Annotated in this window: 53 protein-coding genes and 1 tRNA gene (2 of these 54 cut by a window edge); 35 read left to right on the top strand and 19 right to left on the bottom strand. The window is 67.0% G+C overall.

Going from position 1 to position 56,062, the window contains the following annotated elements; all coding sequences use genetic code 11:
- Positions 1-457 carry the 5' portion of a PP2C family protein-serine/threonine phosphatase gene (locus tag RD110_RS18305; RefSeq protein ID WP_076200902.1) on the bottom strand. Its footprint begins 299 nt before the window's first position, so the window shows 457 of its 756 coding nt (coding positions 1-457); it begins with the start codon at positions 455-457; its stop codon lies off the left edge, out of view.
- An 81-nt stretch (positions 458-538) separates the two neighbouring features.
- Between RD110_RS18305 and RD110_RS18300 the strand changes: the two genes are divergently transcribed.
- Positions 539-742, top strand: a complete 204-nt coding sequence (locus RD110_RS18300) for a YdcH family protein (RefSeq protein ID WP_076200901.1) — start codon at positions 539-541, stop codon at positions 740-742.
- On the top strand, positions 742-2,817 hold the full coding sequence (yoaA, locus tag RD110_RS18295; RefSeq protein WP_239467064.1) for a DNA repair helicase YoaA: 2,076 nt from the start codon (positions 742-744) through the stop codon (positions 2,815-2,817). The genes RD110_RS18300 and yoaA overlap by 1 nt, the downstream gene beginning before the upstream one ends.
- On the opposite strand, the gene RD110_RS18290 is transcribed toward yoaA, so the two are convergent.
- Entirely contained in the window at positions 2,780-3,538 is a 759-nt protein-coding gene (locus RD110_RS18290; RefSeq protein WP_394329460.1) for an outer membrane protein assembly factor BamD, read from the bottom strand. The genes yoaA and RD110_RS18290 overlap by 38 nt on opposite strands.
- A 107-nt stretch (positions 3,539-3,645) precedes the next feature.
- Here RD110_RS18290 and RD110_RS18285 point away from each other — a divergent pair, with 107 nt between their 5' ends.
- From RD110_RS18285 to RD110_RS18180, 22 genes are all read left to right on the top strand, one after another.
- Positions 3,646-4,638, top strand: coding sequence for an RluA family pseudouridine synthase (locus RD110_RS18285; RefSeq protein ID WP_394329419.1), 993 nt, complete (start codon positions 3,646-3,648; stop codon positions 4,636-4,638).
- A gap of 164 nt (positions 4,639-4,802) precedes the next feature.
- Positions 4,803-5,480, top strand: coding sequence for an SMC-Scp complex subunit ScpB (scpB, locus tag RD110_RS18280; protein WP_083686340.1), 678 nt, complete (start codon positions 4,803-4,805; stop codon positions 5,478-5,480).
- Positions 5,477-6,949 (top strand): pseudouridine synthase, encoded by a 1,473-nt coding sequence (locus RD110_RS18275; protein ID WP_076200898.1) that lies wholly within the window; start codon positions 5,477-5,479, stop codon positions 6,947-6,949. The genes scpB and RD110_RS18275 overlap by 4 nt, the downstream gene beginning before the upstream one ends.
- A gap of 178 nt (positions 6,950-7,127) precedes the next feature.
- A complete protein-coding gene (gene ndk, locus RD110_RS18270) occupies positions 7,128-7,553 on the top strand; it encodes a nucleoside-diphosphate kinase (RefSeq protein ID WP_076200896.1) in 426 nt (141 codons plus the stop codon).
- Between the two features lie 24 nt (positions 7,554-7,577).
- Positions 7,578-8,726, top strand: a complete 1,149-nt coding sequence (gene rlmN / locus RD110_RS18265) for a dual-specificity RNA methyltransferase RlmN (RefSeq protein WP_076200895.1) — start codon at positions 7,578-7,580, stop codon at positions 8,724-8,726.
- On the top strand, positions 8,723-9,577 hold the full coding sequence (gene pilW / locus RD110_RS18260; RefSeq protein ID WP_076200893.1) for a type IV pilus biogenesis/stability protein PilW: 855 nt from the start codon (positions 8,723-8,725) through the stop codon (positions 9,575-9,577). Before rlmN ends, pilW begins: the two co-directional genes overlap by 4 nt.
- Positions 9,570-10,439, top strand: coding sequence for a helix-turn-helix domain-containing protein (locus tag RD110_RS18255; protein WP_157900241.1), 870 nt, complete (start codon positions 9,570-9,572; stop codon positions 10,437-10,439). Before pilW ends, RD110_RS18255 begins: the two co-directional genes overlap by 8 nt.
- A gap of 14 nt (positions 10,440-10,453) precedes the next feature.
- On the top strand, positions 10,454-11,707 hold the full coding sequence (ispG, locus tag RD110_RS18250; RefSeq protein WP_157900402.1) for a flavodoxin-dependent (E)-4-hydroxy-3-methylbut-2-enyl-diphosphate synthase: 1,254 nt from the start codon (positions 10,454-10,456) through the stop codon (positions 11,705-11,707).
- 92 nt (positions 11,708-11,799) lie between these two features.
- Positions 11,800-13,107, top strand: coding sequence for a histidine--tRNA ligase (gene hisS, locus RD110_RS18245; protein ID WP_076200890.1), 1,308 nt, complete (start codon positions 11,800-11,802; stop codon positions 13,105-13,107).
- 13 nt (positions 13,108-13,120) lie between these two features.
- Positions 13,121-13,795: a YfgM family protein gene (locus tag RD110_RS18240; protein ID WP_076200882.1), complete on the top strand. Its 675-nt coding sequence runs from the start codon at positions 13,121-13,123 to the stop codon at positions 13,793-13,795.
- A complete protein-coding gene (bamB, locus tag RD110_RS18235; protein WP_076205231.1) occupies positions 13,795-14,916 on the top strand; it encodes an outer membrane protein assembly factor BamB in 1,122 nt (373 codons plus the stop codon). Before RD110_RS18240 ends, bamB begins: the two co-directional genes overlap by 1 nt.
- A 20-nt stretch (positions 14,917-14,936) precedes the next feature.
- Positions 14,937-16,277: a ribosome biogenesis GTPase Der gene (der, locus tag RD110_RS18230; RefSeq protein WP_076200881.1), complete on the top strand. Its 1,341-nt coding sequence runs from the start codon at positions 14,937-14,939 to the stop codon at positions 16,275-16,277.
- 115 nt (positions 16,278-16,392) lie between these two features.
- Positions 16,393-16,644: an RNA chaperone Hfq gene (hfq, locus tag RD110_RS18225; protein ID WP_076200879.1), complete on the top strand. Its 252-nt coding sequence runs from the start codon at positions 16,393-16,395 to the stop codon at positions 16,642-16,644.
- 153 nt (positions 16,645-16,797) lie between these two features.
- Positions 16,798-17,970 carry a GTPase HflX gene (gene hflX, locus RD110_RS18220; RefSeq protein WP_394329459.1) on the top strand — a complete coding sequence of 391 codons (1,173 nt, stop codon included), beginning with the start codon at positions 16,798-16,800 and terminating at the stop codon, positions 17,968-17,970.
- A 20-nt stretch (positions 17,971-17,990) separates the two neighbouring features.
- The gene (gene hflK / locus RD110_RS18215) at positions 17,991-19,421 is read left to right on the top strand and encodes an FtsH protease activity modulator HflK (RefSeq protein WP_076200877.1); all 1,431 of its coding nucleotides are present in this window, start codon (positions 17,991-17,993) and stop codon (positions 19,419-19,421) included.
- 9 nt (positions 19,422-19,430) lie between these two features.
- Positions 19,431-20,345 carry a protease modulator HflC gene (gene hflC, locus RD110_RS18210; protein ID WP_076200876.1) on the top strand — a complete coding sequence of 305 codons (915 nt, stop codon included), beginning with the start codon at positions 19,431-19,433 and terminating at the stop codon, positions 20,343-20,345.
- A gap of 9 nt (positions 20,346-20,354) precedes the next feature.
- Complete coding sequence (locus RD110_RS18205) at positions 20,355-20,543, top strand: DUF2065 domain-containing protein (RefSeq protein ID WP_076200874.1); 189 nt, start codon at positions 20,355-20,357, stop codon at positions 20,541-20,543.
- A 164-nt stretch (positions 20,544-20,707) separates the two neighbouring features.
- Positions 20,708-21,859, top strand: coding sequence for an ATP phosphoribosyltransferase regulatory subunit (locus RD110_RS18200; RefSeq protein ID WP_076200873.1), 1,152 nt, complete (start codon positions 20,708-20,710; stop codon positions 21,857-21,859).
- Between the two features lie 22 nt (positions 21,860-21,881).
- Positions 21,882-23,237: an adenylosuccinate synthase gene (locus RD110_RS18195; protein ID WP_076200871.1), complete on the top strand. Its 1,356-nt coding sequence runs from the start codon at positions 21,882-21,884 to the stop codon at positions 23,235-23,237.
- Positions 23,231-23,755: a phosphoribosyltransferase gene (locus RD110_RS18190; protein ID WP_076200870.1), complete on the top strand. Its 525-nt coding sequence runs from the start codon at positions 23,231-23,233 to the stop codon at positions 23,753-23,755. Before RD110_RS18195 ends, RD110_RS18190 begins: the two co-directional genes overlap by 7 nt.
- Before the next feature lie 73 nt (positions 23,756-23,828).
- Complete coding sequence (locus RD110_RS18185; protein WP_157900240.1) at positions 23,829-25,052, top strand: PLP-dependent transferase; 1,224 nt, start codon at positions 23,829-23,831, stop codon at positions 25,050-25,052.
- A gap of 179 nt (positions 25,053-25,231) precedes the next feature.
- Entirely contained in the window at positions 25,232-25,411 is a 180-nt protein-coding gene (locus RD110_RS18180) for a hypothetical protein (protein WP_076200867.1), read from the top strand.
- 45 nt (positions 25,412-25,456) lie between these two features.
- Here the strand turns inward: RD110_RS18180 and RD110_RS18175 are convergent, their stop codons facing one another.
- Positions 25,457-26,101 carry an arylesterase gene (locus tag RD110_RS18175; RefSeq protein WP_076200865.1) on the bottom strand — a complete coding sequence of 215 codons (645 nt, stop codon included), beginning with the start codon at positions 26,099-26,101 and terminating at the stop codon, positions 25,457-25,459.
- Between the two features lie 14 nt (positions 26,102-26,115).
- Here RD110_RS18175 and RD110_RS18170 point away from each other — a divergent pair, with 14 nt between their 5' ends.
- On the top strand, positions 26,116-26,820 hold the full coding sequence (locus RD110_RS18170) for an ABC transporter ATP-binding protein (RefSeq protein ID WP_076200864.1): 705 nt from the start codon (positions 26,116-26,118) through the stop codon (positions 26,818-26,820).
- Positions 26,821-26,845: 25 nt separating this feature from the next.
- Here the strand turns inward: RD110_RS18170 and RD110_RS18165 are convergent, their stop codons facing one another.
- Positions 26,846-28,027 carry a zinc-binding metallopeptidase family protein gene (locus RD110_RS18165; RefSeq protein ID WP_076200862.1) on the bottom strand — a complete coding sequence of 394 codons (1,182 nt, stop codon included), beginning with the start codon at positions 28,025-28,027 and terminating at the stop codon, positions 26,846-26,848.
- Positions 28,028-28,059: 32 nt separating this feature from the next.
- Complete coding sequence (locus RD110_RS18160) at positions 28,060-28,266, bottom strand: hypothetical protein (RefSeq protein ID WP_076205225.1); 207 nt, start codon at positions 28,264-28,266, stop codon at positions 28,060-28,062.
- Between the two features lie 146 nt (positions 28,267-28,412).
- Here RD110_RS18160 and rlmB point away from each other — a divergent pair, with 146 nt between their 5' ends.
- Positions 28,413-29,147: a 23S rRNA (guanosine(2251)-2'-O)-methyltransferase RlmB gene (gene rlmB / locus RD110_RS18155; RefSeq protein ID WP_076200861.1), complete on the top strand. Its 735-nt coding sequence runs from the start codon at positions 28,413-28,415 to the stop codon at positions 29,145-29,147.
- On the opposite strand, the gene RD110_RS18150 is transcribed toward rlmB, so the two are convergent.
- A complete protein-coding gene (locus RD110_RS18150; RefSeq protein ID WP_076200859.1) occupies positions 29,148-29,768 on the bottom strand; it encodes a LysE family translocator in 621 nt (206 codons plus the stop codon).
- A gap of 125 nt (positions 29,769-29,893) precedes the next feature.
- Between RD110_RS18150 and RD110_RS18145 the strand changes: the two genes are divergently transcribed.
- Positions 29,894-30,349 carry an Lrp/AsnC family transcriptional regulator gene (locus RD110_RS18145; protein WP_076200851.1) on the top strand — a complete coding sequence of 152 codons (456 nt, stop codon included), beginning with the start codon at positions 29,894-29,896 and terminating at the stop codon, positions 30,347-30,349.
- A gap of 27 nt (positions 30,350-30,376) precedes the next feature.
- Here RD110_RS18145 and RD110_RS18140 read toward each other — a convergent pair whose 3' ends face one another.
- Complete coding sequence (locus RD110_RS18140; protein ID WP_076200850.1) at positions 30,377-31,366, bottom strand: Bug family tripartite tricarboxylate transporter substrate binding protein; 990 nt, start codon at positions 31,364-31,366, stop codon at positions 30,377-30,379.
- Entirely contained in the window at positions 31,363-32,637 is a 1,275-nt protein-coding gene (locus tag RD110_RS18135) for a M20 aminoacylase family protein (RefSeq protein WP_076205223.1), read from the bottom strand. Before RD110_RS18135 ends, RD110_RS18140 begins: the two co-directional genes overlap by 4 nt.
- Positions 32,638-32,747: 110 nt before the next feature.
- Between RD110_RS18135 and RD110_RS18130 the strand changes: the two genes are divergently transcribed.
- Complete coding sequence (locus RD110_RS18130; RefSeq protein WP_076200848.1) at positions 32,748-33,659, top strand: LysR substrate-binding domain-containing protein; 912 nt, start codon at positions 32,748-32,750, stop codon at positions 33,657-33,659.
- A 290-nt stretch (positions 33,660-33,949) separates the two neighbouring features.
- On the top strand, positions 33,950-36,862 hold the full coding sequence (locus tag RD110_RS18125) for a C1 family peptidase (protein WP_076200846.1): 2,913 nt from the start codon (positions 33,950-33,952) through the stop codon (positions 36,860-36,862).
- Positions 36,863-36,865: 3 nt separating this feature from the next.
- On the opposite strand, the gene RD110_RS18120 is transcribed toward RD110_RS18125, so the two are convergent.
- Together RD110_RS18120 and RD110_RS18115 are read right to left on the bottom strand one after the other, a co-directional pair.
- Entirely contained in the window at positions 36,866-38,008 is a 1,143-nt protein-coding gene (locus RD110_RS18120) for a catalase family protein (protein ID WP_076200844.1), read from the bottom strand.
- Between the two features lie 40 nt (positions 38,009-38,048).
- Positions 38,049-40,352, bottom strand: a complete 2,304-nt coding sequence (locus RD110_RS18115) for an FdhF/YdeP family oxidoreductase (protein ID WP_076200842.1) — start codon at positions 40,350-40,352, stop codon at positions 38,049-38,051.
- Positions 40,353-40,738: 386 nt separating this feature from the next.
- Between RD110_RS18115 and RD110_RS18110 the strand changes: the two genes are divergently transcribed.
- From RD110_RS18110 to RD110_RS18100, 3 genes are read left to right on the top strand one after another with little or no spacing between them, the layout of a single operon-like run.
- Positions 40,739-41,377 (top strand): 2Fe-2S iron-sulfur cluster-binding protein, encoded by a 639-nt coding sequence (locus RD110_RS18110; RefSeq protein ID WP_076205220.1) that lies wholly within the window; start codon positions 40,739-40,741, stop codon positions 41,375-41,377.
- Complete coding sequence (locus tag RD110_RS18105; protein WP_076200841.1) at positions 41,374-42,345, top strand: FAD binding domain-containing protein; 972 nt, start codon at positions 41,374-41,376, stop codon at positions 42,343-42,345. Before RD110_RS18110 ends, RD110_RS18105 begins: the two co-directional genes overlap by 4 nt.
- Before the next feature lie 32 nt (positions 42,346-42,377).
- A complete protein-coding gene (locus RD110_RS18100; RefSeq protein WP_076200839.1) occupies positions 42,378-44,627 on the top strand; it encodes a xanthine dehydrogenase family protein molybdopterin-binding subunit in 2,250 nt (749 codons plus the stop codon).
- Positions 44,628-44,848: 221 nt separating this feature from the next.
- Here the strand turns inward: RD110_RS18100 and RD110_RS28095 are convergent, their stop codons facing one another.
- Positions 44,849-45,409, bottom strand: a complete 561-nt coding sequence (locus RD110_RS28095; RefSeq protein WP_076200838.1) for a hypothetical protein — start codon at positions 45,407-45,409, stop codon at positions 44,849-44,851.
- Positions 45,410-45,534: 125 nt separating this feature from the next.
- On the opposite strand from RD110_RS28095, the gene RD110_RS18090 reads away from it, so the two are divergent.
- Positions 45,535-46,026, top strand: coding sequence for a ribonuclease HI family protein (locus RD110_RS18090; protein ID WP_076200836.1), 492 nt, complete (start codon positions 45,535-45,537; stop codon positions 46,024-46,026).
- 741 nt (positions 46,027-46,767) lie between these two features.
- Here the strand turns inward: RD110_RS18090 and RD110_RS18085 are convergent.
- Positions 46,768-47,718 carry an aldo/keto reductase gene (locus tag RD110_RS18085; RefSeq protein WP_076200835.1) on the bottom strand — a complete coding sequence of 317 codons (951 nt, stop codon included), beginning with the start codon at positions 47,716-47,718 and terminating at the stop codon, positions 46,768-46,770.
- Between the two features lie 206 nt (positions 47,719-47,924).
- Complete coding sequence (locus RD110_RS18080) at positions 47,925-48,914, bottom strand: SGNH/GDSL hydrolase family protein (protein ID WP_076200833.1); 990 nt, start codon at positions 48,912-48,914, stop codon at positions 47,925-47,927.
- Positions 48,915-49,148: 234 nt separating this feature from the next.
- Between RD110_RS18080 and RD110_RS28090 the strand changes: the two genes are divergently transcribed.
- Both RD110_RS28090 and RD110_RS18075 read left to right on the top strand, forming a co-directional pair.
- Positions 49,149-49,373, top strand: coding sequence for a hypothetical protein (locus RD110_RS28090; RefSeq protein ID WP_157900239.1), 225 nt, complete (start codon positions 49,149-49,151; stop codon positions 49,371-49,373).
- 35 nt (positions 49,374-49,408) lie between these two features.
- A complete protein-coding gene (locus RD110_RS18075; protein ID WP_083686685.1) occupies positions 49,409-51,907 on the top strand; it encodes an AI-2E family transporter in 2,499 nt (832 codons plus the stop codon).
- Between the two features lie 93 nt (positions 51,908-52,000).
- On the opposite strand, the gene RD110_RS18070 is transcribed toward RD110_RS18075, so the two are convergent.
- The 6 genes from RD110_RS18070 to RD110_RS18045 form a co-directional block, all read right to left on the bottom strand.
- A tRNA-Ser gene (locus RD110_RS18070) sits at positions 52,001-52,088 on the bottom strand.
- 31 nt (positions 52,089-52,119) lie between these two features.
- On the bottom strand, positions 52,120-52,779 hold the full coding sequence (gene ureG / locus RD110_RS18065) for an urease accessory protein UreG (RefSeq protein WP_076200830.1): 660 nt from the start codon (positions 52,777-52,779) through the stop codon (positions 52,120-52,122).
- 7 nt (positions 52,780-52,786) lie between these two features.
- Positions 52,787-53,473, bottom strand: coding sequence for an urease accessory protein UreF (locus RD110_RS18060; RefSeq protein ID WP_076200829.1), 687 nt, complete (start codon positions 53,471-53,473; stop codon positions 52,787-52,789).
- Positions 53,473-54,132, bottom strand: coding sequence for an urease accessory protein UreE (gene ureE / locus RD110_RS18055; protein WP_076200827.1), 660 nt, complete (start codon positions 54,130-54,132; stop codon positions 53,473-53,475). Before ureE ends, RD110_RS18060 begins: the two co-directional genes overlap by 1 nt.
- Before the next feature lie 7 nt (positions 54,133-54,139).
- Entirely contained in the window at positions 54,140-55,858 is a 1,719-nt protein-coding gene (ureC, locus tag RD110_RS18050) for an urease subunit alpha (protein ID WP_076200826.1), read from the bottom strand.
- A 148-nt stretch (positions 55,859-56,006) separates the two neighbouring features.
- Positions 56,007-56,062: the 3' end of an urease subunit beta gene (locus RD110_RS18045; RefSeq protein ID WP_076200824.1), read on the bottom strand. 250 nt of this gene lie beyond the right edge of the window; the window shows 56 of its 306 coding nt (coding positions 251-306); the start codon falls outside the window, past its right edge — the gene reads right to left on this strand; it ends in the stop codon at positions 56,007-56,009.

Here is a 56,062-nt window from a genome sequence, read left to right as displayed (position 1 = left end):
CGCCGCGGTTCACCAGCGTCTGCACATAGGAGTGGTCCATGGTGCGCCTGATCAGCTTGGCCTTGTTGAACTGGTAGATGCGCGAATCGCCGGCATGCACCCAGTGGCAGTCGCCGGCCGGGTTGATGAGGAAGGCGGCCAGCGTGCTGTGCGGCTCTTCTTCCGATGAAATCGCCGTGAGCTTGATCACCAGATGGGCCTCGTCGACCAGGTGCCTGAGCATGGACGCCGCGTCGTCCGTCGCGGGGTCGTAGCGCTCGAACAGCTGGCGCGCCGTCATCATGACCTGGTCCGATGCCTTGCGCCCGCCACTGCGCCCGCCCATGCCATCGGCCACCACCCCGAGCACGCAACCCGTCACGCGCGCATGGCTCAACAACACCACCTGGTCCTGCTGGTATTCGCGGTCTCCCTTGTGGATGCCGGTGGATGCGCTGATCCTGAAACCCATGGTCATAAATGCATTGCTCGATTGTTGGGGCCGAAACACGTATTATCCAGCCAACCAAAGACGACAGCTGATCGTCAGAAGTGCATCTTGGACTCCAACCTTCATTCCCCCGACCGCCAACTGATCGAGCTGCGCATGGAGCATGCCGATCTCGACGCCATGATCGACCGGCTCATGGCGCAGCCTTCCCTCGACCAGTTGATGGAGCGGCGCCTGAAAAAGCGTCGGCTCGCGCTGCGCGACCAGATTTCGCGGCTGTCGCTCAAGCTCGATCCCAAAGAGCCGGCCTGATGTCCGGCGTGACATCCGGCCCGATGCCAGGCGCCACGGCGCTGCGTTCGCGCATCGAAGAAGTGTTCGCCGCCGACGGTGTGCTGTCGCGCGCCGCGCCCTACACGCCGCGCCAGGGCCAGCTCGACATGGCGACGGCCATCGGCGAGACCATCACGACCGGCGGTGTGCTGGTGGTCGAGGCCGGCACGGGCGTCGGCAAGACCTTTGCCTACCTCGTGCCGGCGCTGCTCAGCGGTGAACGCGTTCTGCTGTCCACCGCCACCAAGACCCTGCAGGATCAGCTGTTCGGCCGCGATCTGCCCGGTCTCTTGCAGGCGCTCGGGCTGCCACTGCGCACGGCCTTGCTCAAGGGCCGCGCAAGTTACCTGTGCCTGCACCGCATGGAGCGTGCGCGCTGGGACGTGGACCTGGGCGACCGTGCCGCGCTGCTGGCGCTGGCCAGCGTCGAGCAATGGTCGCGCACCACCCACAGCGGTGACCTGGCGGAGTTGCCCGACCTGGACGAGCGCTCGCCCCTGATCCCGCTGGTTACCTCCACGCGCGACAACTGCCTCGGCGCGCAATGCCCGCAGTTCCGCAATTGCCATGTGAACCTAGCGCGGCGCGAGGCGCTGGCGGCCGACGTGGTGGTGGTGAACCACCATCTGGTGTTCGCCGACCTGGCCGTGCGCGAGTCGGGCGTGGCCGAACTGCTGCCCACGGTGCGCATCGCGATTTTCGACGAGGCGCACCAGCTCAACGAGATCGGCGTGCAGTTCCTTGGCCTGCAGCTCGGTACCGGACAGCTGCTCGACTTCGCGCGCGATACGCTGGCCGCCGGCCTGCAGCAGGCGCGCGGCCTGGTCGATTGGCAGCACGTCGTGGCCAGGCTCGAGCACGCCACGCGCGAGCTGCGCCTGTTGGCGGGGCAGCGCGGCGCCAACACCGCGCGCATCAACTGGACCGGCGCCGCGCCCGACGGCCTGCCGGAGGCCGAATGGCGGGATGCGCTGCAATCGGTGTGCGACAGCTTGCGCCATGCCGCCGAAGCCCTCGCCATGGTGAGCGAACTCTCGCCCGATTTCGTGCGGCTGCACGAACGCGCCCTGGTCTGGATGGAACGCAGCCAGGGCTTCCTGGCGGCCGGCGACGCGGGCGCGGTGCGCTGGCTCGACGTGGGCGGCGCGCAATTGCGGCTTATGGCGTCACCGCTCGACATCGCCGATGCCGTACAGGCGCGTCTGCTCGGCACGGGCGAGGCTGCTGCGGCGAAATCCTGGGTGTTCACCTCGGCCACGCTCGGCGACGATGCGCAATTGCGCTGGTTCACCGAGTCCTGTGGTCTGGTCGGCGCGCGCACCCTGCGCGTCGACAGCCCTTTCGACTACGCGACGCAGGCCGCCCTCTATGTGCCCGACGACATCGCCCGGCCAGCCGATCCCGGCCACAGTGCGCAGGTGGCGGCTTTCGCCGCGCAGGCGGTCCAGCGTCTGCGCGGCCGCACCATGGTGCTCACGACCACGCTGCGCGCGCTGCGCACGATCGGCGACGCGCTGAAGAGCCATTTCGAGGCGAGCGGTGGCATCGAGGTGCTGGTGCAGGGGCAGTGGCCCAAGCGCCGGCTCATGGCGCGTTTCCGACAGGGCAACGCCGACGGCCAGCCGGGTTGTGTGCTGGTGGCCTCGGCTTCGTTCTGGGAGGGCGTGGACATCCCGGGTGATGCGCTGCAGCTGGTGATCATCGACAAACTGCCATTTCCGCCGCCGAACGATCCGCTGGTCGAAGCGCGGGCACAGCGCGCCGAAAGCCAGGGCAAGAAGCCGTTCATGGACTATTTCGTCCCGGAGGCCGCGGTGGCGCTCAAGCAGGGCGCAGGCCGCTTGATCCGGCGCGAATCGGACCGCGGCGTGCTGGTGGTCTGCGACACGCGCCTGACGAAAATGGGCTACGGCCGGCGACTGCGCGCGGCCTTGCCGCCGATGAAGTTATTGACAACGCAGGCTGAATTCCAGCAGTCGCTCGATGCGCTGCGTGGACCCGACGAGGAGGCGCTGCCTACCAGACCTTCCACCACGGCTGCTCTTTGGCCTTGAAGCCATTGCGCACGTATTCGCTCTTGGGATAGTTGGTTTCGAGAACCCGCTGGGTGTCGTCGCGCAGCGCGGTCATGCCCAGCGCCTCGTAGGACTTCATCACGATGTACAGCGCTTCCTCGAGCGAAGGCACGTCGCGGTAGTCGGTCAACGCCGACTGGGCGCGGTTGATCGCGGCCACGTACGCACCACGGGTGTAGTAGTAGCGTGCCACATGCACCTCGTATTGCGCCAGCGAGTTCACGATGTAGACCATGCGCTGGCGCGCATCGGGCGAATAACGCGAATCGGGGAAGCGCGTGGTCAGTTCCTTGAAAGACTCGAAGGACTCCTTGGCGGCTTTCTGGTCGCGCTCGGACAGATCCTGGCGCGTGATGAAGGAGAACAGGCCGAGGTTGTCGTTGAAATTGACGATGCCCTTCATGTAGAGCGCATAGTCGAGCGCGGGGCTGGCGGGGTGCAGCTTGATGAAGCGGTCGAGCGTGGCAATGGCCTGGGCCTGGTCGCCACTCTTCTGGTAGGCGTAGGCCTTGTCCAACTGGGCCTGCTGGGCCAGCGGCGTGCCAGCGGCGCGGCCTTCGAGTTTCTCGAACAGCGGAATGGCCTTGTCATAGGCGCCGCCATTGAGTTCGTCCTTGGCTTCGCTGTAGATCTTGTTCGGACTCCAGTTGGCGGTCTTATCGACTTCCGTGGTGGAACAGCCGGACAGCCAGACGGCCATGCCGGCCAACACCAGCGCTGGCAGGCCTGGGAACACCGATAATTTGGAGCGCACGATCACTGGCATCTTTCTTGAAACTGAGCAAATTGATTATATCGACGGACCCTGTGGGTGATGAATTGACCGATGCCGGCGATGCCGCGGAGGAGGGCTTCGAGGCCGGGCTGGCCTCGGAAACCCGCACACTGCTGATCGGCGAGGCCCAGCACGGCATGCGGCTGGACCGCGCGCTCGTCGATCTGGTGCCCGAGTTCTCGCGCAGCTACCTGCAGCAGCTCATCGAATCCGGCGCCGTGCAGCTGCATGGGAAGCCCGCCGTCAAGGCCTCGGCCAAGGTGCGGATCGGCGATGCCGGCACGATCGAGCTGCGCCCCACGCTGCAGAGCCAGGCCTTCAAGCCCGAGCCCATGGTCCTGGAGGTGGTCTTCGAGGACGAGCACCTTCGCGTGATCAACAAGCCGGCCGGCCTGGTGGTGCATCCCGCCCCCGGCAACTGGAGCGGTACGCTGCTCAATGGGCTGCTGGCGCGCGACATCCAGGCCACGGTGCTGCCGCGCGCGGGCATCGTGCACCGCCTGGACAAGGACACCAGCGGCCTCATGGTCGTGGCCCGCACGCGTGCCGCCATGGATGCGCTCGTGGCGCTGATTGCCGCGCGCGACGTGAGCCGCCAATACCTGGCGCTGGCCCACAAGCCCTGGACGGGGCCCAAGCAGCGCAGCGTCGAACTGCCGATCGGCCGCGACCCGCGCAACCGGCTGCGCATGGCCGCGGTCGACCTCGCGCAGCACGCGGGCAAGGCCGCGCGCACCGACATCACGCTGCTGGACAACGTGGACCAGGGCTGTCTCGTGCTGTGCGCGCTGCATACCGGCCGCACCCACCAGATCCGCGTGCACATGGCGGCCATTGGCCATGCGCTGGTCGGCGACGTGCTGTATGGCGGCGCCCCCGCTGCGGGCCTGACACGCCAGGCGCTGCATGCCACCCGGCTGGCTTTCGTGCATCCGGTGACGGGGGAGCCGCTGGTTTTCCACGCGCCGCTGCCGGCCGACCTGCAGGCCGCGCTGGCCGCGTGGGGTGTCAGTTACAATGCCTGAAAGCGTATCGATGCGCGGGCCCCGGCACCAGGAAGACTGAGGCCAGCCTTGCTGCCATCGCTGTGTTGCGTGCGACGTCCCAGGTCCGCCGCATCGCGCAACCTACTGTTCCAGTACCGCTACAGATCCGCACCCCAGGTGCCTTTTCCCGAAATAGTCGAACCATGAATACGGCAGAGGCCAAACGCGTCCTCGAAGCTGCGCTGATATGTTCACCGCAGCCCTTGCCCGTGCGCGACATGCGGGTGCTGTTCCAGGATGAGCTCGGCGCCGACACGCTCAAGACGTTGCTGCTCGATCTGCAGAACGAATGGGCCCACCGCGGGGTGGAGCTGGTCAGCGTGGCCAGCGGGTGGCGCTTCCAGAGCCGGCCCGAACTGCGCGAGTTCCTCGACCGCCTGCATCCCGAGAAGCCGCCGCGCTACAGCCGCGCCGTGCTTGAGACCCTGGCCATCATCGCCTACCGCCAGCCGGTGACGCGCGGCGACATCGAGGACATCCGCGGTGTCACCGTCAACTCGCTGATCATCAAGCAACTCGAGGACCGCGGCTGGATCGAAGTCATCGGCCACCGCGAAACCGTGGGCCGGCCCTCGCTGTTCGCCACCACGCGCCAGTTCCTCGACGACCTCGGCATCGACTCGCTCGACCAGTTGCCCGTCTCCGACGACCCGCAGCAGCGGGCCGACCTGCTGGCCTCGCTCACGCGGGCCGAAGACGGGCAGGCCGACCTGCCGATCGACGGCCAGGCCGAATCCCTGGCCGACACGACGCCAAGCGAATCCATTCCTTCCGATATCCCCGGGGGGGAAGACCCTCCCGCGACCCAGGCACCACAATGAACGATACCCCTGTCGGCGATCTGCCGCATCCCCTTCCCGGCGCCGAAGAGGGCGCAGCGCCCGCAGCGGATTCGGCGCCGACCGAGGCCGTGGTTCAGCCGGTCGAATCTCTCGAGGCCGCCGCTTTCGACGCCCCCGCGCCCGTGCGCCAGGCGCAGGCCGGCCATGTGAACCTGTTCGAGGCCGTGGTGTCGGGCCAGTTCGATGCCGACGAAGAAAGCCCCGAGGTCGTGCTCGCCAAACGTGTGCTGGCGCCGCAGGCCGAAACACCCAAGCTGCACAAGGTGCTGGCCCAGGCCGGCCTGGGTTCGCGGCTGGAGATGGAACAACTCATCACCGAAGGCCGCATCTCGGTGAACAACGAGCCGGCGCACATCGGCCAGCGCATCCAGTTCGGCGACCAGGTCAAGGTCAACGGCAAGCCGATCCGCGTGCGCATCGACCCGCCGCCGCCGCGCGTCATCGCCTACCACAAGCCGGTCGGCGAAGTCGTGACCAACGACGACCCGCAGAACCGGCCCACCGTGTTCCGCAAGCTGCCCAAGCTGTTCCAGGGTAAATGGCAATCGGTGGGCCGACTCGACCTGAACACCGAAGGCCTGCTGCTGTTCACCAGTTCCGGCGAACTCGCCAACCAGCTGATGCATCCGCGCTTCGGACTCGAGCGCGAATACGCCGTGCGTGTGCTCGGCGCCCTCAACAAGGAAGAAAAGCAGCGCCTGCTCGACGGCGTCAAGCTCGACGACGGCATGGCGCAGTTCGGCTCGATCGAGGACGGCGGCGGCGAAGGTTCGAACTGCTGGTACCGCGTCACCATCTCCGAGGGCCGCAACCGCGAGGTGCGCCGCATGATGGAGGCCGTGGGCCATGCGGTCAGCCGGCTGATCCGCATCCGCTATGGCGCCATGCTGCTGCCGCGCGGCCTGAAACGCGGCGCCTGGATGGAACTTGACGACAGGGACATCCAGGCGCTGTTGAAGGCCGCGAACGCCCCTCGCGAGCAACTGGACGAAGACGGCAACGTGGTTCGTCCGAAGGGCGGAGGCCGTCCCCCGAACCCGCACGGTCCGAAGGGTGCGGGCGGTCCCCCCGGCGATGGCCGCGGCCCGGCGCGCAAGCAGCGCACCCGCGGCGGCCGTGGCCCGAGCCCGTCGCGCACGGCCGGCCCGGCCCAGCCCAATCCGCTGAACACGTCCAGCCTCGGCGGCCGTGGCGGCCAGAAGCCGCGCAACAACAACGGTGGCGAGCGCCAGGGCGGTGGTGGCGGTGGTGGCCAGCCTGATCCGATGAAGACCGCCTTCGGCTACATCGGCGCCGACAGCTTCACGCGCCAGCGCCAGGGCCCGCCGGGCCAGGGCGGACCGCGCCGCGGAGGCGGTGGTAACGGTGGCGGCAATGGCGGAGGCGGAGGCGGCGGCTTCGGTGGTGGCCCGCGCCGCGGCGGTGGCGGCGGCAACCGCGGCCGCTGAAATCAGGAATCGATGCGGCCCGCGCCCGGCGCGCGCGGCCGCTTGGACCGATGCCCCTGTCTCGCGTGGGCATTCATCGGGGGAAAACCCTGAACGGTTAAAATCGCAGGCTTTGCTTCATTGGCAAAAAATCGAAAAAACTCAAGCAAACTAATTAACTCAAGCTCAGGAAAACACCATGGCCATCGAACGCACCCTCTCCATCATCAAGCCCGACGCTGTCGCCAAGAACGTCATCGGTCAGATCTATGCCCGCTTCGAAGCCGCCGGCCTCAAGATTGTGGCCGCCCGCATGGCCCACCTGTCGCGCGGTGAAGCCGAAGCGTTCTACGCCGTGCACAAGGAACGTCCCTTCTTCAAGGATCTGGTCGATTTCATGGTCTCCGGCCCGGTGATGATCCAGGCCCTGGAAGGCGAGAACGCCATCCTGAAGAACCGTGACCTGATGGGCGCCACCGACCCCAAGAAGGCTGCTGCCGGCACGATCCGCGCCGACTTCGCCGACAGCATCGACGCCAACGCCGTGCACGGCTCCGACGCCGCTGAAACCGCCGCTCAAGAAATCGCTTTCTTCTTCGCCGGCCTCAACGTTTTCTCCCGCTAAGCGGCTGCCCCGCTCAAATATGCGATGACGGCCAACCTGCTCGACTTCGATCTAGAAGGCTTGGCCGCATTCTGCGAGCGGCTCGGAGAAAAACGCTTCCGCGCGACGCAGCTGTTCCGCTGGATCCACCAGCGCGGCGCGTCCGATTTCGACCAGATGAGCGATCTGGCGAAGTCGTTGCGCGGCAAACTCAAGACCGCGGCCCATGTCGAGGGCCTGCGTGTCATCAGCCAGCACGAATCCACCGACGGCACGATCAAGTGGTTGTTCGACGTGGGTGCTGGCGATGCGGTCGAGGCCGTTTTCATTCCTGAAGACGACCGCGGCACGCTTTGCATCTCTTCCCAAGCCGGCTGCGCCGTGGGTTGCCGTTTCTGCTCGACCGGCCACCAGGGCTTCAGCCGCAACCTGACCACGGGCGAAATCGTCGCCCAGCTCTGGTTCGCCGAACATTTCCTGCGCAAGCACCTGGGCCGCGACGAACGCATCGTCTCCAACGTGGTCATGATGGGCATGGGCGAGCCGCTGCAGAACTACAACGCCTTGGTGCCCGCGCTGCGCGTGATGCTCGACGACCACGGCTACGGCCTGTCGCGGCGCCGGGTCACCGTGTCCACCTCCGGCGTGGTGCCGATGATCGACCGGCTCGGCAACGACTGCCCGGTGGCCTTGGCGGTGTCGCTGCATGCGCCGAACAACGCGCTGCGCGACAACCTCGTGCCGCTGAACAAGAAGTACCCGCTGGCCGAACTCATGGACGCGTGCAACCGCTACCTCGACCATGCGCCGCGCGACTTCATCACCTTCGAATACTGCATGCTCGACGGCGTGAACGACACGCCCGAGCATGCGCAGCAACTCATCGAACTCGTGCAGCGGCATCGCCGGCCCGGCGTCTGGTGCAAGTTCAACCTGATTCCGTTCAATCCGTTTCCCGCGTCGGGCCTGCTGCGCTCGCCCGCACCACGCGTCGCAGCCTTCTCCAAAATGTTGGCCGATGCGGGCATCGTCACCACGGTGCGCAAGACGCGCGGCGACGACATCGACGCCGCCTGCGGACAACTCGCCGGCGACGTGAAGGACCGCACCCGCGTGGCCTCCCGCATGGCGCAGCAGCGCACCATCATGCTCAAACAAGCCGCGCCCGAGACGGCGGCGATCAAGGACTCATGAGGATGGCGACAACAATTCGTGGATGGATGCCGCTGTGGGCCGGCATGTTCGCCGGGTGCCTGGGCGCGCTGTCGGGTTGCACCACGACCACCACCGGCCCCGCGCCGATGACGCCGGCGCCGCGCATCCAGCCGGTCGAGAACCGGCCCGACCTGATGACCGAATCCGACGAGCCGGAAGCCCGCAAGCGTGCCCGCGTGCGGTTGCAGCTGGCTGTCGGCTATTTCGAGCAGGGACAGACCACGGTGGCGCTCGACGAGCTGAAACAGTCGCTCAACATCGACCCGAGCTTCTCCGAGGCCTACAACCTGCGCGGCCTGATCTACATGCGGCTCAACGATCCCAGGTTGGCCGAGGACAGTTTCCAGCGTGCCATTTCGCTGAATCCGCGCGAGGCCAACGGCCTGCACAACTACGGCTGGTTGCTATGCACCCAGGGCCGCTATGCCGACGCGGACCAGCTGTTCAACCAGGCGCTCGCCAACCCTACCTATGGCGGCCGGGCCAAGACGTTCATGGCGCAGGGCCTGTGCCAGCAGAGCGCGGGCCGGCTCGCCGACGCCGAGCGCAGCCTGGCGCGCTCCTACGAGCTCGACGCGGGCAACCCGATCACCGGCTTCAACCTGGCGAGCCTGCTGTTCCAGCGCGGCGAGCTGGTGCGCGCGCAGTTCTACATCCGCCGCATCAACAACTCCGAACTGGCCAATGCGGAGTCGCTGTGGCTGGGCATCAAGGTCGAGCGCCAGATGCAGAATGACGAGGCCATGCGGCAACTCGCCGAGCAATTGAGAAAGCGTTTCGGCCAGTCGAAAGAAATGGCGTCCTACGAGCGGAGAGCATTCAATGAGTGAGTTGGCCGATGCAACGACGGCGGGTGACGCAGGGCAGGGCGCCCGGATGACTGGGGATGCGGCAGCCTCGGCCGTGCACGCCGGCGCGCTGCTGCGCGAGGCGCGCGAGGCGCATGGCCTGCATGTCGCGGCCATGGCGTTTTCGCTGAAGGTGCCGGTGGCCAAGCTCGAAGCCCTGGAGGCCGGCCGGCTCGACCTGTTGCCCGACGTGACCTTCGCGCGCGGCTTGGCCGCGACCATCTGCCGCAATCTCAAGCTCGATCCGGCCCCCGTGCTCGAACTGCTGCCGCGCAACGCGGCCGCCCGCATGGGCGTGGAGGCGCCGTCGATCAACACGCCGTTCCGCCCGCCCGGCGACGGCCCCAGCTTCGCCGCGCGTGGCCGCCTCTTCAGCCCGGCGGTGATGGCCGTGATGGCGCTGTTGGTCGGCGCCGTGCTGCTGCTGGTCTGGCCGAGCATGCACGAGGACACCAGTGTGGCCAACGAGCCGCCGCCTCCGCCCCTGATGGACCCCACGGCCGCCGCGCCCCAGGAGCCGGCCTCCGTACCGGTGGTGGAAACCCCGGCGCCCGCCGAATCCTCTCCGGCACTGGCCGCATCGGCTCCGGCGATCGCCGTGCCCGCAGCCGGTCTGTTCGCCGTCACCGCCAGGGGCGAGTCCTGGGTCAAGGTCACCGACGCCAAGGGCGTGGTGGGGCTGAACCGCGTCGTCAAACCCGGCGAGACCGTGCAGCTCGACGGCACGCCGCCGCTGGCCGTCGTCGTCGGCCGTGCCGACGAGGTGCAGGTGCAGGTGCGCGGCCAGCCGCTGGACATCAAGCCGATGACCAAAGTCAACGTTGCACGTTTCGAGGTGAAGTAGTGGACGACCAACCGATTCCAATCGAGCCCGTTGCACCAGTGCAGCGCGACACCCTGCAGGCCCAGGTGCGCTGGGGCGAGCGTGTCGTCACCGTCGGCGGCGGTGCGCCCGTGCGGGTGCAGTCGATGACCAACACCGACACGGTGGACGCCATCGGCACCGCGATCCAGATCAAGGAGCTGGCGCTGGCCGGCTCGGAACTGGTGCGGCTCACGGTGAACACGCCCGAGGCCGCGGCCGCCGTGCCCTACATCCGCGAGCAGCTCGACCGCATGGGCATCGACGTGCCGCTGATCGGCGATTTCCACTACAACGGCCACCGCCTGCTCACCGAGGTGCCGGCCTGCGCCGAGGCCTTGTCCAAATACCGCATCAACCCCGGCAACGTCGGCAAGGGCGACAAGCGCGACAAGCAGTTCGGCCAGATGGTCGAGGCCGCGATCCGCTGGAACAAGCCCGTGCGCATCGGCGTGAACTGGGGCAGCCTCGACCAGGAACTGCTGGCCGGCATGATGGACGAGAACAGCCGTCGCCGCACGCCCTGGGATGCGAAGTCGGTGATGTACGAGGCGCTGATCACCTCGGCCATCGAATCCGCGCGCCGCGCCGAAGACATCGGCCTGCCGGCGCACCAGATCCTGCTGTCGTGCAAGGTCAGCGGCGTGCAGGACCTGATCTCGGTCTACCGGGCCCTGGCCCAGCGCTGCAAGTACGCCTTGCACCTCGGCCTGACCGAAGCCGGCATGGGTACCAAGGGCACGGTCGCCTCGGCGGCGGCATTGGGCATCCTGCTGCAGGACGGCATCGGCGACACCATCCGCGTCTCGCTCACGCCGCAGCCCGGCGAAGCGCGCACGCAGGAGGTGGTGATCGCCTCCGAGATCCTGCAGTCGCTCGGTCTGCGCAGCTTCGTGCCCAGCGTCACCGCCTGCCCCGGCTGTGGTCGCACCACCAGCACCACCTTCCAGGAACTGACCAAGGAGATCGACGATTTCCTGCGCGCGCAGATGCCGGTGTGGCGTGCCCGCTACCCCGGTGTGGAGAAGATGAAGGTCGCGGTGATGGGCTGCATCGTCAACGGCCCGGGCGAAAGCAAGCACGCCGATATCGGCATCAGCCTGCCCGGCACCGGCGAGGCGCCGGCCGCGCCGGTCTACATCGACGGCGAGAAAAGCGTGACCCTGCGCGGCGACAACATCGCGCAGGACTTCCGGGCGCTGGTCGAGAACTACATCGAGAAACGCTTCGGCGCCGCCGCCACGGCCTGAATCCGGCCTGCCGCCGGTTGACATCCCAAAGTGCCGTCCGCGCAGTTCACATCTGCGCAGGCAGCTATGAATCAAATAGCAATACCAAGAACATGGCTGACAAACTGAGCGCCGTCAAAGGCATGAACGACATCCTGCCGGCCGAGTCCGCCCGCTGGGAGTGGCTCGAAGGCACGGTACGCGAGATCATGGCGCGCTACGCCTACCGCAACATCCGCACCCCCATCGTGGAGCACACCGCGCTGTTCGTGCGCGGCATCGGCGAGGTGACCGACATTGTCGAGAAGGAGATGTATTCCTTCGAGGACAAGCTCAATGGCGAAAAGCTCACGCTGCGCCCGGAGAACACCGCCAGCGTGGTGCGCGCGGTCACCGAACATTCGCTGCTGTACGACGGCGGTAAGCGCCTCTGGTACACCGGCCCGATGTTCCGCCACGAACGCCCGCAGCGCGGCCGCTACCGCCAGTTCCACCAGATTGGCGCCGAGGCGCTGGGCTTTGCGGGGCCCGATGTCGACGCCGAACTGATCCTGCTGGCGGCGTCGTTGTGGAAGGCCATCGGGCTGACCGACGTGCGGCTCGAGCTCAACAGCCTGGGCCAGCCGGCCGAGCGGGCGGCGCACCGCATCGAGCTCATCGCCCATTTCGAGCAACACGCCGACCAGCTCGACGAAGACGGCCGGCGCCGGCTGCACAGCAACCCGCTGCGCATCCTGGACACCAAGAACCCGGCGATGAAAGCCGTGGTGGAAGCCGCGCCGAAACTGATCGACTTCCTGGGCGCGGCGTCGCTTGCGCATTTCAACGGCCTGCGCGCCATCCTCGATGCCAACGGCGTCGAATACACCATCAACCCGCGCCTCGTGCGCGGGCTCGACTACTACAACCTCACGGTGTTCGAATTCGTGACCGACCGCCTCGGTGCGCAGGGCACGGTCTGCGCCGGCGGGCGCTACGACGACCTGATCGCCCAGATGGGCGGCAAACCCGCGCCGGCGGTGGGCTGGGCCATGGGGGTGGAGCGCGTGCTCGAACTCGTGAAGGAGCAGGGCGCGGCCGTGCCGGCGCCGGTGCCCGACGTCTATGCCGTGGTGCCCGACGCGGCCGCCATGCCGGTGGTGCTGCGCACGCTGCAGCAACTGCGCGATGCGGGCCTGCGGGTGCAGATGCATGCGGCTACGGCCGATGGCCTGGGCAGCTTCAAGTCGCAGTTCAAGAAGGCCGACGCCAGCGGGGCGCGTTATGCGCTGGTGTTCGGCGGCGACGAGCTCGCGCGTGGCGAGGTCACCGTCAAATCGCTGCGCGACGGCCCCGAGGCCGGTGGTGCGCAGCGCACCGAATCCCTGGCCGATGTGGCCGCCTGGGCGCCGAAACTACAAACCCTACAATCACCGACTTGACTCTGGAACCCTCATGGCAACGCATCTCGACCTCGAAGAACAAGAACAGCTTGACCAGATCAAGCACTTCTGGAAGCAATACGGCAATCTCATCAGCTGGCTGCTGATCGCCGTGCTCGGCGCCTTCGCCGCCTGGAACTTCTACAACTACTGGAACAGCCGGCAGGCCGCCCAGGCCTCGGCCATGTTCGACGAGGTCGACCGCGCCGCGCAGTCCGGCGACGCGGCCCGGCTCGAACGTGCCTTCACCGACATGAAGGACAAGTTCGGCGGCACCAGCTATGCGCAGCAGGCCGGCCTGCTGGCGGGCAAGGGCCTGTTCGAGAAGGGCAACGTGGACGGGGCCAAGGCCGCGCTCACCTGGGTGGCGGACAAGGCCTCCGACGAGGGTTACCAGGCGATGGCGCGGCTGCGGCTGGCCAGTGTCGACGTCGAGGCCAAGGCCTACGACGATGCGCTCAAGCAGCTTTCCGCGACCTTCCCGGCGGAATACGCGCCGTTGGTGGCCGACCGCCGCGGCGACGTCTTCGCGCTGCAGGGCAAGAAGGCCGAAGCCATCGCCGAATACCAGAAGGCCTACTCCGCATTCGAGGAACGCAGCGACTACCGCCGCCTCGTCGAAATCAAGCTCAACGCACTCGGGGTCGATCCGCGCGGCGCGACGACCTCCACGGAGACCAAGAAGTGATGTTCAACAAGCGTTTTGCCCGGGTGTCAGCCGCGCTCGTCCTGGCCGCGGCCCTGGCGGCCTGTTCCAGCAACAAACCCAAGCCTGCCGAACTGCCGGCCAACGTGGCGCTGCTTGGCGTGCGCCAGGCCTGGAGCGCGAAGATCGGCGAAGTCTCCTTCCCGCTCGACGTCAACGTGCAGGGCAGCACCGTCACGCTGGCCAGCGTCAACGGCAACGTGGCGGCGCTCGACGCCCGCACCGGCCGCGAGCTGTGGCGCTTGGCGGTCGGCACGCCGCTGTCCGCGGGTGTGGGCAGCGACGGCCGGCTCTCGGCCGTGGTCACCACCGGCAACGAGCTGGTGACGATCGAGGCCGGCAAGGAAATCTGGCGCCAGAAACTCAACGCCCAGGCCTTCACCGCGCCCTTCGTGGCCGGCGGCCGCGTGTTCCTGCTGGCCGCCGACCGTTCGGTCTCGGCCTTCGACGGCCAGAGCGGGCGCCGCCTGTGGACACAGACGCGCACCGGCGAGCCGCTGGTGCTGTCACAGGGCGGCGTGCTGATGGCCGTGGGCGACACCCTGGTGGCGGGCTTGTCCGGCCGCATGGTCGGCCTGAACCCGGGCAACGGCAGCGTGCGCTGGGAGGCACCGATCGCCGCGCCACGCGGCACCAACGACGTGGAGCGCCTGGTCGATCTGGTCGGGCATACCAGCCGGGTGGGCGAGGTGGTTTGCGCGCGCGCGTTCCAGTCGAACGTCGGCTGCGTGAACACGACGCGTGGCACGCTGGTCTGGACCAAGCCGTCGGTCGGTTTCGAGGGCATCTCCGGCGACGACCGCCTGGTGTTCGGCTCCGAAGGCGATGGCAAGGTCGTGGCCTGGCAACGTGCCGACGGCACATCCGCCTGGAGCACCGACCACCTCAAATACCGGGTGCTCACCGCGCCGCTGGCCGTGGGCCGTTCCGTGGCCGTCGGCGACAACACCGGCCTGGTGCATTTTCTCTCGCGCGAGGACGGTTCCCCGCTGACTCGACTCACCACGGACGGCTCGCCGATCGCGGCAGCGCCCGTCCTTGCGGGAGACACCGTGGTGGTGGTCACTCGCAACGGCGGCATCTTTGGCTTCCAACCAGAATAACGCCGGTTAACTCCCACTTCATGAAACCTGTTCTCGCCCTGGTCGGGCGCCCCAATGTCGGCAAATCCACCCTGTTCAACCGGCTGACCAAGTCGCGCGACGCCATCGTGGCCGACTTCGCCGGGCTCACGCGCGACCGCCACTACGGCAATGGCCGCCAGGGCAAACACGAATATATCGTCATCGACACCGGCGGCTTCGAGCCCGATGCCACCAGTGGCATCTACAAGGAGATGGCCAAGCAGACGCGCCAGGCCGTGGCCGAGGCCGATGTGGTGATCTTCGTGGTCGATGCCCGCGCCGGCCTGTCCGCGCAGGACCACGACATTGCCAACTACCTGCGCCGCCTGGGCAAGCCCTGCGTGCTGGTGGCCAACAAGGCCGAGGGCATGACCGAGGGCCATCAGCTGGCCGACTTCTACGAACTCGGCCTGGGTGAGGTGTATCCGGTTTCCGCCGCGCACGGCCAGGGCATCCGCAGCCTGGTCGACTTGGCGCTGGCGCCGTTGAACCTGCCCGACGAGGACGAGGAAGAAGCCGGCATCGACGCCGGTGTCACGAAGCTGGCCGTGGCCGGCCGGCCCAACGTCGGCAAATCCACGCTGATCAACACCTGGCTCGGCGAGGAGCGGCTGGTGGCCTTCGACATGCCGGGCACCACGCGCGACGCGATCACCGTGCCGTTCGAACGCAACGGCCACCGTTTCGAGCTCATCGACACGGCCGGCCTGCGCCGCCGCGGCAAGGTCTTCGAGGCCATCGAGAAATTCTCGGTGGTGAAGACGCTGCAGGCCATCGAGACCTGCAACGTGGTGCTGCTGCTCATCGATGCCACGCAAGGTGTGACCGATCAGGACGCCCACATCGCCGGCTACGTGCTGGAAAGTGGCCGGGCGGTGGTGGTTGCTGTCAACAAATGGGACGCGGTGGATGCGTACCAGCGCGAACTCGTGCAGCGTTCCATCGAAACCCGGCTGGCCTTCCTGAAGTTCGCCTCGATGCACTTCATCTCGGCCGAGAAGCGCCAGGGCCTGGGTCCGCTGTGGGCCTCGATCCTGCAGGCGCACAAGGCCGCGACGTGCAAGATGTCCACGCCGGTGCTGACCCGGCTGCTGCTCGAGGCCGTGCAGTTCCAGAGCCCGAAGCGCGCCGGCATGTTCCGCCCCAAGCTGCGTTACGCGCACCAGGGCGGCATGAATCCGCCGGTGATCGTGATCCACGGCAATTCGCTCGAGCACGTGACCGACGCCTACAAACGCTTCCTCGAGGGCCGGTTCCGCAAGGAATTCAACCTCGTCGGCACGCCGCTGCGTATCGAAATGAAGACATCTGCGAACCCTTTTACCGATAAAGACAAGTAGAGGACTGGCAGAGTCTCAATAAATTTGCTAGGGGTTTACGGGGTGGAACGCAAGTCCTGCTAACCCTGTGGTAAGGTCTGTTCTTCATTAACAACTTCACAACACGGAGAATATCGTGAGCAATAAAGGGCAGCTCTTGCAAGACCCATTTCTCAATACCCTGCGTCGCGAACATGTGCCGGTGTCGATTTACCTCGTCAACGGTATCAAGCTCCAGGGCCAGATTGAGTCTTTTGACCAATATGTTGTGCTGTTGCGCAATACCGTGACCCAGATGGTCTACAAACACGCCATCTCCACCATCGTCCCAGGCCGTGCCGTGAATTTCTCGACCGCCGAAGATGCCGCGACCGAGGCAGGCAGCTGATCTCCAGCCGCGCTCCCTTCCCCTAGCCGAACGCCCATTGCGGCGTTCGCGCTTTTGGACTCTCGCAAAACACCCACCTGACCCGCACCTGATTTGAGTTCGCCCCAAAGTTCGTCCCAAGGTTCATCCGAGGGGCCCGAAAAATCCACGGCACTGGCCATCCTGGTCGGCGTCGATCTGGGCCTGCCCCACTACGACCCGGAACTCGACGAATTGGGCCTGCTGGCCGAAACCGCCGGCATGCGCGTCGTGGCGCGCATCAGCTGCAAGCGCCGCGCCCCCGATGCCGCGCTGTTCGTCGGCAGCGGCAAGGCCGACGAGATCAAGTTGCTGGCCCAGATGCACGGCGCCACCGAAATCCTGTTCGACCAGAGCCTGAGCCCGGCGCAGCAGCGCAACCTCGAGCGTCACATCGAGTTGCCGGTGAACGACCGCACGTTGCTGATCCTGACCATCTTCGCCCAGCGCGCACGCAGCCACGAAGGCAAGCTGCAGGTCGAACTCGCGCGGCTGCAATACCTCACGACGCGCCTCGTGCGGCGCTGGTCGCACCTGGAGCGGCAAAGCGGCGGCATCGGCATGCGCGGCGGCCCGGGCGAGAAGCAGATCGAACTCGACCGCCGCATGCTCGGCGAGTCGATCAAGCGCACCAAGGAACGCCTGGCCAAGGTGGTGAAACAACGCAGCACCCAGCGTCGCCAGCGTGCGCGACGCGACGCTTTCACGATTTCCCTCGTCGGCTACACCAATGCCGGCAAGTCCACGCTGTTCAACGCGCTGGTGAAGGCGCGCGCCTATGCGGCCGACCAGCTGTTCGCGACGCTGGACACGACCACACGCCAGCTGTACCTCGGCGAAGCGGGGCGCTCGGTGTCACTCTCCGACACCGTGGGTTTCATCCGCGACCTGCCGCACGGCTTGATCGACGCCTTCCGCGCCACGTTGCAGGAAGCCGCCGACGCCGACCTGCTGATCCACGTCGTCGATGCCGCGAATCCCGGCTTTCCCGAGCAGATGGCGGAGGTGCAGACCGTGCTGCGCGAAATCGGCGCAGGCGAGGTGCCGCAACTGCTGGTCTTCAACAAGCTCGACGCCCTTGATGACGAGCGCCGGCCGCTGACGATGCAGGACACGATGGAAGTCGATGGCCAGCAGGTGCCCCGGTTGTTCGTGAGCGCCAGGAACGGCGAGGGGCTGGCTGCACTGCGCCTGCAGCTCGCGGAAATGGCCAAAGCCGTGCCGGTGGAGCTTGCCGTCGGCGCTACGGTCGAGCATTCCCCTGAACTCCTTGAGGCCGATGCCCGATTGGGCACAATTGGACAATGAAAACAGAGAGACTTGAACGCATGAACATCACTCCACCGGCGTTGGGCCGGGCCGGGCAGACCGGCTGGGTCGGGTTGCGCGGCCGCATCCGAGGCATGTTCAACCTGAACGATCCGCGTTGGGGTCGTGGTGACGACAAGTCCTCCGATGGACGAGACCGTCCGGAAAACAACAACCGGCCGGACAACGAGCGGCCGTCCGAGCCACCGCGCAACCAGCCCGGTCGTAACCAGAATTCCGGCAACCAGGGCCCGCCCGATCTGGACGAGCTGTGGCGTGACTTCAACCGCAAGCTCGGCGGCCTCTTTGGCGGCAAGGGTGGCGGCCGTTTCGGCGGCAACAACGGAAACAACGGCAATGGCAACGGTGGCGGCGGGGGGTTTCAGCCCGACATGAAGAGCACCGGCATCGGCATCGGCCTGATCGCCGGCGTGGTCGTGCTGATCTGGCTCGGCACCGGCTTCTTCATCGTGCAGGAAGGTCAGCAGGCGGTGATCACGCAGTTCGGCCGCTACAAGAATACGGTCGGCGCGGGTTTCAACTGGCGCCTGCCGTACCCGATCCAGCGCCACGAACTGGTCTACGTGAGCCAGATCCGCTCGGTGGACGTGGGCCGTGACTCGGTGATCAAGGCCACGGGGCTGCGCGAATCGGCGATGCTGACCGAAGACGAGAACATCGTCGAGATCAAGTTCGCGGTGCAGTACCGCCTGAACAACGCCCAGGCTTTCCTCTACGAAAGCAAGGACCCGACCGGCGCGGTGGTGCAGGCGGCCGAGACCGCGGTGCGCGAAGTCGTCGGCAAGATGAAGATGGATTCGGCGCTCGCCGAGGAGCGCGACCAGATCGGCCCGCGCGTGCGTACGCTGATGCAGACCATCCTGGACCGCTACAAGGTCGGCATCGAAGTCGTCGGCATCAACCTGCAGCAAAGCGGCGTGCGGCCGCCCGAGCAGGTGCAGGCCGCGTTCGACGATGTGCTCAAGGCCGGCCAGGAGCGCGAACGCGCGAAGAACGAGGCTCAGGCCTATGCCAACGACGTGGTGCCGCGCGCCGTGGGTTCGGCCTCGCGCCTGAAGGAAGAAGCCGACGCCTACAAGGCCCGCATCGTGGCCCAGGCCGATGGTGATGCCCAGCGTTTCCGCTCGGTGCTGGCCGAGTACCAGAAGGCGCCGCAGGTGACGCGCGACCGCATGTACCTCGACAGCATGCAGCAGATCTACAGCAACGTGACCAAGGTGCTCGTCGATTCGCGCCAGGGCTCGAACCTGCTGTACCTGCCGCTGGACAAGATCATGCAGCAGTCGGCCCAGCAGGCGACCGCCTCGGGCACTCTCGACAGCCAGGCTGGCACCGGCAGCACGCCGTCGCTGCCGAGCCTGCCGCCGGCCCTTTCCAACGATGCCCGCACGCGTGACAACTCGCGTTCGCGCGAGCGCGACGTGCGCTAGGAGACTATTTTGAATCGAGTCGGTTTTATCGCGTCTTCGCTGCTGGTGGTGCTGGCGCTGCTCAGCTCCATGTTGTTCGTCGTCGACCAGCGCCAGTTCGGCGTCGTCTACGCCCTGGGCCAGATCAAGGAAGTGATCACCGAGCCCGGCCTGCATTTCAAGTTGCCGCCGCCGTTCCAGAACGTGTCCTACCTCGACAAGCGCCTGCTCACGCTGGACAGCGTCGATGCCGAGCCGATGCTCACGGCCGAGAAGCAGCGCGTGGTGATCGACTGGTACGTGCGCTGGCGCGTCATCGATCCTTCGGAATACATCCGCAACGTGGGCCTGGACGAAAGCGCCGGTGCGAACCAGCTCAACCGGGTGGTGCGCAACGCGTTCCAGGAAGAGATCAACCGCCGCACGGTGAAGGATCTGCTGTCGCTCAAGCGCGAAGCGCTGATGGCCGACGTGAAGCGTGAGGTGCTCGACGTCGTCAAGGGCAGCAAGCCCTGGGGCGTCGACGTGATCGACGTGCGCATCACGCGGGTGGATTACGTGGAAGCCATCACCGAATCGGTGTACCGCCGCATGGAAGCCGAACGCAAACGCGTGGCCAACGAACTGCGTTCCACCGGCGCGGCCGAAGGCGAAAAGATCCGCGCGGACGCCGACCGCCAGCGTGAAGTGACGATTGCCAACGCCTACCGCGACGCGCAGAAGATCAAGGGCGAGGGCGATGCCCAGGCTTCCAAGCTCTATGCCGATGCCTTCGGTGCCGATCCGCAGTTCGCGCAGTTCTACCGCAGCCTCGACGCCTACAAGGCCAGCTTCAACAAGAAGAGCGACGTACTGGTGCTCGATCCGTCGTCGTCCGACTTCTTCAAGGCCATGCGTGGCGGTGGCGCCAGCGGCAATGCGGCCCCGGCCCCCGCCAGAAAATAAGAAGCCCGCTTGGACGCCGACACCCTGTGGGCGGCGCTGGCCCTGGTGCTGGTCATCGAGGGTCTGCTCCCCTTCCTCTCGCCGCCGCGCTGGCGGCGCATGTTCGAACAGATCCTGCAGATGACCGACGGCCAGATCCGATTCTTCGGCCTTGGCAGCATGCTGCTCGGCCTGATCCTGCTGTGGCTGCTGACCTGACCTCCAAGACGTCACGGCATCCTTCCTGAGATACCGCGGAACTGGCTTTGCCAGGCCGCTGGTATCGCCCCCTGCAGGGGGGGAGGAGCGACACGAAGTGCGCGACTTGGGGGTGCGCCACAAACCCCCGGTAAAATCCGTTTTTTAACAGCCCCCGAAACTCCATGTCTGCTTGGGTCCTGCCGGATCACATTGCCGATGTTCTGCCCTCCGAGGCCCGGCACATCGAAGAACTGCGTCGTGAACTGCTCGACACCGCCCGCGCTTATGGCTACGAACTGGTCATGCCGCCGTTGCTGGAGCATCTCGAATCGCTGCTGACCGGCACCGGCGAGGCGCTCGATCTGCAGACCTTCAAACTCGTCGACCAGCTTTCGGGCCGCATGATGGGCCTGCGCGCCGACACCACGCCGCAGGTCGCCCGCATCGACGCGCATCTGCTGAACCGCCAGGGCGTGGCGCGGCTGTGCTACTGCGGCCCGGTGCTGCACACGCGACCCGACCGGCCGCATGCGACACGCGAGCCGTTGCAGTTCGGCGCCGAAATCTATGGCCATGCCGGGCTCGAGGCCGACCTCGAAATCCTGCACCTCGCGCTCGACTGCCTGCGCGCCACCCAGGTCCGGGGCCTGACCGTGGACATGGGCGACGCGCGCATCGTGCGTGCGTTGCTGGCCGACGTGGCGCTGGCACCGGGTCGCCTCGGCCCCCTGCACGCCGCGCTGGCGGCCAAGGATGCGAGCGAACTGGCCCTGTTGAGCCAGGATTTCCCCAAGACCGCGCGGGAAGGCCTGCTGGCCCTGGTCACGCTCTACGGTGACGCCAGCGTGCTCAACGAAGCTGAAAAGGTCCTGCCTGCGAACCCTGCGATCCGGCAGGCGCTGGCGCAGTTGAAACGGCTCGCGGCCGAGGTCGGTGACGGCCGGGTGAGCTTCGACCTGGCCGACCTGCGCGGTTACGCCTACTACAGTGGCGCCCGTTTCGCCATCTACGCCCAAGGCGCAAGCGATGCCCTGGTGCGCGGTGGGCGCTACGACGAAGTCGGCGCCGTGTTCGGCCGCAACCGGCCGGCGGTCGGCTTCAGCCTGGTCGACATCAAGCAGGTCGTGGGCGTGGTGGGTCCGCGCCCGCTGCGCGCGGCGATCCGCGCCCCCTGGGGCGACGCCGCCGATCTGCGCGCGGCGATCGCCGAGCTGCGCCGCCAGGGCGAAACCGTGGTCTGCGTGCTGCCGGGCCACGAGAGCGAAATCGAAGAATTCCATTGCGACCGCGTGCTGCAACAGGCGGCGGGGCAATGGACCGTGCAAGTTATTTGAGATATCCAAGAGTTGATCCGACATGAATACCGCAAACAAATCGATTCCCGGCCGCAACGTGGTCGTCGTGGGCACCCAGTGGGGTGACGAAGGCAAGGGCAAGCTGGTGGACTGGCTCACCGAAAGCGCGCAGGGCGTGGTGCGTTTCCAGGGCGGCCACAACGCCGGCCATACGCTGGTGATCAACGGCGTGAAGACCGCGCTGCACCTGATTCCGAGCGGCATCATGCGCCCCGGCGTCAAGTGCTACATCGGCAACGGCGTGGTGCTGTCTGCGGCCAAGCTGTTCGAGGAGATCGAAGGCCTGGAGAAAGCCGGGGTGGAGGTGCGTTCGCGCCTGCGCATCAGCGAAGCCTGCCCGCTGATCCTGCCGTTCCATGCGGCCATCGACATCGCGCGTGAGCTCGCGCGCGAGAAATGCGGCACCGAGAAAATCGGCACCACCGGCCGCGGCATCGGCCCGGCCTACGAAGACAAGATCGCGCGGCGCGCGCTGCGCGTGCAGGATTTGAAATACCCCGAGCGCTTCGCCGCCAAGCTGCGCGAGCTGCTGGAACTGCACAACTTCGTGCTCACGCAGTTCCTGCATGCCAAGCCCATCGATTTCGACACGGTCTACGCCGAATCGATGCGCCACGCCGAACTGCTCAAGCCGATGATGGCCGACGTCTCGCGCGAGTTGAACGACGCGCACAAGGCCGGCGCCAACCTGCTGTTCGAGGGTGCGCAGGGCACGCTGCTCGACGTGGACCACGGCACCTACCCGTACGTCACGTCCAGCAACTGCGTGGCCGGCAATGCGGCCGCAGGCTCGGGCGTCGGCCCGGGCATGCTGCATTACATCCTGGGCATCACCAAGGCCTATTGCACCCGTGTCGGCGGTGGTCCGTTCCCCACCGAGCTCGACTGGGAGAAGCCGGGCACGCCCGGCTACCACATGAGCACCATCGGCGCAGAGAAAGGCGTGACCACCGGCCGCAGCCGGCGTTGCGGCTGGTTCGACGCGGCCCTGCTCAAGCGCAGCGCCCAGGTCAACGGGCTGACCGGCCTGTGCATCACCAAGCTCGACGTGCTCGACGGCCTGGACAAACTCGAGCTCTGCACCGGCTACCAGCTCGACGGCGAACTCATTGACATCCTGCCCATGGGCGCAGAAGACATCGCCCGCTGCGTGCCGGTGTACGAAACCATCTCCGGCTGGAGCGATTCCACCGTCGGTGTGACCGAATACGACAAGCTGCCCGAGAATGCGCGCCTGTACCTGCAGCGCATCCAGGAAGTGACCGGCGTGCCGATCGCCATGATCTCCACCAGCCCCGACCGCGACCACACGATCATGATGCAGCATCCCTACCAGACGGAGATCACCCCATGCTGACCGAAGACGGCAAACACCTGTACGTCAGTTACGACGAGTACCACAACCTCATCGAGAAACTGGCGCTGAAGGTGCACCAGTCGGGCTGGGAGTTCGACAACATCCTGTGCCTGGCACGCGGCGGCATGCGGCCCGGCGACATCCTGTCGCGCATCTTCGACAAGCCGCTGGCCATCATGTCCACCAGTTCCTACCGTGCAGAAGCGGGCACGCGCCAGGGCAACCTGGACATCGCGCGCTTCATCACCACGCCCAAGGGCGAGATCGCCGGCAAGGTGCTGCTGGTCGACGACCTGGCCGACACCGGTGTCACGCTCAAGGCCGTGATCCAGCAGATCAAGACCAACTATGCGCCGATCACCGAGCTGCGCAGTGCCGTCATCTGGACCAAGGGCATTTCGACCTTCACACCCGATTATTCGGTCGAGTTCCTGCCGACCAACCCCTGGATCCACCAGCCGTTCGAAGGCTATGACGCGCTGCGGCCCGCGCAATTGCTGGAAAAGTGGAAACTCTGAACATCCGACCGGTGTTCGCCTCCTGAATCGACGAAGCCGGGCCATGACCCGGCTTTTCATTTGCAGTCCGCCCATGACCAACGTCTCCACCAGCCTGATCCACCATCCGTACACGCCGCCGGCCGATTTCGCCGCGCCCCAGCCCGGCGTGTTCAAGGCCTCCACCGTGATCTTTCCCAACGTGGCCGCCATGCGCCACCGCGAGTGGAAGGACAAGTCGGGCTACACCTATGGCCTGCACGGCACGCCCACGACGTTCATCCTCGAGGAGCGGCTGTGTGCGCTCGAAGGCGGCGGGCAGTGCCTGCTGGCCCCCAGCGGCCTGGCGGCCATCGCCACCGTGGCGCTGTCGCTCCTGAAGACCGGCGACGAGGTCCTGTTGCCCGACAACGCCTACGGCCCGAACAAGAGCCTGTGCGACGCCGAATTGCACAACTGGGGCATCACCACGCGCCTTTACGACGCCATGGACCCGGACGACCTGGCCGCCAAGATCACCGACCGCACGCGCCTGGTCTGGCTCGAGGCCGCGGGCTCGGTGACCCTCGAATTCCCCGACCTGCCGGCGCTGCAGCGCATCTGCCGCGCGCGCGGTGTGACCAGCGCGCTCGACAACACCTGGGGCGCGGGCCTGGCCTTCAACGCCTTCGACCTGCGGCCTGGCAGCGGTGAAATCCTCGGCGTCGACATCTCGGTGCACGCCCTCACCAAGTACCCGAGCGGCGGCGGCGACGTGCTGATGGGCAGCATCGTCACGCGCGACCCCGGCCTGCACCTGCGCCTGAAGCTCGGCCACATGCGGCTTGGCCTGGGCGTGAGCGGCAACGACACCGAGACCGTGCTGCGTTCCCTGCCGAGCATCGCGCTGCGTTACCGTGCCCACGATGCCACGGCGCGGGCGCTGGCCAAATGGGCCACGGGCCGCGCCGAGTTCGTCCAGGTACTGCACCCGGCACTGGCCGATTCGCCGGGGCATGCGCACTGGAAAGCCCTGTGCGCACCGCCCGAGGGGTCGGCGCAGGAGGGCGGTGCTGCCGGGCTGTTCAGCGTCATCATCGATGAGCGCTACACCCAGGCCCAGGTCGATGCCTTCTGCGACGCGCTGGCGCTGTTCAAGATCGGCTACAGCTGGGGCGGGCCGATGAGCCTGGTGGTGCCGTATGAACTGGCCCAGATGCGGCCGCGCTGGCCTGCGCATCTGAAACGCGGCACGCTGGTGCGGTTCTCGGTGGGGCTGGAGTCGGCCGCCGACCTGCAGGCCGACCTGGCCCAGGCGTTGATGCGGCTGGCCGGCTGAACCGCTCGCCCGTTCCTCCTGTCGGCGACCCTGTTGGCATGGGCGCCCCGATGGGTTACGCTGGTGGTACGCCCGGTGATGGCCGCTGTTCGCGCAGCGCCGCCCTATCGACGGGCAGGGTGAGGGCAGGCCGCCTCAAGCTGTTAAAGTGACACGCACTTATTTGAAAGAGAACCACTTTGGCTACACCTAATTACGGATACGAGAAGCGCCAGAAAGAGTTGGCCAAGAAGAAGAAAAAGGAAGAGAAGCTCAAGGCCAAGGCCGAGCGCAAGACCGGCGAGCCCGGCAGCGAAGACCAGGCGGAGGATGGCGCGACCGAGGCCCAGGAATCCGGTCTGCCGCCGACGCAGCCCTAGTCGCTTAACCTGGGGGCCGGCGCGTGCGCTGGCCCATCCTGTGCATCAAAGCAGTTTCTTCAACTGCGGCCAGACGTTGTCCAGCATGACCGGATGCGCCTCCTCCTTCGGATGGATGCGGTCCGCCTGGAACATCGCCGTCGGGTCCGCCCCATCCCCTACACCCTTCAGGAAAAACGGCACCAGCGCCGCCTTGTTCGCGCGCGCCACGGCGTCGAAAGCCGCGCTGAAGCGCTTCGCATAGTCCGCGCCGTAGTTCGGCGGGATCTGCATGCCCACCAGCAGTACCTTGGCGCCGGCCGCCTGGGCTGCCTTCGTCATGGCGGCAAGGTTGTCCTGCGTGCCCGCCAGCGGTAGGCCGCGCAGGGCGTCGTTGCCGCCGAGTTCGATCACCACCACGGTCGGATTCACCGTCTTGAGCAGGGCCGGCAGCCGCGAGCGCCCGCCTGACGTCGTATCGCCGCTGATGCTGGCGTTGCGCACCGTAGCGGCGATGTTCTCCTTGGCGAGCCTTTGTTCCAGTAGCGCCACCCAGCCGCTGCCGCGCTTCAGCCCGTATTCGGCGCTGAGGCTGTCACCCACCACCAGGATGGTGCGTTGCGGGCCGGGCTTGCCGGGTGAAGTTTGCGCAAAGGATGGCCCTAGAAAAGCAGCCGCGATGGCGGCCGGGATAAAGTGTCGACGTAACAAACTCAAAGCCTTTCATGTCCATACCAACGGGTATTCCCAGCGACACCGCCATCATTTCCGTCGAACACGTCTTCAAGTCGGTGACGGACTCCACCGGGACCCTCGACATTCTGCGCGATATCGATTTCTCCCTGGCGCCGAGGGAGACTGCGGCCATCGTCGGCGCTTCGGGCTCGGGCAAGAGCACGCTGCTGTCCATCATCGCCGGCCTGGACACGCCCACCAAGGGTACGGTGCGCCTGGCCGGGCAGGACCTGTTCGGAATGAACGAAGACCAGCGCGCGGCGCTGCGGGCGCACAAGGTCGGTTTCGTGTTCCAGAGCTTTCAGCTCATGGGCAACCTCACCGCGCTGGAAAACGTGATGCTGCCGCTGGAGCTCGGCGGCCGCAAGGATTCGCGCAAGGCGGCCACCGAAATGCTGGCACGTGTCGGTCTGGGCGAGCGTCTCGGCCATTACCCGAAGGTCTTGTCCGGCGGCGAGCAGCAGCGCGTGGCGCTGGCCCGTGCCTTCGTCGTGCAGCCGGCCGTGCTGCTGGCCGACGAGCCCACCGGCAGCCTCGACTTCGCCACCGGCGAGACGGTGATGGAACTGATGTTCGACCTGAACCGCGAACGGGGCACGACCCTGGTGCTGGTCACGCACGACCGGGCGATCGCCGCGCGCTGCGACCGGCGCATCACCATCGAAGCCGGAAGGGTGGCGGCCGCCGAGGTCTAGCCGCCCGCCGTGCGAGGCGGCCATGTCACGCGGGCAAGGCATCCAAGGCAGCATCGGGAGCCTCATGCCGCAGCCGCTGGCTCAGCACGATTTCGTGGATGAACTGCAGCTTGCCGACCACGCGGTAGGGCAGCACGAACGGGTAACAGTCCGTCTGGCCCATGCTGCGCGTGAGCTCGTTCATGACCTGCGTCAGGCGCACCCAGTCGTTGAGCAGGTTCAGGAAGTCGCCCGCGGTCGACAGGTCCGGGCGCCACAGGAACCGCGCATCGAACGGTTCCGATTCGGTGTCGGCCTGGTTCGCGTCGATGCCGAAGCTCGCCGCGGTGTCGATCGTGTCGGTGATGTGCAGGTAATGCGCCCAGGTCTCGGCCCAGTCCTCCCACGGGTGCGTGGACGCATAGCTGGTGAGGTAGTGCACCGGCCAGTCCACCGGCGGGCCCTGGCGGTAGTGCCGCTCCAGCGCCTTGGCGTAGTCCTGGCGCTCGTCGCCGAACAGGGCGCGAAAGTCGGCCAGGCGGGCCGGCTCGTCGCGCACCAGGCGGTCCCAGTAGTAGTGGCCGATTTCATGCCGGAAATGCCCGAGCAGGGTGCGGTACGGCTCGTGCATCGAGGCGCGGATGGTCTCGCGGTGCACATCGTCGGCCTCGGCCACGTTGAGCGTGATCACACCGTTGTGGTGGCCCGTCATCACCGGTTTGCCGTCCGCCGTTACTTCGAGCATGTCGAAAACAACGCCATCGTCGCTTTCGCTCTTCGGCTGCACCGGCAGCCTCAGCGCCAGCAACTGGCTCAACAGGCGGCGTTTAGCGCCCTCCAGCTGTCGCCAGTAATGCTGGTTCCGGGCCTTGGTGATATCGAACATGCCACGCGTCAGGCTGCACGAAAGGCAGATCATGCGCTGCGGTTGCACGGGCGAGGCCAGCTGTGGATTCGCCTTGATCAGCCAGTTGCAGGCCGAGGCGCTCTGGCGGTTGATGCAGCACCAGTAGTTGTCGTCGCCGCCGGACGATGCGGCCGTGGCATCGGCCACGCGGTGCCACAATTCCGGCGCCGCACCCGGCCTGAGTGCCACCATCGTCAACCGCTCGATGTCGTAGCCGAGCTGGCTGCCGCAGTTCACACATTGCGTGTTACGCAGAAAAATCGGCCGGCCGCACTGGCAGCGGTAGGCGCGGCTGACGGCCGGCGGTTTACTGCGGGGCATGGGACGTGGCGGGGTGGGCGCGGGGCCGGGGTTCACCGACGTTTTTTCCGGCCCGTGGCAGGCGGGGAGAACATCGACAGCCAGGCGTTGGTGATTTCGCTGACCGCCTGTCGGTTGGCCTTGGCCGCGGACTTTTTCATCTGCGCCGCCACCTGGCCACGCGAGGCGCCGGCCGCGCGATTGGCGGCGCTGAGCCACAGGCTCATCATCGGATTCTTCTTGGTCCAGGGATTGGTCATGGCGGATTCCTCGTTCAATGCAACCATCGTCGTCGCGCGCCTGCGCCCGGGATTTCGGAGACGGGCCCAAATCGACGTCGGAGGAAGCGCCGCGGTCTGCGTCGGCAGGCGCGCCGCCCGGCCTGGATGCAACCGATAATCCTCCCATGTCCTCCCCCAAAGTCCTCTTCGGCTTCCACGCCGTCGGCGTGCGCCTGAAGACCGCGCCCCAGTCCATCATCGAGATCTACTACGAGCCCACACGGCGCGACGCGCGCATGCGGCAGTTCCTGGAAAAGGCCAACGAGGCCGGGGCGCGGCTCATCGAGGGCGACAGCCTGCGCCTGGCCAAGCTCTGCGGCAGCCACGGCCACCAGGGTGTGGTGGCGCGCGTCGAGCCGATTCCCCAGGTGCATTCGCTCGACGACCTGCTCGACGCCATCGAAGGCCCGCCGCTGCTGCTGGTGCTCGACGGCGTGACCGATCCGCACAACCTCGGCGCCTGCCTGCGCGTGGCCGATGGCGCCGGTGCGCATGCGGTGATCGCGCCCAAGGACCATGCCGCCGGCATCAACGCCACGGTCGCCAAGGTGGCCAGCGGCGCCGCCGAAACCATGCCTTATTTCATGGTGACGAACCTGGCACGCACGCTCGGCGAATTGAAGGAACGCAACATCTGGTGCATCGGCACCAGCGACAACGCGCCCAAGACGCTCTACCAGGTCGACCTCAAGGGTCCTGTGGCCCTGGTGCTCGGCGCCGAGGGCGACGGCATGCGCCAGCTCACGCGCAAGACCTGCGACGAACTCGTCGGCATCCCGATGCACGGCGCGGTGGAGAGCCTGAACGTCTCGGTGGCCAGCGGCGTGTGCCTGTACGAGGCGCTGCGCCAGCGGCTCTGATCAACCCGCCCACCAGCGCCTGAGCTGGTACAGCGCGAAGGCCAGCAGCACCACGCCCGCGAACTGGTCGACGCGCCGCATGCCGCGCGCGTCGATCCTGGTGCGCACCGCCGCGACACCCATGCTCAGGCCCAGCCACCAGGCGGCCGAACCGACGAAGACGCCGGCCACCATCAGCCCTGGCGATGCCGCGCCCGCACCGCGAGCGCCGAGCGAGGCGAAGATCGCGGTGAACGACACGATGGTCATCGGATTGGCCAGCGTGAGTGCCAGCACCGAGGCAAACGCCGCCCAGCCCGAGCGCGCCGGCCTGGCGACCGCGGCCTCGCCGCCGCCCCCGCGCGAGCGCAGCATCCGCCAACCCATCCAGCCGAGGAACAGCCCGCCGGCCAGCGCCAGCGGCGAGCGCAGTGCGACGAACCACGCCGTGAGCGCCGACACGCCGAACGCACCCACCGCCCCGTAGCAGGCATCGGCGGCGGCCGCACCCAGGCCGCTGACGAAGCCGACGCGCCGGCCCTGGGCGAGGGTGCGCTGGATGCACAGCAGGCCGATCGGGCCGACCGGCGCGGCCACCGACAGGCCGATCAGCGCGGCCTTGAAAAACAGGATCGTGTCCATGAAAAAACGCCAGGATGAGATGCAGGTGATCTTCGCTCGCGCCCACGCCGCGTGGAATGGCGAATCCGCGGTTTGGCGACACAATCGCCTTCGCTTATTCGGAAATTCGGGCACCGCACCTCAAAATGGAAATCGACGACAGATCCTGGAAGATCCTGCAGGTGCTGCAGGACGACGCACGCATATCGCTGACCGAACTCGCCGGCCGCGTGGCCTTGTCGGTGCCGGCCGTGTCCGAGCGGCTGAAGCGGCTGGAGGAGTCGGGCGTGATCAGCGGCTACCGCGCCGTCGTGCCGCCGGCACGCGTGGGCTACGGCATCATGGCGATGATCGGCATCACCACCGCCCAGCCCGACAAGCAGCGGCTGCTGGCGTTGCTGCAAGGGCGGCCGGAGGTGCTCGAATGCCACCACGTCACCGGGCAGGACTCGTTCATGATGAAGGTCGTCACCCCGGACATCGGCGCGCTCGAAGCCTTCGTGGCCAGCATCAACCACCTTGGGGAGACGCGCACCGCGATCGTCATGTCCAGCCCCATCGGCGGGCGTGCCGTGCCGCGGCCCCGCGCGAACTCGGACTGAGCCGCTGCGCGCGCCGAGGCTCGACGTCTATTGCGGTTCCAGCTTGATGGCGCGGGCGATGGCGCGGAAGCGCGCCGCTTCCTGGTCCATCAACCGGCTGGCGTCGGCCAGGGCGTTGAGCGGGGCGATCTCCGAACCCGTGGCCTCCAGCGCCTTGCGGTATTCGGCGTTGAGGATGGTTTCGGCCAGCGCCTTGTGCAGGCGCTGCACCACGTCCTCGGGCGTGCCCTTCCTGACCATGATGCCGGCCCAGGTCTGGTAGTTGAAATGTTTCAGCGACTGGCCCTCGCCGAAGGCGGGGATGCGCTTGTCGAGTGCGCTGCGCTGGTCGCCCACCCAGCCCAGCAGCTTCATGCGGCCGGTGTCGGCCATGCCCCGGAAGCTGGTGGCATAGGGCAGCACGGCGAAATCGATGTTGTCGCCGCCCATGTCCTGTATCAGCGGGGCCATGCCCTTGTACGGCACGTGGGTCACGGCCATGCCGGTCTGCGCCGCCATGTCCTCCGCGATCAGGTGGTACATGGAGCCGAAGCCGACGCTGCCATAGGCGAACGGTTTCGCGCCCGGCTTCCTGCCGAGTGCCACCAGCTCGTCGACGTTGTTGGCCGGCAGGTCCTTGCGTGCCACCAGCACCAGGGGATTGATGGTGAGCTGCGTGAGCATGCGGAAGTCCTCGGTGCGGTACTTGATCGCGGCGTTGGCCAGCGGCGGCAGGATCAATTCGCCAGGCGAACCGAGAAAGACCATGTAGCCGTCGGCGGGTGCGTTCAGCAGTTTCTGCGCGGCCAGGGCGCCACTCGCGCCGCCAAGGTTTTCCACGATCACCGGTTGGCCCAGGGCCTTGCCCAGCGGTGTGCTCAGCGCCCGCGCGATCGAATCCGACAGCCCGCCAGCGGGGTAGGGCACCATCACCGTGACGGGCCGCGCGGGGTAGGGCTCGGCGGCGAAGCCCGGTCCGGCGGCCAGCGCCAGGCACAGGGGGATCAGGGCGGCGCTTTGCCGGCGGGTCAGCTTCATGGCGATTCCTTGCGAAGGTGGGGGGTGGGAGAGACGTAAGAGATCGGCGTGGAACGGAAGTCGTCCGAGAAGAAGGCCTCGGCCAGTCCGACCCAGAACGCGGCACCGGTGCCCAGGCAGCCGTCGTTGAAATCGAAATGCGGGTTGTGCACGCTGCACGGGCCGCTGGGCTGGCCGCCGGCGTGGCCGTTGTGGCCGTTGCCGATCATCAGGTAGCAGCCGGGGCGCTGCTGCAGCATGTAGGCGAAGTCTTCGCTGGCGCACAGCGGTGTGGCGTCTTCCATCACCTGGTCCTCGCCGAACAACTGGCGCGCCACGCGGCTGGCCAGACGGGTCTCGGCCTCGGTGTTGACCAACACCGGATAGCCTCGTTCGTAGGCCACCTCGCACTCGACGCCGAAGCTCGCGGCCTGGCCATGTGCCACCTCGGGGATGCGCCGAGCCAGCAACTCGCGCACCTCGGGTGTCAGCGCGCGCACGCTGAGCTCCAGTTCCGCGGCTTCGGGAATCACGTTGTAGGTTTGGCCCGCTTGCAACCGGCCCACGGTGACCACGGCCGACTGCAGCGGGTCGACGTTGCGTGCCACGATGCTTTGCAGCGCCAGCACGGTGGCTGCCGCCGGTAGCGAGGGGTCGATGGCCTGGTGCGGGATGGCGCCATGGCCGCCCTTGCCGCGGTAGACGATGTGGACCTTGTCGGACGAGGCCAGAAAGGCCCCGGTGCGAAAAAACATCTGCCGCGCCGGCTGATCCGGGTGGTTGTGCATGGCGAACACGGCGTCGCACGGAAAACGGCTGAACAGGCCTTCGTCGATCATGCGCTGCGCACCGCCGGCGCCACCCAACTCCTCGGCGGGCTGGAAGATCAGATGCAGGGTACCGTTCCAGTCCACACCCTGCTCACGCTGTTGCGCCAACGCCTTGGCCGCGCCGAGCAGCATCGCCGTATGGCCGTCGTGGCCACAGCCGTGCATCTTGCCGGGCAGGGCGCTGGCCCAGGGCAGGCCGGTGGCTTCCTCGATCGGTAGCGCGTCCATTTCGGCGCGCAGGCCCAGCGACTTGCCACCGCTGCCGAAACGCAGCCTGCCCACGAGCCCGGTGCCGGCCAGGCCGGTGGTCACCTCATAACCCCAGTCGCGCAGGCACTGGGCCACGAGTGCGCTGGTGCGGAACTCCTCGAAGCCGAGTTCGGGATGGCGGTGCATGGCGTGGCGCCATTGCGTCATGCCTTCGACGTCGATCAGAGCTTGGGGCGAGATGGTTGCGTGCATGGCGGTCATCGTAGGAGCCAGCGCTAGCCGCGGGAAGGCGACATGTTTTACAGGATGACAACCACAGGTGGTCGCCCGTATTGCGCAGGCTTCTCGCACAATGGCGCTCCATGAAAGACCACCAACTGCGCGCGCTGATCCACGTGGCCGAGCGCGGCTCGATCCGTGCCGCGGCCAAGGCCGCGCACCTGAGCCAGAGCGCGCTGACCAAGGCCCTGCGGGAACTTGAGGAAGACGTGGGTGCCGAACTGCTGGTGCGCAGCTACCAGGGCGTGGAATTCACGCCCGCGGGCCAGGCTTTGCTGTCGCGGGCTCGGCTGGCCGCTGCCACGCTGGAGCGGGCGCGCGAGGAAATCCGGCAGATCCAGGGCGGTGCGGGCTCGCGCATCGCGGTGGCCGCCACGCCGATGGTGGCCGTGACGGCGCTGCCTGCGATCTGGCAGGAGTTCCGGCGCAGCCAGCCGAAGGCAGAACTCACGCTGTCCGACGGCCTGCTGACCAGCGTGATTCCCGGCCTGGTCGAGGGGCTGCTCGATTTCGCCGTTGCCGTGGCCGATCCTGGCGCTCTGCCCGACGAGGTGCTGTTCGAGCCGCTCGCCCTGGTGGAAGGATGGGTGGCTGCGCGCACCGACCATCCCCTCGCCCAGGCGCGCAACTGGGCCGAGCTGGCCGATGCCCAGTGGGTGCTGAACCTGTCGGCCGGCAGCCAGGGCATGAGGCTGCTGGGCTGGATGCGCGAGACCGGCTGCGAGCCCTCGGGGCCCATCGTCCGCTGCACTTCCCCGACCCTGATGTCCGAAATGATGCGCCGCACCGATCTCATCGGCTTCTGTCCGAAACCGTTGATGGAGGATGCGCTGTACGGCGCTGGCCTGCTGCGGCTGCAGGTCGCACCGCTGCCGCCGCCGATGCCGCTGGGCCTGCTGCGGCTGCGCAACGTGCCGCTCAGCCCGGCAGCACGGCCGCTGGCCGAACTCTTCGCACACCGGCTCGGCGCCGGCCGTCGCGCGCACCGCGGCTGAGGCTTATCCCTGCAATCCTTGGAAAACACTGTGGATAAATCGGCGAAGCCGCTGTATGACCTCCCTAAGTGCTTGATCCGTAAGGGCTGGGCTTGGCCTGCCTGTTAAACGGGCAATCGCGTGGCATGGCGTCGCGCGGGTACTAATCACATCGCTGCAGCCCTATCCTGCGCAGGACGCACGGATTACGATGCCTGCGCCGAGCCATCGGTGCCTTGCAGGCCTGCCGGCCGGCCCGCAAGAGCCATAGAGCGCGACCTGCCAGTGCCGGCACCATCAGGAGACATGTGATGAAGCAACTCATGACCAAGGGCGATGCCGGTGCCGACGTCGATCGACTGCGCAAGGCGCTGGCCGCCGCCCTCGGCGCCGATGCAGCCGGCTTCCCGGTGCTCAAGGCCGCGGCCGGCGGTGCCATCGACGACGAATTCGACGCCGCCATCCGGCGCTGGCAGAGCGGCATCGGCGTCATCGCCGACGGCATCGTCGGGCCACGCTGCCAGTTGCTGCTCGGGCTGAGCGCGCCGAGCCCGCTGGAGATGAATCCGGCCGTCAACGTCGGCAACGTGAGCCAGCTGTTCCCGGCCACCAAACCCGCCAACATCGCGCGCTACCTGCCCTACATCGAAGCGGCGCTGGGCAGCGTCGGCCTGAGCGACCGGGCCATGGTGCTCGGCGCACTCGGCACCATCCGCGCCGAGACGGAAGGTTTCGTGCCGATCTCCGAATTCCAGTCCAAGTTCAACACACCGCCCGGCGGCGCGCCGTTCAGCAGCTACGACATGCGCACCGACATCGGCAACGGCGCGCGCGGCGACGGCGAGCGCTACCGCGGCCGCGGCTTCGTGCAGCTCACCGGCAAGGCCAACTACAAGACCTACGGCGAGCGCATCGGCTTCGACCTGGTCGACTTTCCGGACAAGGCCAACGCGCCCGAGGTCGCGGCCGTGATCCTGGCGCAGTTCCTCGCCGACAAGGCCGTCAAGTTCCGCGCCGCCGTGGCCGCGGGCGATCTGCGCGCCGCGCGCCGCCTGGTGAACGGCGGGGCCCATGGGCTGGAGAGTTTTTCCGACGTGTTCGCCCGTGCCTCCCGGATCTGGCCGGACATGCCCGCCACGCCGGCGAAACGTACGGCCGGTGCCAAAGCGAGGGCCAAGGCTGGCAAGGCCCCGGTGATGGCGGCCGCCACGCCGGCGCAGCGCCGCACCTCGCTCACGAAGAAGGATGCGGCCGACCTGCGTGACCGACTGTTTCAGCCGCCGGCGGTCAGCCTGCCCGACGAGTTTCCCGAACAGAAGCAGCTCACGCAGTTCCTGCCGGCCTACACCGGCGCCAAGCTGATCCTCGACCAGGGCCGCGAAGGCGCCTGCACCGGCTTCGGCCTGACCTGCGTCATCAACTACCTGCGCTGGGTCAAGGGCGGCTGGCCTGCGGAAATGGAGTCGGTGAGCCCGCGCATGCTCTACACGCTGGCGCGGCGGCACGACGAATACGAAGGCGAGAACTACGACGGATCGAGCTGCCGTGGCGCGCTCAAGGGCTGGTTCAACAACGGCGTGTGCCTCGAGTCGAGCTGGCCCTACGAGCCCGAGAAATCCAATCCCGCCAAGTACGGGTTCGCCACCCAGGCCACGCAGAACACGCTGGGCGTGTACTACCGCATCGATACCAAGTCGATCACCGACATGCAGGCGGCCATCCACCAGCACCTGGCGATCTTCGTGTCGGCCTTCACGCACGCGGGCTGGGACGACGTGCCATGGGTGAAGAAGCCGCCGAAGCAACATGCCGACCTGCCGCGCATCGCCTTCGACGGCCGGCCCGCCACCGGCGGCGGCCATGCGTTCGCGCTGGTGGGCTTCAACGCGCACGGCTTCATCCTGCAGAACTCCTGGGGCACGAAGTGGGGCGCGGGCGGCTTCGCCGTGATCTCCTACCTCGACTGGCTGGCCAACGGCATGGATGCCTGGGTGGTCTCGCTCGGGGTGCCCGGCGTGGTGGCCGGCCGGCTGGCCGTGGCCCAGGGCACGGCCGGGGCGCTGGCTGGCGCCGACAAGACCAAGTGGTGGGACACGGGCCTGGCCTACCAGCACAGCGTGGTGCTGGGCAACGACGGCCGCGTGAGCCGCTACCTCACCGAGGACGAGCAGCCGCGCAAGCTGCAGAAGCAAGTCTATGCCCTGCCCGACGAGTGGTTCCGCGCGCAAAAGAGCGCGAAGAAGCGGCTCGTGCTGTACGTGCACGGCGGCCTCAACAGCGAGGCCGATGCCATCAAGCGGGCCAGCGCCATGGGCCGCTTCTTCGTGGCCAACGGCTGCTACCCGCTGTTCCTGGTGTGGAAGACCGGGCTGTTCGAATCCATCGGCGACATCATCTCCGACCGCTTCAAGCGCCAGCCGACGATGGCCGGGGCGGGCGAATGGTTCTCCGAGAAGACCGACCTGCTCATCGAGAAGACCATCGGCCGGCCCCTGGCCCGCCCGATCTGGAGCGAGATGAAGGAGAACGCCGAACTCGCGTTCGCGCCGCGCCGCGGCGGGGAACTGCTGCTCGACGCCCTGCAGGCGCTGGCGGCCACCTGGGGCGAGCAGTTCGAGCTGCACCTGATGGGGCATTCGGCCGGCTCCATCGCGCTCGGCCATCTGCTCACCGCGCTGGCGGCGCGGCAGAACGCACAACGCGACGACGGCCTGGGCGGCCGGCTGACGAGCATCAACCTGTACGCACCGGCCTGCTCCGTGGCCTTTGCCAACGCCAAGTACGCGAGCAATGCCAACGTGATGGACCGGCTCTACCTCGACGTGTTGTCCGACCGCGTGGAGCGCGGCGACAACGTGGCCTCGATCTACCGCAAGTCGCTGCTGTACTTCGTCTCGAACTGCCTGGAGTCCGACCTGCGCGCGCCCATCCTCGGGCTGGACCGCATCAACGACACCGCGTATTCGGGCTGGGACGGCTCGTCGGACACCGGCGAGGCCTTGTCGACCTGGCGCACCGCAGCCGCGCAGGCCCAACTCGCCAGCCGCACCAGCCTGGTGGGCGACGACCGCATCCCCGTGGCGCTGGAGGTCGGTGGTGCGCCAGTGTTGCAGCCCGCCGGCCACGGCTCGTTCGACAACGACATCACGGTGGTCACGCGCACCCTCAGGCGCATCACCGGCGGCGAGCTCGAATTGCCGGTGGACGACCTGCGCGGCTATTGAAGCCTACAGGTTGCCGAGCTCGCGCGGTTCGCTCACCTTGACCGGGTTGTGTTCCGAGCGGAAACGCGCCGCCATCTCGTACGCAGCCTTGCGCACCCGCATGATCGAGCCGATCGGCCGGTGTGCAGCCAGGCCGTGCCAGGGGCTGAAAGCCATGCCGTCGTTCACGGCGCGCACGCGGTCCTCGCTCCAGGCGGGCTGGGGCGACACGCTGATGCGGGCCACCGTCACATAGGGGCTGGTGTCTTCGGGCCACACCACCGGAGCGTCTTCGATCGGCATGGTTTCCAGGTCCACGCAGAGCTGCACGCGCAGTTCCCAGGTGCCACCGCGCGTCTGGAAGTGGCGCGCCACGGCCTCGCGCAGCGCGTCCGGGTTGGACAGATCCACCGGCGCGTCCTTCAGCGCCGTCAGTTCGGCCGACACCGGCGCCAGCGACAGCTTGGCCATGTAGGGGCCGTACAGCATCGGCACCTGGGTGTAGTAGGTTTCGCCCAGCGGGTTCGTGGCCGGATGGCCGCCCAGGGACTTCAGCATCGCACTTTCGCCACCGGCCTTTTCGATCAGCGACTCCAGGCCGCGCAGCGCCGCGGACAACACGTTCTTCGCGCCCGGCGCCTTGTCCGTCGTGCCGGCCAGCAGCTTCAGGCTGCCCAGGAATTTCTTCGCGGTCGGCGTGCTGAAGGCCGGGCCGTTGATCATCACGAAATCCTGCGTGGTGTCGCCTTCCGAGCCGGGCAGGCGCACGCCTTCGACGCCGATGATCTTCAGCGCCAGGCCGCGCGGGGTGGACACTTTGTCGTCGAGCAGGTCGCCGGGCGTGCTCGACAGCCGCATCACCACCGGCCGGATGCCGGGATGGGCGAAGGCGCCCTGGGCCAGCACGGCGGGTAGGCCCTGCAGCACCTCGATCTCGCCGCGCAGCAGGCCATGGCTCTTGGCATGCACGCTGCGGTAGGCATGTCCTTCGTCCTTGTGCACCGTCTCGCTGATCTTGCGCAGGGTCTCGACCATCTCGCGCGTGGTCTCGGCCTCGTCTTCCTCGGGCTGTTCGAAGGATGGCTCGTAGACCAGCGGCGCCAGCGGCGCGTGCGGCGAGGCTTCCGCCAGGACGGGGGCGGTTTCGGGGAAATTCGGTTGGGTCATCGTGGTGCCTTCTGGGGTGGAAAAAAGAGCCCGTGAACGCTCAGGCCGGCTTCGTGGCGCGCAGCCGTATCGGTATCGCCTTGGCCGCCGGCACCTTGCTGCCTTCGGCATGGTGGGCCAGCGGCATCAGCGGGTTGCATTCGGGAAAGTAGCCGGCGGCGCAGCCCGCGGGGATGTCGTAGGTGGTCACGCGCAGTCCGGCCACGGCACGGTGGAAGCCGTCGTTCACAGCGGTCTCGGCCGTCACGATGGCGCCTTCGGCCAGGCCCAGGCGGGCGATGTCAGCCGCGTTCATCAGCAGCACCATGCGCGTGCCGTAGATGCCGCGGAAGCGGTCGTCGAGGCTGTAGACCGTGGTGTTGAACTGGTCGTCGCTGCGCACCGTCATGAGGCGCAAGGTATCGGCGTCGGGCTCGGGTGTGTCGGGGTCCGTCCGCAGGTCGGCGGGCGTGGCGAAGTGGGCCTTGCCGCTGTCGGTCTTCCATTCGCGGTGGCGCGCCGGAATGGGCCGTTGGAAGCCGCCCGGCGCGCGGAACCGCCGGTTGAAGTCGCCGAAGATCTCGGGCCAGGTGGCCTCGATGGCGTCGCGCACCAGGGCGTAGTCGCCGACCCACTGCGACCAGGGCACCTTGGGGTTGGGCGCGAGCGTGGCCTGGGCGATGGACGCGACGATGGCCGCCTCGGAGCGCAGCGTGTCTTCGGCGGGCTCGGCGACGCCGTCGGACGCATGCATGAAGCCGGTCGAATCTTCCACCGACACGGTCTGCGCGCCGCCGGCCTGGCGGTCGATCTCGATGCGGCCCAGGCAGGGCAGCAGGTAGGAGACCTCGCCGGGCAGCAGGTGGCTGTGGTTGAGCTTGGTGGCGATGTGCACCGTGAGCCGCAGCTTCTGCCAGGCAGCCTCGATGCGCTGCGTGTCGGGCACGGCGCGCACGAAGTTGCCGCCCAGGCCGATGAAGGCGCGCACCGACCCGTCGAGCACACCTTCGCAGGCTTCCACCGTGTTCAGCCCTTTCTTGCGCGGCGGCTCGAAGCCATAGAGTTCCGCCAGCCGGTCCAGCGGCGCGAGTTCGGGCTTTTCGGTGATGCCCACGGTGCGCTGGCCCTGCACGTTGGAATGGCCACGCACCGGGCAGATGCCCGCGCCCTCGCGGCCGATGTGGCCGCCGAGCAGCAGCAGGTTGGTGAGCATCTGTACGTTGAGCACGCCCTTGCGGTGCTGCGTCAGGCCCATGCCGTAGACGCAGATCACCGATTTCGCGGCGGCAAAGGTGGCGGCGGCGGATTCGAGGCTCGCGCGGTCGAGACCGGATTCGCGTTCGATCTCCGCCCATTCGGTCCGGCGCACAAAGGCCGCGAAGTCCTCGAAACCTTGCGTATGCTCCGCGATGAAGGCCGCATCGAGCAGGCGCCGGGCGCCGCTCTGCAGTGCCGCGTCGTCGCCTTCGATCAGCCACTTGCACAGGCCGGTGATGGCCGCGATGTCGCCGCCGTTCTTCACCTGCAGGTATTGGGTGCTGATGGCCGTCTGGGCCGGCGTGAGCATCTCCAGCGGCGACTGCGGGTTGGCGAAGCTCACCAGGCCGCGTTCGCGCAGCGGATTGAAGCTCACGATGGGCACGCCGCGCCGCCTGGCGTCCTGCAACTGGTGCAGCATGCGCGGGCTGTTCACGCCCGGGTTCTGGCCGAAGAAGAAGACCGCGTCGCAGTGTTCGAAGTCGTCCAGCGTCACCGTGCCCACCGGCACACCGAGGCTTTGCTTCAGGCCCACGGAGGTGCTCTCGTGGCACATGTTGGAGCTGTCGGGCAGGTTGTTGTTGCCGTACAGGCGGGCGAGCAACTGGTACATGTAGCTCGTCTCCAGCGAGGCACGGCCCGAGGCATAGAACACCACGGACTCGGCCTGCTCGGCTTGCAGTGCGCGCAACTCGGCACCGATGGCCGCAAAGGCTTCTTCCCATGAGACCTCGACGTAGCGGTCGAGCCCAGCGTCCCAGCGCAGGGGCACGGTGAGCCGGCCGCCGGCTTCCAGGTCGTGGTCGCTCCAGGTCTGCAGTTCGCTCACCGTATGCGTCTCGAAGAAGCGTGCAGGCAGGCGTTTGTCGGTGAGTTCCCAGGCCGTGGCCTTGGCGCCGTTCTCGCAGAACTCGGCCGCATGCGGCTTGGCCGGCTTGGCCCAGGCGCAGCTCACGCAGGCGAAGCCGCCAGGCTTGTTCTGCTTGAGCAACGCATGTGCGGTAGAGATCGGCGCTTCCTCGCGGAACATCGACACGGCCACCGCCTTGAGAGAACCCCAGCCTCCGGAGGGGCGGTCGTCGGGTGCGAAGCGTGGCGTGTCTTTCATGGGGGCGATGGGAGGTGTAAGAGGGTAAGAGGGCGCGCTTGCGCGGGGTGGCCAATCAGCGTAGGCGCAAGCCAGGCGCCGGGTCGTGGGACGTCGGTCCCAGGCCGTGTGGGACGCCGCCGACCACGGCGGTACGGCATAGGAACACGCCTACGCCCTCGCGCGCAGCCCGACGACTTGTGCCGGTGCCATCTCACTTCTAAGGTGCTCGTTAGCCCCGCCAATCCCCATTCGAAAGCTCCACGATGCATCCAGAAGAAAACCATCACGACGCGCGCCATCCTGCGCGTTTCCCGCTCGCCGAAGACGCGCCCGGCGCCAATGCCGACAACCGGTCCGACCTGTCGACCCGCTTGGCCAAGGTCTGGCCGGTTTCCCGCCGCGGCATGGTGCAGGCCAGCGCCGCCATGGCCACGGTGCACCTGGCCGGCTGCGCCTCCAGCGCCGCCACCACGTCGGCGCCTGCACAGACCGCCGTCGCCGCGACGGTGGAGCAACCCCCGTCATTGCAACCCGTGACGCTGCATGTCAACGGCAAGCGGCACCGTATCGAGGTCGACACACGCACCACGGTGCTCGACGCGCTGCGCGAGAACCTCGGCCTCAAGGGCTCGAAGAAAGGCTGCGACCACGGCCAATGCGGCGCCTGCACGGTATTGATCGAAGGCCGGCGCACCAATGCCTGCCTGAGCCTGGCGGTGATGCACGACGGCGACGAGATCACCACCATCGAGGGCCTGGGCACGCCGGACAAGCTGCATGCGATGCAGGCCTCGTTCCTCAAGCACGACGGCTTCCAGTGTGGCTACTGCACCTCGGGCCAGATCTGTTCCTCGGTCGGCATGTTGGCCGAGGTGAAGATGGGCATGCCGAGCCACGTCACGCCCGACCTGAACGCCCCCGGCCCCTTGACGGACGAGGAGATCCGCGAGCGCATGAGCGGCAACCTGTGCCGCTGCAGCGCCTACCCGAACATCGTGGCTTCCATCCGCCAAGTGGCGACCGGTCAAGGAGGCCAGGCATGAAGGCCTTCACCTACGAGCGGCCGCGCTCGCTGCAGGACGCGGCATCCTCCTTCGCCGCCAAGCCTTCGGCGCGCCTGATCGGCGGCGGCACGAACCTGCTGGACCTGATGAAGCTGGAGGTGGAAACCCCCGGCCACTTGATCGACGTGAACCACCTCGGCCTGGACAAGGTCACGCCCACTGAAAACGGTGGCCTGCGCATCGGCGCCAGCGTGCGCAACAGCGACCTGGCCGCCGACCCGCAGGTGCGCCGCCACTACGGCGTGCTGAGCCGCGCGCTGCTCAGCGGTGCCTCGGGCCAGTTGCGCAACAAGGCCACCACGGCCGGCAACCTGCTGCAGCGCACGCGTTGCAATTACTTCTACGACATCTCCAAGCCGTGCAACAAGCGCACGCCCGGTGAAGGTTGCTCGGCGCTGCAGGGCTACAACCGCATGAACGCGATCCTCGGCACCAGCGAGCAGTGCATCGCCGTGCATCCGTCGGACATGGCGGTGGCCATGCGTGTGCTCGACGCGCAGGTGGAAACCATGTCGCCTCGCGGCAAAAGGGTGATCCCGATCGCCGACTTCCACCGCCTGCCGGGCAGCACGCCGCAGGTCGAGACCAGCCTGCAGCAGGGCGAGATCATCACCGCGGTCACGCTGCCGCCACCGCTGCCGGGACGGCACATCTACCGCAAGGTGCGCGACCGGGCCTCCTACGCTTTTGCGCTGGTGTCCGTCGCCGCCATCGTCGACGCCGATGGCGGCACCATCCGCTCGGCGAGGTTCGCGTTCGGTGGCGTGGCCCACAAGCCGTGGCGTGTGGAGGGCGCGGAATCGGCGCTCGCCGGCGCCCGCCTGGGCGATCCCACGGCCCGCGCCGTGGCCGACCAGGTGCTGGCGGGCGCGCGCGGCTTCGGCCACAACGACTTCAAGATCCCATTGCTGCGCGGCAGCCTGGCCGCCGTGCTGGCCGAGGCCTGACCGCCCCTTTAGAAGAACACAGGAACATTCCCATGGAAATGAACAACCCGGCGCCACGCAACGCCATCGATGACAACCGCCAGGGCCTGATCGGCAAGGGCATCAACCGCGTCGAGGGCCTGCTCAAGGTCACCGGCCAGGCGCCCTATGCCTACGAGGTGGTGGAGGGCGAGGGCGGAAAGGCCGCCTATGGTTTCATCGTCGGCGCCACCATCGCCAAGGGCACGGTGGCCGGCATCGACACCGCCGCTGCCGAAAACGCGCCCGGCGTGCTGCTGGTATGGACCCATCGCAACGCACCCAGGCAAGGCGCCTGGGGCCCGCTGGACGCCAAGGACCGCTATGGCCGTGCTTCGCCGCAAATGGGCAGCAACCGCGTCGACTACTACGGCCAGGCGGTGGCCTATGTGGTGGCGCAGACCTTCGAGCAGGCGCGCGCCGCCGCCTACCTGGTGAAGGTGCGTTATGCGCCCGAGCCCGGCGAGTTCGAGCTCGCGCCCGCGCGGGGGAAGGCCGTGAAGCCGCCCGACGAACCCAACCAGAAGACCGACAGCCTGGTCGGCGATTTCGCCTCGGCCTTCGAGGGCGCGGCGGTCAAGGTCGATTCCTCGTACACCACGCCGTGCCACATCCATGCGCAGATGGAGCCGCATGCGACCATGGCCTACTGGAAGGACGGCCGCGTGGTCATCCACTGCGCCTCCCAGTTGCTCGAAAGCGCGCAGCAGGCCGTGGCCGGCACGCTGCAGATCGCGCCCGACAAGGTGCGCATCGTGAGCCGTTACGTGGGTGGCGGTTTCGGCGGCAAGCTGCCGGTGTATGGCGACGTGATGTTGTCGGCGATGGCTGCACGCCAGCTCAACCGGCCGGTGAAGACCGCGCTCACGCGGCAGCAGATGTTCCACTTCACCACGCACCGCAGCGACACCATGCAGCGCGTGCGCCTGGGCGCCACGGCCGACGGCAAGTTCGTCGCCATCGGCCACGAGACCTGGGCGCACAGCGCGCGCTTCGACAACTTCATGGAGAACGCGAGCCTGCAGACGCGCACGCTCTATGCGGCGCCGAACCGCATGACCACGCACCGCCTCGTCAAGCTCGACTTGCCGATCGCCGATTCGACACGGGCACCCGGCGAGGCCGTGGGCATGCTGGCGCTGGAGCAGGCGGTGGACGAACTCGCCGAGAAGTTGAAGCTCGACCCGATCGAACTGCGCATCCGCAACGAGCCCGCGCAGGATCCGGAGCTGAACGTGCCGTATTCGAGCCGCCAGCTCGTGGCCTGCATGCGTGAGGGTGCGCAGCGCTTCGGCTGGCGCAACCGGCGTGCCGAGCCGGCCGCGGTGGTCGAGGGGCGCTGGTGGATCGGCATGGGCATGGCCGCGGCCACGCGCAGCAATTTCCTGATGCCGTCCAAATGCAACGTGGCGCTGGACCGGCAGGGTGTGCTCACGGTGCGCATGGCCATGACCGACATCGGCACCGGCAGCTACACCGTGCTGACCCAGGTGGCGGCCGAAACCATGGGCCTGCCGGTGGACAAGGTGCGCATGCTGCTGGGCGACAGCGACTTCCCCGAAACGCCGGGCTCCGGTGGCTCCTGGGGCGCGGCGAGCGCGGGCTCCGGCCTGTTCGACGCCTGCACCAACCTGCGCGAGAAGCTCGCGCGCAAGCTCGGCGTGGCGCCGGCCGAGGCGGTGTTCGCGGATGGCCGGGTGTCCGGCGCGGGCAAGTCCGAAACCCTGGGCGCGCTGGCCGGTACGCTGGGCCTGGAGGCCAGCGGCGAGATCAAGCCCGGCAGCATGGCCAAGAAGTTCTCGCAGCAGGCCTACGGCGCCCACTTCGCGGAAGTGGCCGTGCACCGCGACACCGGTGAGATCCGCCTGCGGCGCATGCTGGGTGTGTTCGCGGCGGGCCGCATCCTCAACGAGAAGACCGCCAAGAACCAGGCCGTGGGGGCCATGGTCTGGGGCGTGGGCAGTGCGCTGATGGAGGAGGCGGTGGTCGATCCACGCTACGGCTTCTTCGCCAACCAGGATCTGGCTGGCTACCACGTGGCGGCGCATGCCGATATTCCAGCGGTCGAGGCGATCTTCCTGCCCGAGGTCGACGACAAGACCAACCCGTTGAAGATCAAGGGCGTGGGGGAACTCGGCATCTGCGGCGCGGGTGCGGCGGTGGCGAATGCGGTCTACAACGCGTGCGGCGTGCGCATCCGCCAATTCCCCTTGACGCTGGACAAGGTGATGACGGGGCTGGCTGCGAAGCAGGCTGGTGGATAAGTTACGTATTCGGCGACGACCCGGCCGTTTGCCCTGAGCCTGGCCCGTCCGTTCGTCCTGAGCCTGAGACCCGTCTGTTCGCCCTGAGCCTGGCCGTCCGTTCGCCCTGAGCCTGTCGAAGCTAATGCTCGCCGTGGCCCAGGGCTTCGACCGGGCCAGCCCGAACGGAGCGGGATGTGGCCTCGGGTTTGGATGTCTGAATGACAGGCGGCGGCGCTGCGCTACTGCAGCGCAGCGGGCACCTCACCATGGCCCTGATCCTCGAGCCGGCTCGCCACATGTTGGCGGTGTGCCCCCTCCGGCTGCGTGGCTTGGATCAGGGCGGCCAGGGCCAGGGTGAGCTGGTCGGCGGCCTCGGAGGCCTCGAGCGCCTTGGTCGCGGCCACATCGGCCAGCTCGAGCACGACGGCGGCGTTGATTTTTTCCCGGCCCGTCTGGGCGCGCTCCAGCGCCTGGTGTGCGGCCTCCTGTGCGTGCACGGCGCGTTCGACCGAAGCCAGCGCCATGGCGGGCACGGCCGCTGCGTCCTGTGCCATCCGCCCGGCCAGGTCCGAGATCCGATGCGCGGCCTGCCGGGCTTCGTCCAGGCGTTGTCTGGCCAGGTGGAAGGCCGTCAGCACATCGATGAGCTCCACCGCATGGGCCAGTTCGGCATACCGCGCCACCGAGGCACGTAATTGGCCGAGCTGCTGCGGGTCGTAGGCCAGCAGATCGGCCAGGATGGCCGGCGATGAAAGCGCTCTTGAGTTTGCCCATCTCGAGGCAATACCATCAAAGTCCATATGCGTGTCCTGGAATGCTCCTGAAGCGATGGATTCACTGTAGCCAGCACCGCGCCATCGGCCAACGTCGGCGCATCCAGCGGCCGTGTAGGATAAGTTTGATATTTGGGGAAGGTAGATCAACGATGGCGCGCGCGCCGGGACCGAAAACACGCCCATTCGAGCGGCCACTGCCGCCGAACGCCTGGACCGCCTACTGCGACGGCAGCGCCATGCCCAATCCGGGCCGCATCGGCCTGGGCGCGGTGATCACGGCGCCCGACGGGGCACGCCACACGCTTTCGCAGGCTGCGGCTGAACGCGGCTGCAACAACGAAGCCGAAGTACGCGCGTTGACGGCGGCGCTTCTCGCGCTGAAGTCGATGGGGGCGGATGTGCTGCGCGTGCATTGCGACAACAGCGTTGTGGTGGCGCAGTTGGGGGGTGGCGCGGCGAAGCCGATCGCACGCCTGGCCCATCTCTTCGACGAGGCCCGCGCACTGCTGGTGTCGTTCAGGCAGGCCGAGGTGGTGTGGATACCGCAGCACCTCAACAGCGACGCGGATGGCCTCGCGCGCGCTGCGTTGGGCATCGCCGCGCCACGGACCGTCAAGGCCTCGAAGCGGCGCGGGCGGTGATCTCCGCGCATTTAGCGTCCCCGCCCGTTCGCACTGAGCCTGTCGAAGTGCCTCTTCGTCCGAGCCAATGGGCTTCGACAGGCTCAGCCCGAACGGAGGTTTCGGGCCGATCAAGCCGACGACCAGCCATTGCATATTTCGCCGACCCCGCCCGTTCGCACTGAGCTTGTCGAAGTGCCTCTTCAACCGAGTCAAGGGGCTTCGACAGGCTCAGCCCGAACGGAGGTTTCGGGACCGATCAAGCCGAGGACCACCCATTGCGTATTTCGCCGACCCTGTCCCGTTCGCACTGAGCTTGTCGAGGTGCCTCTTCACCCGAGTCAAGGGGCTTCGACAGGCTCAGCCCGAACGGAGGTTTCGGGGCCGGTCAAGCCGAGGACCAGCCATTGCGTATTTCGCCGACCCCGCCCGTTCGCACTGAGCCTGTCGAAGTGGCTCTTCACCCGAGTCAAGGGGCTTCGACCGGCTCAGCCCGAACGGAGGTTTCGGGACCGATCAAGCCGAGCACCAGCCATTGCATATTTCGCCGACCCCGCCCGTTCGCACTGAGCCTGTCGAAGTGGCTCTTCACCCGAGTCAAGGGGCTTCGAAAGGCTCAGCCCGAACGGAGGTTTCGGGGCCGGTCAAGCCGAGCACCAGCCATTGCATATTTCGCCGACCCCGCCCGTTCGCACTGAGCCTGTCGAAGTGCCTCTTCACCCGAGTCAAAGGCCTTCGACAGGCTCAGCCCGAACGGATCAATCAAGCGCTGGCTGCGTCCAACGTCGCCACGGCCTCCGCATCAAGCACCAGCCGGCTGCCCGCCACCAGTTCCTTCAACTGCGCCAGCGAAGTCGCGCTCGCGATCGGCGAAGTCACGCTCGGTCGCTGCATCAGCCAGGCCGTCGCCACCTGGCCCGGCGTGGCGTTCAGTTGGGCGGCCACCGCATCCAGCGCGGCGAGGATGCGCAGGCCGCGGGGATTGAGGTACTTGGCCACGGTGTTCTTGCCGCGCGCGCTCTTGCTGGCATCCGCCTCGTTGCGGTATTTGCCGGTGAGGAAACCCGCGGCCAGCGTGTAGAAGTTGATCACGCCCAGGCCCTGCTGCATGCACAGCGGCTCCAGCGCGTCCTCGAAGACCGCGCGGTCGTACAGGTTGTACAGCGGCTGCAGGCTTTCGTAGCGCGGCAGGCCGTGCTTTTCGCTGGCGGCCAGCGCCGCCGCCAGCCGCTCGGCCGTGTGGTTCGATGCGCCGATGGCGCGCACCTTGCCGGCGCGGATCAAATCGGCATAGGCGCCGAGCGTGTCTTCGAAAGGCGTCTGGGCATCGTCGTCGTGCGACTGGTAGAGGTCGATGTGGTCGGTCTGCAGGCGACGCAGCGAGGCTTCGACGGCCTCGCGGATGTAAGCCGGCTTCAGTCCTTGCTTGTCCGGCCCCATGGGCTTGCCCACCTTGGTGGCCAGCACCACCTGGTCGCGTTTGCCGCTCTTTTTGAGCCACTGGCCGATCAGCGTCTCGGACTCGCCGCCCACATGGCCCGGCGCCCAGGCCGAATACACGTCGGCGGTGTCGATGAAGTTGAAGCCCGCGTCGAGCCAGGCGTCGAGCAGGTTGAACGAGGTGGCGGCGTCGACGGTCCAGCCGAAGACGTTACCGCCGAAGCAGAGTGGCGAGACCTGCAGGCCGCTGCGGCCGAGGGGGCGGAGATTCATGGTGCGGTGTTCCTGGAGCGGTGGAGGAGACGCCATTGTTCACTGTTGGCTGGTTCTTTGCAGGGGCTGGCTCGTGGCAGCTTGCGCGGGAGGTTCCGGCCGGCTCATGGCTGATGCGAACTGGCCGACTGGCCGCGGACGAACTCATGCGGCAGTCCCCGCATGCGCCCCTCAAAGTTGCCGCGAACCGCCTCCGCTCGTCAACGTCATTTAAGCAAGGCGTTGTACATGGCCGTGCCGATGATGCCGTGGACCTGCGTCGTTGGGTGGAGAACGTCCCAGTAAAGGAAAGGTGCGATCAATCCGGCCTGCGATACATCCACGCAGGTCGATGGATTGCGGAACAGGCAATCCACCGCACCGGTGCCGGGAGACAGGAACGCCAGCGCAGGCACATCGGCATTGACAAGTCCGCTGTTCACCAACGTCTCGCCCAGCGTGAAGACATCGACACGAACGATCTTGATGCCCGGAAGCAGGCTCAGCGAATTCAATGAGGTGGCGAGCAGCGCATTGTGTGTCTTGGCCAGTGCCGTGAATGTTGCGCTTGCGCCTTGCGCCTTGACCAGCGGCGTGCCGCCAAGATCGGGCAGGTTCGGCACCAGGAAATCTCGCGCGCCGGTGTCGTACAGCGCGCGGATCGACTTCGCCACGTTGTTCACCACGACATACGGATCATGGGTGATGTTCTGCAGGTAATCATTGGATCCGGACCAGACGACATACAGCGCATTGGGCGCGGACTTCTTGCCGCCGAGGGCCGTCGTGTAGAGCCCCACTTGCCCGACCAAGCCCGGCACGAGGAAACCGTTCGGCGTTGGATTCTGAATGCCTGAGCCTGCGCCACCGAACGCGAAGTTCACGCTGGCCTTCTTGTCCAGGCCGCCAGCGACCACAAACGGCGTCAGCGCTGCGCTGTTCTTTCGGGATGCCAGTTGCCACAGGTATTCGACAGCCACCGGTCCGTTCGAAAACCGGCCCTGCCAGTAGGTGGCGTAGGGCGTGACCGAGGGCGGCACCGCAGGCACCATTTGCTGCGTCGTGGTTGCTGCGAAGTCGTTGCCCGTGTCCGACAGGCTGTCGCCGAACACGTACATGGCCGCATAGTTCACCTGGCCGGCCATGGCCATGGGGGACATCACGACTGCGAACAATGCGACGAGCATGCCGCTGAATAAGTGCTTCATCTGGTTCATTGAAACCTCCCGGTGTTGATGTTCTCGCGCCATTTGCGCGCCAGCAATATTTGCTTGGTCCGTCCTACATTCGTGTCCCTTTGAAGGACAAGTCCTTGTAGGTCCTCGCGCCGACGTCGCCAGCCTTAAGAAAGCTTAAGCCTGGTTTTTCTCCGGTCATGAACAATGGTCGGAGCGTGGCGCCGAGGTGGATTGGCCCACCTCTCTCATTTGCCGGATTTCGAAGGAGGAGTGATGAACATCAAACTGGTCGGTGGCCCTGGCGATGGGGTCGTGCTCAAGGCAGCACGACCGCGCAACGATTGGATTTGGCAGCACAACGGCAGGAATTTCTACTACAAGGCTCAGGCTCGCCCCGACGAGGCTGCACCCGGATCAGCGCAACCTGCCGAACCTGTCCTATTCCTGTTCCAAGAGATGCAAACCGCGACCGAGTTGTCTGAATCACGGTGCAGCTGAGCACCGGGACCTCCGGCGTGGAAACAGACAAGGCCATGGAAAAACCAAACGACTTCGAGCGAACACTTCACGCCCCTGGCGCTTCGCGAAACCGCGCATCCGATCCTGATTCTCAACCCGGCGCACGCGCTGACGTCGTCGCGCCCTGGGAGACCTTGCTCAAACTGGTGCCCGAAATCAGGTTGATGGTCGGATTGGTCGCGTCCGCGGTACTCATCGCCGGCCTTTACTTCGGTCGGGACATCTTGATGCCGTTGACGTTTGCGTTCCTTCTGGGCTTCGTGCTCGACCCGCTGGTGGGGAAGCTCAAGCGATGGGGCTTGCCACGCGGCGCTGCGGTCGTTGTCGTGATGGCCGTTGCACTCATGGCACTCGGCTTGACGGGGCTGTTCCTGGGCCAACAGGTCAGCTCACTGAGCGCCGAACTGCCGACCTACCAGAGCAACATCCGTGCGAAATTGCACTCGGCCAGCGCAAGCCTGCGGGCGCCAGGCATGTTCGATGGCGTCCTGAAAACCTTCGATGTCGTCAGGACCGAGGTCGAGACCGGTGCCCGCGATAACGCAGCCCCGGCGACCAAAGGTACGGCGCGGGCCGCGGCCATGCGCGTTCAGGTCGAAGACACGCCACCGTCGCCCATGCGCAGGGCCATCGACTGGTTCGAAGCCGCCAGCGGGCCACTCGCCAGCGCCGGCATCGCCTTCATCTTCGTCGTGCTGGTGCTGCTGGACCGGCTGGACTTGCGCGACCGGCTGCTGCGGCTATGGGGGGGCAGCCTGCAACAGTCGACCGATGCCATGGACGAAGCCGGCCGACGCATCACACGGTATCTGGCCCTGCAACTCGTGGTGAACCTGAGTTACGGCCTGCCGATGGGCGTGGGCTTGTGGCTGATCGGTGTACCGGGCGCTTTCCTGTGGGGCGCGCTGGCCGCGCTGATGCGCTTCGTGCCGTACATCGGACCGATGATCTCGTCGGTATTCCCCATCGCGCTGGCGTTCGCGGTCGATCCGGGCTGGTCGATGCTGCTGTGGACCATCAGTCTGATCGTGGCGCTGGAGCTTCTCAGCAACAACCTGATCGAGCCCTGGCTGTACGGCAACAGCACCGGTCTCTCGGCCATCTCGCTGATGGTGGCCGCGACATTCTGGACCGCGTTATGGGGCCCCTTGGGGCTGATCATGTCCACGCCCCTGACCGTGTGCCTGCTCGTCATCGGTCGCCATCTGCCTCGGCTCGGATTCCTCGATGTGCTGCTCGGCAGCCGGCCGGCGTTCGACACGCCGACCCGGATCTACCAGCGCCTGCTGGCGGGGGATGTCGAAGAAGCGATTGAACTCGCCAGCGCCAGCGTGGAAGACGGTAATGTGATCGCCTGCTACGACGAACTCGGTGTCGGGATTCTCCGGATGGCCACGAACGACCACACGAGCGCCTCCACGGCCGAGCATCGCCATCGCGTGCTGAAGGGCATGGAAACCCTGCTGGACGCGATCGAAGAGCAGCACCCCGCGGCCGAGCCGGCGGGACGGCCCAGGGTGGTTTGCATTGGCGGCAAATGGGAGGTCGACAACCTGGCTGCCCGCATGCTGACCCATGCCATGTCCCTGTCGGGTCACGCCGCGGCCTTCAGGCCGGCTGGCGCGGTCAGCGCCGACTACGTCGCCGGGCTCGACCTCGATGACGTGCACACTGTCTGTATCTCTTACTTCAGCCCGGAGCCGCAAGTTCAGGCGCGGCGCTTTTGCCATCGCTTGCATCGCCGCTGGCCGGAAGTCCGGATCGTGCTCGCGCTGTGGAACGCCACACCGGCATTGCAAGCCGAGGACAGCGGCGACGCGCTCGGCGCCGCCGCGTTCGTGACCTCGGTCGGCGAAGCGGTGTTGCGCACGGCGCAACTCTCGGGCGCCGCACTCGGAGCCAGCTTCGCCGCGGCGCTGACACCATCCGACGACGAGGAACGTCTTGCGGCACTTCGCGGCAGTGGGGCACTCGATGCGCGCGCCAAGCCGATCTTCGATGTCGCCGCGAAACGCGCTGCCGATATTTTCGACGTCCCGATGGCATTGGTTGCGCTGATCGACGAGCATACGCAGGACGTTCGCGGCGCCTTCGGCAGCCTTTCCGCGAATGACCCGGGATCCAGGTTCCAGGATTCAAGGCTGCCGCGCGAACTCTCCGTGTGCGGGCACGTGGTGGCTGGCAACAGGACCTTGGTGGTGCCGGACATCGCGCGGGACCTCCGCTTCGCTGGCAACCAGCTCCTGGTCGATCAAGGATTTCACTTCTATGCCGGTGCGCCCTTGCGTGACGCCCAAGGCTACGTCCTCGGGACGCTGTGCCTGCTCGACGACACGCCGCGAACCCTCAGTCGGCGCGAGGTGCGGTTGCTCGAAGCGATGGCCGACGACCTGATGGCAGCGCTTCACGCCAGCGCCGTCGCTTGGAGCGAGTCTTGTGCCGATGCCGCGCCGGCCAGCGAGCCGTCGACGTCGACCTCTACCGTGGGGCAATTGTTGCCAAAACCGGCGTAAGTGCATCGCCCGGGATTTCCTGGACACGAGCCGCTGGCGATGGCGTCTTTCGAACTTTGCCGGAGAGGCCTCTCGCGGAGGGGCGCCAAAAGATGGCGGAAGCGGTGAGATTCGAACTCACGGGCCCTTGCGAGCCGCCGGTTTTCAAGACCGGTGCAATCGACCACTCTGCCACGCTTCCAGCGGTCGCCATTCTAACCGTGACTTGGTGATCAGCCCGCCTGCAGCATGCCCTTGGTCTCGATGAAGGCCACCACCTCGGCCAGGCCGGCGTTGGTCTTGAGGTTGGTCATCACGAAGGGCTTGAGGCCCTGCGCGTTGGTACGCATGCGGCGGGTGTCGGCTTCCATCACGGCGAGGTCGGCGCCGACGTGGGGGGCGAGGTCGGTCTTGTTGATCACGAACAGGTCGCTCTTGGTGATGCCGGGGCCGCCCTTGCGTGGGATTTTCTCGCCGGCGGCCACGTCGATCACGTAGATGGTGAGGTCGCTGAGTTCGGGGCTGAAGGTGGCGGCCAGGTTGTCGCCGCCGGACTCCACGAACACCACGTCGGCGTCCGGATGTTCGACCAGCATGCGGTCGATGGCCTCCAGGTTGATCGAGCAGTCTTCGCGGATGGCGGTGTGCGGGCAACCGCCGGTCTCCACGCCCATGATGCGTTCTGCCGGCAGCGCGCCGCTCACGGTCAGGATACGCTGGTCTTCCTTGGTGTAGATGTCGTTGGTGATGGCGACCAGGTCGTATTTGGCGCGCATGGCCTTGCACAGCATTTCGAGCAGCGTGGTCTTGCCGGAGCCGACGGGGCCGCCGATGCCGACGCGCAGCGGTGGGAGTTTCTTGGTGCGGTTGGCGATGTGGTGCAGTGCGGACATGGTGGTCTCAGGATCGGAAGAGGCGTGAATATTGGGTTTCGTGCTGGGCCGACAGGATGGCCAGCATCGGCGAGAAGGCCTGGCGGTCCTCGTCGGGCATGGCCATGGCCTGGTCGACGGCCGCCGGGATTTCGGCGGCCATGCGCGCCAGGATACGCTGGCCGGCGCTCTGGCCCAGCGGCACGGCCTTGATGGCGCTCTGGGTCATGTTCTCGGCCCAGCCGAACGCGAACGCCAGCAGGCCGTCGCGCACGCCGGCTTGCGTGGCGGCCACGGCCAGCGCATAGGCGATGGGGTAGGTGGGCTGCATGGCGGCGCAGGCGGCGATCTGTTCGGGCGTAGCGGTGTGGTGGTTGCGCAGCCATTCGAGCAGGGAGCGGCCCATCTGTTCGGTCTGGGCGCGCAACTCGCTGGTCTCGCGGGTGTGCAGGATCCAGGCATTGAGTGCATCGACGCGTTCGGTGTCGGCCCTGCGCCAGGCGGGAATGGCCTGGGCGATCACGGCCAGGTCGCTGCGCGCGAGGCTGAGTTGCAGCTGGTCGACGAGCCAATCGGATGCTATGCTTTCCGTAGCTACACCCGCCCGATCCACGGCCGCTTCCAGGCCTTCGGAGTATGAAAACCCGCCCACGGGCAGGGCCGGGGAGGCGAGCCAGATGAGCTGCAGCAGGCTGGCGCCGGAAGGGTCCTGCATCAATGCGAGTGGCCGTGCCCGTGATCATGGTCGTGGCCGCAGCCCGGGCCGTGCACGTGTGGCGCCGAAGCTGCCACGACCGGGATCGCGACACGTTGGGCCGCGGGCTTTGCTGCCTCATGGCTGTGCCCGTGGTCGTGGTCGTGGTCGTGGTCCGCGTGGTCATGGTCATGCCCGTGCCCATGTCCGCCATGGCTGTGACCGCCGGCCGCATAGGCGCCGCCTTCGGGCTCGAAGGCCGCATCCTGTGCAACGACGGTGAGGTGCATGGCGCGCAGCATGTCGGCCAGGACGTGGTCGGGTTCGATCTTCAAATGGTCGGGCTGAAGTTCGATCGGCACATGGCGGTTGCCCAGATGGTAGGCGGCGCGCGTCAGATCGAACGGCGAACCGTGATCGGCGCAGGGGGTGATCACCAGCACCGGCTGCGGTGCGGCGATGACCTTCACCAGCGAGCCGTCTTCGGTGACCAGCACGTCGCCGCCGCGCACCAGCGTGCCGCGCGGCAGGAACACGCCGAGCTGGCGGCCGAGCGAGTCGGTGGCGTCGAAGCGGCTCTTCTGGCGAACGTCCCAGTCGAGTTCGACGGTGGCGGCACGCTTGAGCAGCACGGGGGCCAGGCCGAGGCCCTGGGCGATGAGTTTGGAAGTCTGGAGCATCGGCACATTAAAACAGGAAGTAGCGCTGCGCCATGGGCAGGCTCTTCGCCGGATCGCAGGTCAGCAATTGCCCATCGGCCCGCACGGTGTAGGTCTGCGCGTCGATTTCCATCTTCGGCAGGTAGTGGTTGTGCACCATGTGGTGCTTGCGCACCTGGCGGATGTTCTTCACTGCACTCAGCGTCTTCTTGAGCCCATAGGTTTCGTGGATGCCCGCGTCGAGCGCCGACTTGGAGACGAAGGTCAGCGAACCGCGTGCGAGCGCACCGCCGAACGCGCCGAACATCGGCCGGTAGTGCACCGGCTGCGGCGTGGGGATGGACGCGTTCGGGTCGCCCATGGCCGCGAGTGCGATGAAGCCGCCCTTCAAGATCAGCGCCGGCTTCACGCCGAAGAACGCCGGCTTCCACACCACCAGGTCGGCCCATTTGCCGACCTCGATGCTGCCCACCTCGTGGCTGATGCCGTGGGCGATGGCCGGGTTGATGGTGTATTTGGCGATGTAGCGCTTGGCGCGGAAGTTGTCGTTGCGGCTGGAATCTTCGGGCAGGCTGCCGCGCTGCTGCTTCATCTTGTGCGCCGTCTGCCAGGTGCGCAGGATGACCTCGCCGACGCGGCCCATGGCCTGGCTGTCGGAGCTCATCATGCTGATCGCACCCATGTCGTGCAGGATGTCTTCGGCGGCAATGGTTTCCTTGCGGATGCGGCTTTCGGCGAAGGCCAGGTCTTCGGCGATGGCGGGGTCTAGGTGGTGGCAGACCATCAGCATGTCGACGTGTTCGTCGAGCGTGTTGACGGTGTAGGGCATGGTCGGGTTGGTGCTCGAAGGCAGGAAGTTGGCCTCGCCCACCACGCGCAGGATGTCGGGTGCATGGCCGCCGCCCGCGCCTTCGGTGTGGAAGGCGCACAGGCCGCGGCCCTTGGTGGCGGCGATGGTGTTCTCGACGAAGCCGGATTCGTTCAGCGTGTCGGAGTGGATCGCCACCTGCACGTCGGCGCCTTCGGCCACGTCCAGGCAGTTGCTGATGGCCGCGGGCGTCGTGCCCCAGTCTTCGTGCAGCTTCAGGCCGATCACGCCGGCGCTCACCTGTTCGTAGAGCGCGGCCGGCAGGCTGGCATTGCCCTTGCCGAGGAAGCCGAGGTTCATCGGGAAACCATCCGCCGCCTGCAACATGCGTTCGATGTTCCATGGGCCGGGTGTGCAGGTGGTGGCGAAGGTGCCGGTGGCGGGGCCGGTGCCACCGCCGAGCATGGTGGTGACGCCCGAGGCCAGCGCCTCCTCGATCTGCTGCGGCGCGATAAAGTGAATGTGCGAATCGATGCCGCCGGCGGTGACGATGTTGCCTTCGCAGCTGATCACCTCCGTACCCGGGCCGATGATGATGTCCACGCCCGGCTGCACGTCGGGGTTGCCGGCCTTGCCGATGGCCACGATACGCCCGCCCTTCAGGCCGATGTCGGCCTTGACGATGCCCCAGTGGTCGATGATGAGCGCGTTGGTCATCACGCAGTCGACCGCGCCTTCTGCGTTCATGCGCTGGCTTTGCGCCATGCCGTCGCGGATGGTCTTGCCGCCGCCGAACTTCACTTCTTCGCCGTAGCCGCCCGCGCGCAGGGTGTAGTCCTGCTCGACCTCGATCAGCAGGTCGGTGTCGGCCAGGCGCACCCGGTCGCCCACGGTGGGGCCGAAAATTTCCGCATAGGCGCGGCGTCCGATGGTTGCCATATCAGTTCACCCCCAGGCTGCGGTGCTGCGCACTCTTCGCCAACCCCCTTGCCGGGGGCGATGCCAGTGGCCCGGCAAAGCCGGTTCCACGGCATCCCTGGAAGGGGCGCGTTCCGTTGGACACCGCGTGGTACTTCGTTGTCTGCATTTAGAGCTTTCCTTGTACGAGGCCGCGAAAGCCGTAGACGGTGCGGTCGCCTGAAT

Source organism: Rhodoferax koreense, from assembly GCF_001955695.1.
GTDB lineage: Bacteria > Pseudomonadota > Gammaproteobacteria > Burkholderiales > Burkholderiaceae_C > Rhodoferax_B > Rhodoferax_B koreensis.
Note: the sequence above shows the minus strand (reverse complement) of the source record. Positions and strands in the feature narration are given on the sequence as shown.

Bases quoted from the DNA above. Each gene is read 5' to 3' on its own strand.
- yoaA (WP_239467064.1), top strand. From the start codon at position 742: ATGTCCGGCGTGACATCCGGCCCGATGCCAGGCGCCACGGCGCTGCGT.
- RD110_RS18290 (WP_394329460.1), bottom strand. From the start codon at position 3,538: ATGGCCGTCTGGCTGTCCGGCTGTTCCACCACGGAAGTCGATAAGACC.
- scpB (WP_083686340.1), top strand. From the start codon at position 4,803: ATGAATACGGCAGAGGCCAAACGCGTCCTCGAAGCTGCGCTGATATGT.
- RD110_RS18275 (WP_076200898.1), top strand. From the start codon at position 5,477: ATGAACGATACCCCTGTCGGCGATCTGCCGCATCCCCTTCCCGGCGCC.
- ndk (WP_076200896.1), top strand. From the start codon at position 7,128: ATGGCCATCGAACGCACCCTCTCCATCATCAAGCCCGACGCTGTCGCC.
- rlmN (WP_076200895.1), top strand. From the start codon at position 7,578: ATGACGGCCAACCTGCTCGACTTCGATCTAGAAGGCTTGGCCGCATTC.
- pilW (WP_076200893.1), top strand. From the start codon at position 8,723: ATGAGGATGGCGACAACAATTCGTGGATGGATGCCGCTGTGGGCCGGC.
- RD110_RS18255 (WP_157900241.1), top strand. From the start codon at position 9,570: ATGAGTGAGTTGGCCGATGCAACGACGGCGGGTGACGCAGGGCAGGGC.
- hisS (WP_076200890.1), top strand. From the start codon at position 11,800: ATGGCTGACAAACTGAGCGCCGTCAAAGGCATGAACGACATCCTGCCG.
- RD110_RS18240 (WP_076200882.1), top strand. From the start codon at position 13,121: ATGGCAACGCATCTCGACCTCGAAGAACAAGAACAGCTTGACCAGATC.
- bamB (WP_076205231.1), top strand. From the start codon at position 13,795: ATGTTCAACAAGCGTTTTGCCCGGGTGTCAGCCGCGCTCGTCCTGGCC.
- der (WP_076200881.1), top strand. From the start codon at position 14,937: ATGAAACCTGTTCTCGCCCTGGTCGGGCGCCCCAATGTCGGCAAATCC.
- hflK (WP_076200877.1), top strand. From the start codon at position 17,991: ATGAACATCACTCCACCGGCGTTGGGCCGGGCCGGGCAGACCGGCTGG.
- RD110_RS18200 (WP_076200873.1), top strand. From the start codon at position 20,708: ATGTCTGCTTGGGTCCTGCCGGATCACATTGCCGATGTTCTGCCCTCC.
- RD110_RS18195 (WP_076200871.1), top strand. From the start codon at position 21,882: ATGAATACCGCAAACAAATCGATTCCCGGCCGCAACGTGGTCGTCGTG.
- RD110_RS18190 (WP_076200870.1), top strand. From the start codon at position 23,231: ATGCTGACCGAAGACGGCAAACACCTGTACGTCAGTTACGACGAGTAC.
- RD110_RS18185 (WP_157900240.1), top strand. From the start codon at position 23,829: ATGACCAACGTCTCCACCAGCCTGATCCACCATCCGTACACGCCGCCG.
- RD110_RS18170 (WP_076200864.1), top strand. From the start codon at position 26,116: ATGTCCATACCAACGGGTATTCCCAGCGACACCGCCATCATTTCCGTC.
- RD110_RS18165 (WP_076200862.1), bottom strand. From the start codon at position 28,027: ATGCCCCGCAGTAAACCGCCGGCCGTCAGCCGCGCCTACCGCTGCCAG.
- RD110_RS18160 (WP_076205225.1), bottom strand. From the start codon at position 28,266: ATGACCAATCCCTGGACCAAGAAGAATCCGATGATGAGCCTGTGGCTC.
- rlmB (WP_076200861.1), top strand. From the start codon at position 28,413: ATGTCCTCCCCCAAAGTCCTCTTCGGCTTCCACGCCGTCGGCGTGCGC.
- RD110_RS18150 (WP_076200859.1), bottom strand. From the start codon at position 29,768: ATGGACACGATCCTGTTTTTCAAGGCCGCGCTGATCGGCCTGTCGGTG.
- RD110_RS18145 (WP_076200851.1), top strand. From the start codon at position 29,894: ATGGAAATCGACGACAGATCCTGGAAGATCCTGCAGGTGCTGCAGGAC.
- RD110_RS18140 (WP_076200850.1), bottom strand. From the start codon at position 31,366: ATGAAGCTGACCCGCCGGCAAAGCGCCGCCCTGATCCCCCTGTGCCTG.
- RD110_RS18135 (WP_076205223.1), bottom strand. From the start codon at position 32,637: ATGCACGCAACCATCTCGCCCCAAGCTCTGATCGACGTCGAAGGCATG.
- RD110_RS18130 (WP_076200848.1), top strand. From the start codon at position 32,748: ATGAAAGACCACCAACTGCGCGCGCTGATCCACGTGGCCGAGCGCGGC.
- RD110_RS18125 (WP_076200846.1), top strand. From the start codon at position 33,950: ATGAAGCAACTCATGACCAAGGGCGATGCCGGTGCCGACGTCGATCGA.
- RD110_RS18120 (WP_076200844.1), bottom strand. From the start codon at position 38,008: ATGACCCAACCGAATTTCCCCGAAACCGCCCCCGTCCTGGCGGAAGCC.
- RD110_RS18115 (WP_076200842.1), bottom strand. From the start codon at position 40,352: ATGAAAGACACGCCACGCTTCGCACCCGACGACCGCCCCTCCGGAGGC.
- RD110_RS18110 (WP_076205220.1), top strand. From the start codon at position 40,739: ATGGTGCAGGCCAGCGCCGCCATGGCCACGGTGCACCTGGCCGGCTGC.
- RD110_RS18105 (WP_076200841.1), top strand. From the start codon at position 41,374: ATGAAGGCCTTCACCTACGAGCGGCCGCGCTCGCTGCAGGACGCGGCA.
- RD110_RS18100 (WP_076200839.1), top strand. From the start codon at position 42,378: ATGGAAATGAACAACCCGGCGCCACGCAACGCCATCGATGACAACCGC.
- RD110_RS28095 (WP_076200838.1), bottom strand. From the start codon at position 45,409: ATGGACTTTGATGGTATTGCCTCGAGATGGGCAAACTCAAGAGCGCTT.
- RD110_RS18090 (WP_076200836.1), top strand. From the start codon at position 45,535: ATGGCGCGCGCGCCGGGACCGAAAACACGCCCATTCGAGCGGCCACTG.
- RD110_RS18085 (WP_076200835.1), bottom strand. From the start codon at position 47,718: ATGAATCTCCGCCCCCTCGGCCGCAGCGGCCTGCAGGTCTCGCCACTC.
- RD110_RS18080 (WP_076200833.1), bottom strand. From the start codon at position 48,914: ATGAACCAGATGAAGCACTTATTCAGCGGCATGCTCGTCGCATTGTTC.
- RD110_RS28090 (WP_157900239.1), top strand. From the start codon at position 49,149: ATGAACATCAAACTGGTCGGTGGCCCTGGCGATGGGGTCGTGCTCAAG.
- RD110_RS18075 (WP_083686685.1), top strand. From the start codon at position 49,409: ATGGAAAAACCAAACGACTTCGAGCGAACACTTCACGCCCCTGGCGCT.
- ureG (WP_076200830.1), bottom strand. From the start codon at position 52,779: ATGTCCGCACTGCACCACATCGCCAACCGCACCAAGAAACTCCCACCG.
- RD110_RS18060 (WP_076200829.1), bottom strand. From the start codon at position 53,473: ATGCAGGACCCTTCCGGCGCCAGCCTGCTGCAGCTCATCTGGCTCGCC.
- ureE (WP_076200827.1), bottom strand. From the start codon at position 54,132: ATGCTCCAGACTTCCAAACTCATCGCCCAGGGCCTCGGCCTGGCCCCC.
- ureC (WP_076200826.1), bottom strand. From the start codon at position 55,858: ATGGCAACCATCGGACGCCGCGCCTATGCGGAAATTTTCGGCCCCACC.